The organism is Variovorax sp. 679 (genome assembly GCF_003952185.1).
Taxonomy (GTDB): Bacteria; Pseudomonadota; Gammaproteobacteria; order Burkholderiales; family Burkholderiaceae_C; genus Variovorax.
Genome location: NZ_RXFS01000007.1, coordinates 333425 through 390709, shown reverse-complemented (window position 1 = coordinate 390709; position 57285 = coordinate 333425). Strand labels below are relative to the sequence as shown.

The window sequence follows — 57285 nt, the reverse complement described above, 5'->3', positions numbered from 1 at the left end:
TCCTTCAGCGTCTTCTGCGGCACGCTGAACACGGGGCCGAAGTTGGCGGCTTCCTGCACCAGCGGGAAGTCTTCGGCGGGCAGTGACTGCAGCGTGAAGCGGCTCTTGCCGCCCTTGAGCACCAGCTTGCTCGCGCTCGACTCGAGGCTCACGGTCTGGTCGGCCGGCATGGTGCGCAGGATGTCGATCAGCTTGCGCGCGCCGATGGTGGTGGTGAAGTTGCCTTCGTCGCCGCCGAGCTCGGCGGTGGTGCGGATCTGGATTTCGAGGTCGCTGGTGGTCAGCTGCAGCTGGCCTCCGGTCTTGCGGATCAGCACGTTCGCCAGGATCGGCAAGGTGTGGCGTCGCTCCACGATGCCCGCGACCGACTGCAGCGCGGCGAGGACCTTGTCTTGGGTTGCCTTCAAAACGATCATGTCTTCTTCCTCTTCCTATCTCTTTGAATCAGCTTGTAAGACGCCATTCTCCGCTGTCGCGAGGGGCACCCTTGATGACATTCGGCTTCTTTACGGTCATCCCTTGAGGGTCTGTTCGAGCACGTGGAGCTGCTGGTTGAGTTCGGTGAGCTGCTGGCGCTCGCCCGAGATCTTGCGCACCGCGTGCAGCACCGTCGTGTGGTCGCGCCCGCCGAACAGCTCGCCGATTTCCGGCAGGCTCTTCTGCGTGAGTTCCTTGGCCAGGTACATCGCGATCTGCCGCGGCCGCGCGATGCTGGCCGGGCGTTTCTTGCTGTACATGTCGGCGACCTTGATCTTGTAGTAGTCGGCCACCGTCTTCTGGATATTCTCGACCGAGATCTGCCGGTTCTGGATCGACAGCAGGTCGCGCAGCGCCTCGCGCGCCAGGGCGATCGAGATTTCCTTCTGGTTGAAGCGCGAGTACGCCAGGATCTTGCGCAGCGCGCCCTCGAGCTCGCGCACGTTGGAGCGCACGTTCTTGGCGACGAAGAAGGCCACTTCCTCCGGCATTTCGGCGGATTCGGTGCGCGCCTTGTTGATCAGGATGGCCACGCGCATCTCGAGTTCGGGCGGCTCGATGGCGACCGTCAGGCCGGAGTCGAAACGCGACACCAGCCGTTCGTGGATGTCCGCGAGGCCCTTCGGGTAGGTGTCGCTGGTCATCACGATGTGCGACTTCTTGGCGAGCAGGGCTTCGAACGCGTTGAAGAATTCTTCCTGCGTCCGGTCCTTGTTGGCGAAGAACTGCACATCGTCGATCAGCAGCAGGTCGAGCGAGTGGTAGCGCTCCTTGAACTCATCGAAAGTCTTGCGCTGATAGGCTTTGACCACATCCGACACAAATTGCTCGGCGTGGATGTAGAGAACTTTGGAATCCGGCTTGTCGGCCAGCAGCCGGTTACCCACAGCATGCATCAGGTGGGTCTTGCCCAGGCCGACGCCGCCGTAGATGAAAAGCGGGTTGTAAAGATGCCCCGGCATGCCGGCCACGTGCATCGCCGCGGCGCGCGCCATGCGGTTGGCCGTACCTTCGACCAGGGTGTCGAAGGTGAGGCCGGAATTCAGGCGGTTCTTGAAGCCGGCGGCGGCCGGCTCCTCGCCCGGGCCGGCCACGTCGCGCGGCACGTCCGTTTCGGTCATGACGGCCACGGGTGCAGCACGCACGGGGATTTCGCGAGGAGCAAGCGCTAACTCGATGGCGACCGGCTGGCCGTACATCTTCTCGGCCATGGCCGCGATCTTGCCGGCGTACTGGGCACGGATCCAGTCGAGCTTGAACCGGTTGGCGACGAACACCGTCATGCGCGACAGGTCGTCTGCGACCTGTGCCGTCAGGGGTTTGATCCAGGTGTTGAACTGCTGCTCGGACAGCTCCTGCGCGAGCTGGTCGACGCAGGCTTGCCAGAGGCTTTCGCCGATGCCGTCAGTCGACATGAGCGTATGAAAAAGTGATGAAACCCTCGGGCATTTTTTGGTATAGGTATTGTGGATATTCTCTGCTGGAAGGCGACCGGCATTCTAACTTGTCAAAACCTTATCCACACGCTGCCCGGCGCATCGAAAGGCCCGCAAATCCGCTCGAAGATTGTTCCGGCGGCCAATGTTTGCGATAATTGCGGGTTTCCCTGAAAACCTCTTTGCGTCTTTCGGGGGTCATCCGAAACACGCTCCCCCGGCGCCCCGCAGGTACTTCATGCTTTTTGTGCGAAGAGCCAGCGTGAACAGGGAAACAGGAAATCACCATGAAACGCACCTACCAAGCATCCAAAGTCCGCCGCGCCCGTACCCACGGCTTCCTGGTCCGCATGAAGACCCGCGGCGGCCGTGCCGTCATCAACGCACGCCGCGCCAAGGGCCGCAAGCGCCTGGCCGTCTGACGGCAGCCCACCTGCCGTTGCCAGCAGCCGGCTCGTCAGCGCCAACTCCAGCAGCCAGCGCGCCTGGCCAGAACAGGCGCGACGCAAGCGGCCCGGCTCCCATGCAGCGGCTCAAGACCCGCGCGCAATTCCAGGCCGTCCTCGCAGGTGCCACCGTGGCGCGCACTGCTCATTTCGCATTGCACCGCTGTGCGCTCGATCTCGCATCGAGCGCACAGCCGTTGTTCGCGTCCGACGATGTCTGGCTGGGTGCCATGGTGCCCAAGCGCTGGGCGCGTCGCGCCGTCACGCGCAACGCCATCAAGCGCCAGATCTATTCGGTGAGCGCCGCCCCCGGCGTCGCACTGCCCCGTGCCGCGCACGTGGTGCGGCTGCGCGCGGGTTTCGATCGCAAGGAATTCGTGAGCGCCACCTCTGACAAGCTCAAGGCCGCCGTGCGCGCCGAGCTCCAGCAGCTGCTCGCGCGGGCAACGCGCGCCCCGGCGGTGCCCGCGGCCCCTTCCTCTTCGCCATGAAACGCCTGCTGATCGGCCTCGTGAAGGCCTACCGCCTGCTGCTGAGCCCCTGGCTCGGCCAGTCGTGCCGCTTCACGCCGACCTGCTCCGTGTATTCGATCGAGGCGCTGGAAGTGCATGGCGCGCTCAAGGGCAGCTACCTGACCCTGCATCGCATCGCGCGCTGCCAGCCCTGGTGCCAGGGCGGCCACGATCCGGTTCCACCGAAATCACAGCGTCGCACTGACAGGTCAGGATCGCTGTTTTCGTCTCTTCTCTCCTCCGACAAGAAGTCTTCGTCATGAACGATATCCGCCGCACGATACTGTGGGTGATTTTTGGTTTCTCGCTGGTGCTGCTGTGGGACCAATGGCAGGTCTTCAACGGCAACAAGCCGACTTTCCTGCCGTCGACCAAGCCCGCCGCCACGGCCGCGGCCCCGGCCAACACTCCCGCGGCCAGCAACGGCGTGCCGGCCGCGTCCGGCGCCGGCGGCAATGCGGGCGCGGTACCCACGCAGGCCGTTGCGGCCACGCCGCGCGAGCAGGTCAACGTGACCACCGACCTGTTCAAGGCCACGATCGACAGCGAAGGCGCCACGGTCAATTACCTCGAGCTGCGCAAGTACGACGAGGCCGACCGCACCAAGCACGTCGTGCTGTTCGAGAACGGCTCGCCCGCCACGCGCTACGTCGCGCAGACCGGCCTGCTGAACCCGGTGGCCGGCGACTCCTTCCCCAACCACCTGACGCAGATGACGCCGAAGGCTGGCCCGCGCGAGATGGCCGATGGCCAGAACACGCTGGAAGTGGGCTTTGAAAGCGCCCCCGTCGGTGGCCTGAAGTACGTCAAGACCTACGTGTTCCACCGCGGCGACTACGTCATCGGCGTGCGCCACGAAGTGGTCAATGTGAGCGACCAGCCGCGCGACGCGCAGCTGTACCTGCAGCTGCTGCGTCACGGCACGGTGGCCGCCGGCACCATGTTCGGCACCAACACCTTCACAGGCCCCGCTGCGTACACCAACGAGAAGAAGTTCCACAAGCTCGACTTCAAGGACATTGCCAAGGGCAAGATCGAACCGCCGCCGCCGGCCAACGACGGCTGGATCGCGATGGTGCAGCACTACTTTGCATCGGCGTGGCTGCTCAAGGGTGACCCGGCCAGCGAACAGCTGCGCCGCGAGTTCCGCGTGAAGGACCTGGGCGACAACCTCTTCACCGTCGCCATGGTGGCTACGCTGCCGAAGATCGCTCCGGGTGCCACGCAGGTCGTGAACAGCGCCTTGTTCGCCGGCCCCGAAGAAGAAAAGAAGCTCGAAGCCATCGCCCCCGGCCTGGACCTGGTGAAGGACTACGGCATCTTCGCGATCATCTCCAAGCCGCTGTACTGGCTGCTCACCCAGCTGCACGGCATCCTGGGCAACTGGGGCTGGTCGATCGTGGCGCTGGTGGTGCTGCTGAAGGCGGCCTTCTACTGGCTCAACGCCAAGGCCTACGCCAGCATGGCCAAGATGAAGGCCATCAACCCGAAGATCATGGAAATGCGCGAGCGGCTGAAGGACAAGCCGCAGGAAATGCAGCAGGAAATGATGCGGATCTACAAGACCGAAAAGGTCAATCCGATGGGCGGCTGCTTCCCCATCGTGATCCAGATCCCCGTGTTCATCGCGCTCTACTGGGTGCTGCTGTCGTCGGTCGAGATGCGCCACGCACCGTGGATCGGCTGGATCACCGACCTGTCGGCACCCGACCCCTGGTACATCCTGCCGATCGTCATGACGGCCACCTCGCTGTTCCAGACCTGGCTCAACCCGACGCCGCCCGATCCGATGCAGGCCAAGCTGATGTGGATCATGCCGCTCGCGTTCAGCGTGATGTTCATCTTCTTCCCGGCCGGCCTGGTGCTGTACTGGATCACGAACAACGTGCTGTCGATCGCGCAGCAGTGGTTCATCAACAAGCGCCTGGGCGTGCTCGGCACCAAGTAGCCGCACTGCACTCCAGCCATCCTTCAAAGGGCCGCGTCAGCGGCCCTTTTTGCTGAAAGAATCCGCACCACCATGCTCGCCCGCACCTCCGATCCCATCGTCGCCATCGCCACCGCCTCGGGGCGCGGCGCGGTCGGCATCGTGCGCGTATCGGGCGCAAGGCTGGCGCCGCTGGTCGACGCGATCTGCGGCCGCGCGCTCAAGCCGCGCGAAGCCACCTACCTGCCGTTTCGCGATGCGGACGGGGAGCCGGTCGACCACGGCCTGGCCATCCACTTCCCCTCGCCGAACTCCTTCACCGGAGAAGACGTGCTCGAACTGCAGGCGCATGGCGGCGCCGTCGTGCTGCAGCTGCTGCTGGCGCGCTGCCTCGAGGCCGCGGCCGAGCCCGACCCGGTCACCGGCCGCCCCCGCCTGCCCGGCCTGCGCGTGGCCGAGCCCGGCGAATTCAGCCAGCGGGCATTTCTCAACGGCAAGATCGACCTGGCGCAGGCCGAGGCGATCGCCGACCTGATCGACGCCAGCACCGAGGCGGCCGCGCGCAGCGCCGGGCGCTCGCTGTCGGGGGCCTTCTCGCGCGAGATCCACACGCTGCGCGACGCGCTGATCCACCTGCGCATGCTGGTGGAGGCTACGCTGGATTTTCCCGAAGAGGAAATCGACTTCCTGCAGAAGGCCGACGCGGCCGGGCAGCTCGGCAAGCTGCAATCGCAACTCGCCGCCGTGCAGCAGCGCGCACGCCAGGGCGCCTTGCTGCGCGAGGGCATCAAGGTCGTGATCGCGGGACAACCCAACGCGGGCAAGAGCTCGCTGCTCAACGCGCTGGCCGGCGCCGAGCTGGCCATCGTGAGCGCGGTGGCGGGCACCACGCGCGACGTGGTCTCGCAGACCATCCAGATCCACGGCGTGCCACTGCACGTGGCCGACACCGCCGGCCTGCGCGAGAGCAGCGACGAAGTCGAGCAGATCGGCGTGGCGCGCGCCTGGGGCCAGATCGAGAGCGCCGACGCGGTGCTGTTCCTGCACGACCTGACGCGCGCGCACCTGCCTGACTACGCCGCCGCCGATGCCGAGATCCTGGCCGGCCTGCGGCAGAAGCTGCCCGCGAGCGTGCCGGTGCTCGACGTCTGGAACAAGCAGGACGCGGCGCCCGCGGCCCACGCCGAACAGGGCATTGCCCTCTCCGCCAAGACCGGCCTGGGCATCGAGGCCCTGCGTGAGCAGCTGCTGGCCATGGCCGGCTGGCAGGCCGTGCCCGAGGGCGTGTACCTCGCACGGGCGCGCCACGTGCAGGCGCTGGCGCGGGTCGAGACGCACCTGGCGCTGGCGGCCGACCACCTCGCGGCACAGGCGCAACTGCTCGACCTGCTGGCCGAGGAGCTGCGGCTGGCGCAGAACGCCCTGAACGAGATCACCGGCGAGTTCGGTGCGGACGACCTGCTCGGGGTCATCTTTTCGCGCTTCTGCATTGGCAAATAGCGACAAATAACGACAGGTGTTTTCAAATTCGTAAACACTTGTAGCCGAACGGTGCGGCCATCGCGGATACTTCGGCTCACATGCGGGGGCCGAGAAACACATGTCAATCCAGAACTTGAGCCGCGCCATCGCGGAGAACATAAGCACCGACACGTTCGCGCTGACGTTCAACGTCCAGCAGTGGGAAACGCTGGCGGGCTATCTGCAGCCGATCGAAACCGGCGTCGGCGACGTGCTCATCGAACAGGGCACGCCGGACCGCTCGGTGTTCTTCGTCGAGAGCGGCGCCATCAGCGTGCACCGCGTCAGCAGCAAGGAGCAGATGAAGCTCGCCGTGCTCACGGCCGGTTCGGTGGTCGGCGAGGGTTCGTTCTTCTCGCGGCTGCCGCATTCGGCCAACGTGGTGGTTACCGGCGCGGGCCGCGTGTGGCGGCTCACCGCGATTCGCTTTGCGGAAATGAGCAACCGCCAGCCCAACATGGCGCTGGAGATCGCGATGGCGCTCGGTGCCGTGATGGCCAAGCGCATGGCGCATCGCTCCAAGCGTGTCGCGGTGACCTGACGAGGCCCTACCAATATCGCAGCGCCCGTCGCCGGATCGGTCTTCCGGATGCGGGCCGGCAAGCCAACCAGCCAGTTTTCGTTCGGGACCCCGAGAGTAGTCAGTAAGTAAGCCATGGCCTTGATCTGTCCGGTCTGCAGCACGGAGAACCGTGACGGTGCAAATTTCTGCAGAAGCTGCGGCATCAGCCTGTCCGCCGCGGGAGACCGGATCCCGCCGCCGCCGAGCCCCGAACGCGAATGGGCCACCACGGCGCCTGCCCAGTTGCGCGCGCCGACCATTCCGGCACCACTGGACGAGCTTCCCGCAGCGCCACCACCCGCACGCCAGTCGTTCTTCAGCAGGTCGCCGGCCTCCGCACCTCGGCACGACGACGAGGAGCAGACGGTTTTCATGCTGCACGACGACGGCTCGCCGCGTTCGCCTGCGTCATCCACTTCACCCGATGCATCTGCCTCGCCGCCTGGACTGGAATCGAGCTGGGCCGCGGCGCGAGAAAGAACGAAGCGGCCCCGTCGGGTCAAGATCAGGCGGCCCGCGCCGGCCGAACGCTCGCCGCGCTGGCGCGCGATCCTGCTGTGGCTGGGCCTGCTGCTGGTGGCGGTAGCGATGATCGTCGCCGGCTGGTACGGCTACGGAACGCGCAAGGCGCCCGCCGCCGTCGAAGAGGCCACGCCGGCCAGCGAGCCGGCTGCTCCCGCGGTGGCGCCACCGCCGGCGGCCGAACCGCCACCTCCCCCGCCCGAGGCTCCCGCCGCCGCGGCGGATGCCCAGGCGGTCGATCAGGCGACCACGCCTTCGCCCGCCGCGGAGGCTGCGCCAGCGCCCAAGCCCGCCGCCAAGCCGCGCAAGCAGGCGACTCCCGCCACGCCGTCGCCGGCCGTGCCAGAAGCCGCGCCCCAGGCCGTCGCGCCGGCACCGCCGCCGGCGCCGGCCGCCCCGGCCGAACCCGCGGCGATGTGCGGCGACCGCAACTTCATCGCCAGGGCGCAATGCATGGCGGCGCAGTGCCTGAAGCCCGAATACAAGGCCCACGCGCAGTGCGAAGCCGTGCGCCGCCAGCAGCGGCTTGAAGAAGAAAAGCGCAATCCGACGCTGATCAACTGAGAGTGGCGAAAGAGCGGCTGGAAAGCCGCCCGCTCAGCCCTTCTGCAGCCGCTCGACCGCCATCGCCAGCGCGGCAGGCTTGCCCGACAGCACCAGCGTGTCGCCGTCCGACAGCACCGTGTCGTCGGCCAGCGTGCGCGGCTGGCCGTCCTGTCGGCGCAGGCTGGCGACACGAACCCCCAGCGTGTGCAGCGCGAGCCGCTCGAGCGTCTGGCCGACCGCCCGCGCGCGGGCATCGAGCGTGAAGCTGTTGAGCCGCTCGTGGTCGATCTCGTCGGCGTTGTCGTCGTCGGCGCCGTGGAAGTAGCCGCGCAGCAGGTTGTAGCGGGCGTCGCGCTGGTCCTGCACCACGCGGATCACGCGCCGCATCGGCACGCCGACCAGCGCCAGCGCATGGCTCGCGAGCATCAGCGAGCCTTCGATGGCTTCGGGCACCACCTCGGTCGCGCCGGCGGCCTGCAGCTTCTCGAGATCGTGGTCGTCCTGCGTGCGCACGATCACCGGCACGTGCGCCGCATGCGCGCGCGTGTTGGCCAGCACCTTCATCGCGCCGGGCACGTCGAGGTAGGTGACCACCACCGCACTGGCACGCGCCAGGCCCGCGGCCATCAGCGCCTGCAGCCGCGCCGCATCGCCGAACACCACCGAGTCGCCGGCGGCGGCCGCTTGCCTAACGCGGTCGGGGTCGAGGTCGAGCGCCATGTACGGAATGCCCTCGCGCTCGAGGATGCGCGCCAGGTTCTGGCCGCAGCGGCCGTAGCCGCAGATGATCACGTGCTGGGCGGTGTTGATGGTCTTGCGCGCGATGGTCGTCATCTGCAGCGACTGCTGCAGCCAGTCGCTGGCCACCAGCTTCCGCACGATGGCGTTGCTGTACATGATGATGAAGGGCGTCGCCAGCATCGACAGCACCATCGACGCCAGCACCGGGTTGGCCAGCCAGGGCGGCAGCAGGCTGCGCTCCTGCGCCAGCGTCAGCAGCACGAAGCCGAACTCGCCGGCCTGCGCAAGATAAAGGCCGGTGCGCAGCGATACGCCCGAGGTGGCGCCCAGCACCCGGGCCAGCACCGTCACCAGCCCCAGCTTGAAGGCCAGCGGCACCAGCAGCAGCACGGCCACCAGCAGCCAGCGCTCGACCACGATGTGCCAGTCGAGCGACATGCCCACCGTGATGAAGAACAGCCCCAGCAGCACGTCGTGGAAGGGGCGGATGTCGGTCTCGACCTGGTGCTTGTATTCGGTTTCCGACACCAGCATGCCGGCGATGAAGGCGCCCAGCGCCAGGCTCAGGCCCGCAAGCTCGGTGAGCCAGGCCAGGCCCAGGGTGATCAGCAGCACGTTCAGGATGAAGAGCTCCTCGCTGCGGCGCCGCGCCACCAGCGTGAGCCACCAGCGCATCACGCGCGGACCGCCGTAGAGCAGCACGCCGATCAGGAAGCTCGCCTTCAGCAGCGCCAGGCCCAGCGCCTTGGCCAGCGCCTCGGGCGGCGCGCCCAACGCGGGGATAAGCACCAGCAGCGGCACCACCGCCAGGTCTTGAAACAGCAGCACGCCCATCACGCGCTTGCCGTGTTCGCTCTCCAGTTCGAGGCGCTCCGCCATCAGCTTCACCACGATGGCCGTGCTGCTCATGGTGAGCGCGCCCGACAGCGCCAGCGCGGTCTGCCAGCCCAGGTGCCAGGCGGGCGGCAGCAGCCGGGCCATCAGCAGCGCGCCGATCGTGGCGAGGGCCATCGTCAGCAGCACCTGCAGCAGGCCGAGGCCGAACACGTGCTTTCGCATCGCGCGCAGCTTGGGCAGGCTGAATTCCAGCCCGATCACGAACATGAGGAACACCACGCCGAATTCGCCCAGGTGCTGGATGCCTTCCGTGTTCTGGGCCAGCGCGAAGGCGTGCGGCCCGATCAGCACGCCGGCCGAGAGGTAGCCAAGCATCGGCGGCAGCTTGAGGGAGCGGCACGCCACCACGCCGATCACCGCGGCCAGCAAGTACAACAGCGTGAGATCGAACGAAGACATAGGCGCCGATGCTAGAGCAATGTCCGTGCCCCGGGGCTTCCCCGGTACATGGGGGGGCGGGCGCGGCCCGGCCCGTAAAATCCGGCAATGAGCTCCCGTCCCGCCCCGGCCCCCGTGGTCGACCCCGAAGCCATCCTCGCTCGGGCACGTCTCACCTTCGACATCGAAGCCGAAGCCGTCGCCGGCCTGAAAGACCGCGTCGGTCCGAGCTTCGTCGAGGCCGTGCGCAAGATCCTCGAGGTGCGCGGCCGCGTGGTCGTGATGGGCATGGGCAAGAGCGGCCACGTCGGCCGCAAGATCGCCGCCACCCTCGCCTCCACCGGCACTCCCGCGATGTTCGTGCATCCGGCCGAGGCCAGCCACGGCGACCTCGGCATGATCAAGGCGGTCGACCTGGTGCTCGCCATCTCCAACAGCGGCGAGGTCGACGAACTCACCGTCATCCTGCCGGTCGTCAAGCGCCAGGGCGTGCCCCTGATCGCCATGACCGGCCGCCCCGAATCCACCCTCGCCCGCCACGCCGACATCGTGATCGACGCGGGCGTGTCCAAGGAAGCCTGCCCGCTCAACCTTGCTCCCACCGCGAGCACCACCGCCCAGATGGCGATGGGCGACGCACTGGCCGTGGCGCTGCTCGACGCGCGCGGTTTCGGCTCGGAAGACTTCGCGCGCTCGCACCCGGGCGGCGCGCTCGGGCGCAAGCTGCTCACCCATGTGAGCGACGTCATGCGCTCGGGCGACGACGTTCCGCGCGTGACGCCCGACGCCAACATCGGCGAACTGATGCGCGCCATGAGCAACAAGGGCTTCGGCGCCGCGGCGGTGGTCGCGCCCGACGGCCGTGCGCTCGGCATCTTCACCGACGGCGACCTGCGCCGCCTGATCGAGGCTGGCGCCGACCTGCGCAGCCCGAAGGCGGCCGAGGTGATGCACCACAACCCGCGCACCATCCGCGTCGACGCACTGGCGGTGGAAGCCGCCGAGCTCATGGAGCAGTGCGGCATCACCCGCCTGTTCGTGATCGACGGCGCGGGACTGGTCGTCGGCGCGATCAACACCAACGACCTGATGCGCGCGAAGGTCATCTGATGCCGCTCGAGTTCCAGGCCGAGACCCTGCTCGCCGCACAGGACGTGCGCATCGTTTTCTTCGACATCGACGGCGTCCTGACCGACGGCGGCGTGTACTTCACCGAGCACGGCGAGACGCTCAAGCGCTTCAGCATCCTCGACGGCTACGGCCTGAAGCTGCTGCGCAAGGCGGGCATCGTGCCGGCCGTGATCACCGGGCGCGACTCCAAGCCGCTGCGCGTGCGGCTCGAGGCGCTGGGCATCGAGCACGTGCGCTATGGCACCGAAGACAAGCTGCCCGCTGCGCAGGCCATGCTCGATGAACTCGGCTTCACCTGGGCGCAGGCCGCGGCCATCGGCGACGACTGGCCCGACCTGCCGGTGCTCCTGCGCGTGGGTTTCGCTGCGGCGCCGGCCAATGCCCACGCCGAGGTGCGCGGCATCGCGCGCTACGTTACCCAGGCGCGCGGCGGCGAAGGCGCGGCGCGCGAGTTCTGCGACCTGCTGCTCACGGCCTGCGGCCAATACCGCGTCATGCTCGACGCAGCCCGGGGCCCGAATACATGAACAACGTGAAACGCGCATGGGGCATGGTGCGCGACGTCCTCGACCGCGCCACGATCTACCTGCCGATCATCCTGACGGCCGCCGTCGCGCTCGGCACCTACTGGCTGGTGCGCAACGCGCCCAAGCTGCTGGAGCCCACAGCCAAGGTCGCGCCCACGCATGAGCCCGACTACTTCATGCGCGACTTCGTCATCAAGAACTTCCTGCCCAATGGCGACCTGCGCAGCGAACTGCACGGCGTCGAGGGCCGGCACTACCCCGACACCGACACCATCGAGATCGACAAGGTGCGCATGCGCAGCGTGTCGCCCGAGGGGCTCGTGACGCGCGGCAGCGCCAACCGTGGGCTGTCGAATTCGGACGGCAGCGAAATCCAGCTGTTCGGCAATGCGATCGTCATTCGCGATCCTTCCGTGGGTCCCGGTGGCAAGCCGACACCGCAGCTCGAGTTCCGCGGCGAGTTCCTGCACGCCTATGTCGATACCGAACGCGTCACGTCGAACAAGCCGGTCACGCTCATTCGCGGCACCGACCAGTTCACCGGCGACACGCTCGACTACGACAACCTGAGTGGCGTGGCGAACCTGAACGGCCGCGTGCGCGGCGTGCTGATTCCGTCGGCGGCTGCGGCCGCTCCCGCCAAGAAGCGCTGAAGAAGGCATCTGCCACATGACGACGTCCCCGCTTGTCTTCATCACCGGCGCATCGAGCGGCATCGGCCAGGCGCTGGCCGCCAGCTTTCATGACGCGGGCTACCGGCTGGCGCTGGTTGCGCGGCGCACGGGGGAAATCGAGTCGTGGGCGAGCGCGCGCCAGCTCGGCGCGGATCGTTGCCGCGTCTACGGCGCCGACGTGGCGCAGACCGACAGCATCGTCGCCGCCGGCAAGGCCTGCATCGAGCAGCAGGGACTGCCCGACGTGGTGATCGCCAATGCCGGCATCAGCGTGGGCATCGATACGGCGGAACGCGAAGACATCGACGTGATGGCGCGCACCTTCGCGACCAACAACGTGGGGCTGATGGCCACTTTTCATCCCTTCGTGCAGGCGATGGTCCAGCGCGGCAGCGGGCGGTTGGTGGGCATCGGCAGCGTCGCTTCCATCCGCGGACTGCCGGGACACGGCGCCTACTGCGCCAGCAAGGCCGGTGTGGTCGCGTATTGCGAGAGCCTGCGCGGCGAACTGTACGGGAGCGGCGTCAAGGTCGTCACCCTTTGTCCGGGCTACATCGACACGCCGCTCACGCAGGGCAACCGATACGGCATGCCCTTTCTCATGAAGGCGGAAGATTTCGCCGCCCAGGCGCTGCGCGCCATCGAGGCCGGCACCAGCTACCGCGTGATTCCCTGGCAGATGGGCGTGGTCGCCAAGATCATGCGCATGCTGCCCAACGCAGTGCTCGACAGGGCGGTGCAAGGGCGCGAGCGCAAGAAGAGAAGCGGCGAAGCCTGAGCGGGCGATCGGCCATTGAAAAAGGCTCCCGAGGGAGCCTTTTCTCTATGTGTGCTTTTCTGGAGTGCCGTAAGGTTCAGTAGCCGCTGTTGCCGCCGCCGCCGTAACCACCGCCGCCACCGCCCGAGCGGCCACCGCCGCCGCCACGGGGGCCTGCGCCGTAGGGGCTGCGGAAACCGCCATCGCCACCACCGCCGCCGCCGCCACTGCGGCCACCGCCGCCGTAGCCGCCACCACCACCGCCGGAGCGACCGCCACCACCGTAGCCGCCACCACCGCCGCCGTAGCCACCGCCACCACCGCCGCCATAACCACCACCGCCGCCGCCGTAGCCGCCACCACCGCTGCGCGGGGGACGTGCTTCCATCGGACGTGCTTCGTTGACGACGACGCTGCGGCCACCCAGGGGCTGGCCGTTCATGCCGTTGATTGCGGCCTGTGCTTCCGCGTCACTGCCCATCTCGACGAAGCCGAAGCCCTTCGAGCGGCCGGTGTCACGTTCCATCATGACCTTGGCGCTGGTCACTGCGCCGAACTGCCCGAAGGCTTGTTCGAGATCTCCGTCGCGCACCGAGTAAGGCAGGTTGCCGACGTACAGTTTGTTGCCCATCAAGGGACTCCTATAAACACATCAAGAAAAGCGATGGAGTCCCGAAAGCATCACTCAAACGAGAGCGTCGAGTCGCGCGAAACTGACCGATCACCGAACTGCCCCCCGACCAAAATGAAGAGGGAGGCTCGTGCATTATGGGTGAAATATCCGAATTGCAAGCGGGAATTTGCTTCCTGAGGTAGCAGCTGTCAAAACTATTGGAAAGTTAGCGCATGCTTTCGTGATTGGGCGAGGTCCTTGGCGCTACACGTCACGCATGTACAATCCACCCCGTCATTGGGGAGTAGCCGCCTTCCGATCTGCGAGAAGGGCCCGCGTCAACAGACTTGTCCTGTCCCACCAGGATATGGCGCGTGCAGTGAACACACCTGGCGAGACCTTTGACCGTGCAACTTCGGGAATATGGCCGAAGGTGTTGCACGGTCAATTGCGTCCTTCGGCCCAAGGAACCCCACGTCATCATGGAAGCTTTTCTCGTAGCAACGGGCGTCGTCGCGCTCGCCGAAATGGGCGACAAGACCCAACTCCTAGCCCTCCTGCTCGCCGCCCGCTTCAGGAAACCCTGGCCCATCGTCCTCGGCATCTTCGCCGCAACCATCATCAACCACGCCCTGGCGGGCGCCGTAGGCAACTACCTCACGCGCTGGCTCGGCCCCGAGGTTTTGCGCTGGATACTGGGCGGCTCGTTCATCGCGATGGCCATCTGGATGCTGATTCCCGACAAGCTGGACGACGACGATGCCCCCGGCGCGTCGAAGTTCGGCGTCTTCGGCACCACGGTGATCGCGTTCTTCCTCGCCGAGATGGGCGACAAGACCCAGATCGCCACAGTCATGCTCGCCGCCCGCTTCACGCACGACTATTTCTGGGTGGTCGTGGGCACCACGCTGGGCATGATGCTGGCCAATGCGCCGGTGGTGTGGCTCGGCGAGAAGATCGTGCGGCGCGTGCCGATCAAGCTCGTGCACGGCGTCTCGGCCGCGATCTTCCTGGTGCTCGGCATCCTCATGATCGTCGGCATATAGAGAGAGACCCGCCCCCATCCCAGAACACCGCGGAACCGGCTCCGCCGGGCCGCAGGTGTTGCCCCCTTTCCAAGGGGGTTGGCGAAGCGACACGCAGTGCGCGCAGCCTGGGGGATATACTCCTCCAGCGCCGATTTGCTTCAGCTTGCGGGCGCTTTATAAATCCAGCTAAAGACAGGCGCGGCAGACCCGGCTCGTTTTTGGCGAGGCCGGGTTTTTTATTCATGTCGTCGTCACCACCTCTGGTCGTCACTCCGCAGTCGATGCAGTTCGCAGGCCCGCTGGCCCTGCGCAGCGGCGCATCGATCAGCGACTACACGCTCGCCTACGAAACCTACGGCACTCTCAATGCCGACCGCAGCAATGCGGTGCTGGTATGCCATGCGCTCAACGCCTCGCACCATGTGGCGGGCGTCTACCAGGGCCAGGCCCGCTCCGAGGGCTGGTGGGACAACATGGTGGGCCCGGGCAAGCCGGTCGACACCGACCGCTTCTTCGTGATCGGCGTGAACAACCTCGGCTCCTGCTTCGGCTCGACCGGCCCGATGCACGTCAACCCCGCCACCGGCCGTGTCTACGGCGCCGACTTCCCGGTGGTCACGGTCGAAGACTGGGTCGACGCGCAGGCCGCCCTGCTCGATTCGCTCGGCATCCAGACGCTCGCCGCCGTCATGGGCGGCAGCCTCGGCGGCATGCAGGCGCTGTCGTGGACGCTGCAGTACCCCGACCGCGTACGACATGCCGTGGTGGTGGCCAGCGCGCCCAACCTCACGGCCGAGAACATCGCCTTCAACGAGGTGGCGCGACGCGCCATCGTGACCGACCCCGACTTCCATGGCGGCCACTTCTACGAACACGGAGTGATCCCGAAGCGCGGCCTGCGCATCGCTCGAATGATCGGCCACATCACCTACCTCAGCGACGACGTGATGAACGCCAAGTTCGGCCGCATCCTGCGCAGCGCCGTCGAGGGTGAGGTGGCGGGGCTCGACTATCGCTACTCCACGCAGGACGTCGAGTTCCAGATCGAAAGCTACCTGCGCTACCAGGGCGACAAGTTCAGCGAGTACTTCGACGCCAACACCTACCTGCTGATCACCCGCGCTCTCGACTACTTCGACCCCGCGCGCAACCATGGCGGCAAGCTCAGCACCGCGCTGGCCCAGGCCACGGCCAAGTTCCTGCTCGTGAGCTTCAAGACCGACTGGCGCTTCTCCCCCGCGCGCAGCCGCGAACTCGTGAAGGCGCTGCTCGACAACCGCCGCAACGTGAGCTACGCCGAAATCGACGCGCCCCACGGCCACGACGCCTTCCTGCTCGACGACGTGCGCTACATGGGCGTGGTGCGCTCCTACTTCGATCGCGTCGCCAAGGAGTTCCAGCAATGAGCGACCTCGAACACCAAAGATTGATCGCCGAACTGGTGCCGCAGGGCGCGCGCGTGCTCGACCTCGGCTGCGGCGACGGCGCCCTGCTCGACCTGCTGCAGCGCGAGCGCGGCTGCACCGGCTACGGCGTGGAAATTGCCGACGGCAACGTGCTGCAGTGCATCCGCCGCGGCGTCGACGTGATCCAGCTCAACCTCGACGAAGGCCTCGCGATGTTCGACGACGCCTCCTTCGACGTGGTGCTTCAGATCGACACGCTGCAGCATCTTCGCAATGCCGAAGTCATGCTGCGCGAGACCGCGCGCGTCGGCCGCATCGGCATCGTCGCCTTTCCGAACTTCGCGCACTGGCCCAACCGCATGAGCGTGGCGCGCGGCCGCATGCCGGTGACGCGCCGCCTGCCCTACCAGTGGTACGACACGCCCAACATCCGCGTTGGCACCTTCAAGGACTTCGAGGTGCTGGCCGGCAAGAACAACCTGCGCATCCTCGACGCCTTCGGCCTGCAGGACGGCCGCGACGTGCGCTGGCTGCCCAACGCGCGCGCCAGCACGGCGGTCTTCAAGTTCGAGCGCGGCGGCGGCTGAGCACCTCGAAGCGCACCACCGGATGAGCTTCACGCTCGCGCAGCCGGTTCATAGCGAACTGGTGATAAAGAAGAGCCGCTTCATCGGCTGCGTGCAGCCCGTGGCCGACCGCACCGCGGCACTCGCCGTGGTCGCCTCGCTTCGCGCCGAGCATCCGGCGGCAGCGCATGTGTGCTGGGCTCTCATGGCCGGCGGCCAGTCAGCTGCAAACGACGACGGCGAGCCCGGCGGCACGGCCGGCCGCCCGATGCTGGAAGTGCTGCGCCACCAGCAGGTCGAGGGCGCGCTTGCGACAGTGGTGCGCTACTTCGGAGGCGTGAAGCTCGGAGCAGGCGGCCTCGTGCGGGCTTATACCGACGCGGTCGCGCAGGCCCTGCTCGGCGCCACGCTCGTGCCGCTGCTGCGCCAGCGCAGCCTCCGGTGCTCGGTGCCCTATGCCCTCGAGGGACTGGTGCGGCGCGAACTTGCAGCCGCCGGCGCGGTGCTCGAGGGCGTGCAGCACGGCGACGACGTCGCCTTCGCCTTCTCGCTGCCCGAGCCCGACGCCGATGCCTTCATCGTCCGCCTCGGCGATGCTGCGCAAGGGCGCGTCGTCTGGCCGCAGGAGTGATGCGCTTCGCGGGCACCGAGGCAGACACGGGCGCCGTCATCGCGAGAATGCCGCGCGGCGCCACCGGCACCGCTTCGTCGTCGGGCCCGCGCCGCGCCATCTCCGCGGTCACGATGCCCGTCGGCACCGCGAGCACGCCCCAGCCCAGCAGCATCATCACCGAGGCGATCGCGCGGCCCAGGTCGGTCTTGGGCACGAGGTCGCCGAAGCCCACCGTGGCCATCGTCGAGATGGCCCAGTAGATCGCCACCGGAATGCTCGTGAAGCCGTGCACCGGGCCCTCGACCACGTACATCAGCGTGCCCATCACCAGCACCACCAGCATCACGAAGCCGACGAACACTGTGATCTTGCGCCGGCTCGATGCCACCGCCAGCACCAGCGCGCGGTACTCCACCGAGTAACGCGATAGTTTGAAGATGCGGAATACGCGCAGCAGGCGCAGTACGCGCACGTCGATGAGATACCCCAGCCCCATCTCCGGCGCGAAGACCACGAGGAAGGTCGGCAGCAGCGCGAGCAGGTCGATCACGCCGTAGAAGCTCAGCGCGTAGCGCAGCGGCTTGTTCACGCAGCACAGCCGCGCGATGTACTCCAGCGTGAAGAGAATGGTGAACACCCATTCGAGCACGTTGAACACCGATCGCCACTGCTCGCGGATGGGCTGCACGCTGTCGAGGATCACCACCAGCACGCTGGCCACGATCACCGCGATCAGTGCCAGGTCGAACCACAGGCCCGCGCGCGTGTCGGCCTCGAAGATCACCGTGAACATCGTGCGCCGCCAGCCGTGCGCGGGCTTGTCGAAGCGCGAGTCGGTGGTGGACGACATGGCGCGCGAGGCCTGCGTGGCGGAAGAAGATGCGGCGTTTTGAGGGCTCATGGCGCCACATTGTCATGTGCATGACCGACTTATTCAGTTACGCTTATTGCGCAATGAAGTGCCGCAGGCCGTGAGTGCGTTCTTACGATAGTCCCCTTTCTTGAGGAGCTCCCCTTTGGCTACACAGTCCCCCTTCTTCGGCAAGCGTGATCGTGACACCGACTCGTTGACATCCCGCCCCGCACCGCTCGTCGGTTCGGGCACCAACCTCTCCGGAACCCCCGTCAATCCCTCGTCGCTGACCGCACAGCAAGGCGGCCTGAACACCGCAGCGGCATCGCCCGCCGCCAAGGAAGGCGGCAGCAAGCTCACCGTCGGCCCGAACATCAAGCTCAAGGGCGTGGAGATCACCGATTGCGACACGCTCGTGGTCGAAGGCCTCGTCGAGGCCACGATGGATTCGCGCCTGATGCAGATCGCCGAACAGGGCGAGTTCAAGGGCTCCGCCGAGATCGACATCGCCGAGATCCGCGGCGTGTTCGACGGCAGCCTCACAGTGCGCGAAAAGCTCGTCATCCACTCGACCGGCAAGGTCACCGGCAAGATCCGCTACGGCAAGATCGTGATCGAGGAAGGCGGCCAGCTTTCCGGCGAGATCAGCTTCGGCGCCAAGCCGTCGTTGCACGCCGCGGCCTGACACCGGCCCCCCGGCTTTTCACTTCGCTTCGCTGCGTGTAACTCCACCCCCCGAGGGGGAGGCGCGGGCCGCCTTGGGAGCGGCCCGGCGGCGCCCGCAGGCGCCTCTCACGCAGCAGGCGGAATCCATCCAAAGCGCTCCAGCAAGGCACCGGCCGCGGCCGGTGCCTTTTCTTTGGCGCCGTTGATGAAGTAGACGAACACGTCGCGCTTCTTCGGCGACACGGCCCAGCCCTGCGCGCGCTCGGCCCATGTGTCGAGCGCCTTCGGCGCATAGCCCGTCTTCAGCTTGGCGTCGGCCATCATGAGCCGCGCATAGGCGAAATCGCCTTCGGGTTCCTCGAAGGACGGAAACTTGTCGGCGTCGGTGAACACCGTCGACACCTTGTGCTTCTTCGCGAGCGCCTTGTACGCGGGCACCATGAAGCTCTCGTGCCGCACGTCCATCACGTGCCGCAGCACCCGGCTGCCTTCCTTCTTCGGCAGCAACGCAAGAAAAGCCTCGAAGTCCTCCGCATCGAACTGCTTGGTCGGCATGAACTGCCACACGATCGGCCCGAGCTTGTCGCCGAGTTCGGCCACGCCGCTGTCGATGAAGCGCTTGATCGAATCTCCCGCGCCCGAAAGCAGCTTGCGGTTGGTGGCGAAGCGCGAGGCCTTGAGCGAGAACATGAAGTCGGCCGGCGTGTCGTCGTGCCACTTCCTGAAGGTCTCGGGCTTGAAGGTGCTGTAGTAGGTGCCGTTGATCTCGATGGCGCTGACCTTGCGGCTCGCGTAGTTCAGCTCCTTCGCATGCGCGAGCCCCTTCGGGTAGAAGTTGTCGCGCCAGGGCTCGTAGGTCCAGCCGCCGATGCCCACCTTGATGTTTGCCTTGCTCACATGGCCCTCCGGGTTGAGATCGCCCGCACTCTACGCGCGGACGCCTCAAGGCGCAAAATGCGTGCTTTCTTTCGTCACCCGCGGAGAACCCACCGATGAACGCCCCCCTGCACCGCGAAATGCCCGCCGGCACGCTCGACGCCGAGCGCGCCCTGTCCGACGTCACCGCCCGATGGGACGGCGACATCGTCAAGCAACTCACCGACTACATCGCCATTCCCGCCAAGTCGCCCGGCTTCGACAAGGACTGGTCGGCCAACGGCTACCTCGAGACCGTGCTGCGCAACGCCGCCGCCTGGGTCGAGGCGCAGAAGGTCGAGGGCCTGAAGCTGGAGATCGTGCGCCTCGAGGGCCGCACCCCGGTGCTGTTCTTCGAAGTGCCCGCCACCGGCACCGACATGGGCGAAACCGTGCTGATGTACGGCCACCTCGACAAGCAACCCGAATTCACCGGCTGGCGCAACGACCTCGGTCCCTGGACGCCCAAGTACGAGAACGGACTGCTCTACGGCCGCGGCGGCGCCGACGACGGCTACGCGGTGTACGCCAGCATCGCCGCGCTGCAGGCGCTCAAGAGCCAGGGCGCGGCGCATCCGCGCATCGTGGGCCTGATCGAGACCTGCGAGGAAAGCGGCTCCTACGACCTGCTGCCCTACGTCGACGCGCTGCGCCCGCGCCTGGGCAACGTCGAACTCGTGATCTGCCTCGACTCCGGCGCCGGCAACTACGACCAGCTCTGGCTCACCACCTCGCTGCGCGGCATGGCCAGCGGCACGCTCAAGGTCGAGGTGCTGACCGAAGGCATCCACTCGGGCGACGCCTCGGGCCTCGTGCCCTCGAGCTTCCGAATCATGCGTCAGGTGCTCGACCGCCTCGAAGACAGCGCCACCGGCCGCCTGCTGCCCGCGAGCTTCCATTGCGAAGTGCCGGCCGACCGGCTGGCGCAGGCCAAGGCCACCGCCGCCATCCTCGGCGAGGAGGTCTACAAGCGCTTCCCGTGGGCGCACTACGACTGCGGCGGCTCGACCATGTTCGCGCTGCCCACCACCACCGACCCGGTCGAGGCCCTGCTCAACCGCACCTGGAAGCCCACGCTGTCGGTGACCGGTGCCGAAGGCTTCCCGGCACTGAAGGACGCGGGCAACGTGCTGCGCCCCTACACCGCATTCAAGCTGTCGCTGCGCCTGCCCCCGCTGGTCGATGCGGCCGAGACGGTGCAGACGCTCAAGGCCCTGCTCGAGGACAACGCGCCCTACCAGGCCCGCGTGACCTTCGAGAGCAACGGCGGCGCCACCGGCTGGAACGCGCCCACCATCACGCCCTGGTTCGAGGACGCGCTCAACAAGGCCTCGCGCGCGCACTTCGGCGCCTCCTGTGGCTACATCGGCCAGGGCGGCACCATTCCGCTGATGAACATGCTCAGCGCCGGCTTCCCGAAGGCGCAGATGATGGTCTGCGGCGTGCTGGGTCCGAAGAGCAACGCGCATGGCCCGAACGAGTTCCTGCACGTGCCCTATGCCAAGAAGCTCACCGCGGCCGTGGCCGAAGTGATCGCCGCATTGCCGGCTGCGCACCGCGCGGCAGCATCGGAGCCGGTGGCCGCTTGAGCGAGGCGCTGCCTCTGCCGCAGCGCGTTTCGCTGTCGACCCCGGACGGCGAAACGCTCGCGTTGCGCCGGCTGCCGGCGCCCGGTCCGGCGCGCGCCGTGATCGTCGTGGTCCACGGGCTCGGCGAGCATGCGGGCCGCTATCACGCACTTGCCGAATGCCTGCACGAATGGAACTTCGCAGTGTGGGCGCACGACCACTACGGGCACGGCGAATCGACCGGCGCGCGCGGCGGCCTGCCGAGCGAGCTGCGGCTGGTCGACGACCTTGCCCTCGTGATCGACGACGCTCGCCGCGAGAACCCCGGCCTGCCGCTGGTGCTGCTGGGGCACAGCCTCGGCGGGCTGGTCGCAGCCAGCCTGGTGGCGCGCGGGGTGCGGCAGGTCGACGGGCTGGTGCTGTCCTCGCCGGGGCTCGATCCGGGCCTGAACGGCTTCCAGAAGATGCTGCTCGCGGTGCTGCCGCGCATCGCGCCCGATCTTCGCGTGGGCAACGGGCTCGACGACAACTACCTCTCGCACGACCCGGCCGTGGTGCAGGCCTACCGCGACGATCCGCTCACGCACGACCGCATCGGCGGCCGCCTTGCGCGCTTCCTGGCGTACGAAGGCGAGACCGTGCAGCAGCGCGCAGCGAGCTGGCCCGTGCCGACGCTGCTGCTCTACGCGGGCGACGACCGCCTCGTGCGGCCCGCCGCCAGCCGCGCCTTCGCTTCAGCGGCGGCGCCCAGCGGCAAGGTCGAGGCGCACTGCTTCGACGCGCTGTACCACGAACTCTTCAACGAGCTCGAGGCCGACTCGGTCTTCGCGGCCCTGCAAAGCTGGCTCAACCGGCGCTTTCCGCCGCCAGCCTGACGGCGCGCATGCGGCGCGCCAGCCAGAGCAGCGCCGCGCCCGTCAGCACCACCGGCACCAGCGAGCCGAAGTTCAGCAGCCGCCAGCCCTGCGTCGTTACCAGCACGCCCGAGGCGAACGAAGTCACCGCCAGCGTGGCGAACACGCAGAAGTTGAGCGCGCCCTGCGCGCGGTCGCGCTCCTCGGCGGTGTAGGCCGTGAGCGAGAGCGTGGTGCTGCCGGTGAACAGGAAATTCCAGCCCACGCCCAGCAGGAACAGCGCCGCGATGAAGTGATGCAGCTCCACGCCCGAGAGCGCGATGGCAATGCAGCCGAGGTTGAGCACCAGCCCCACGCCCATCACCGGCAACGCGCCGAAGCGCCGGATCAGGTGTCCGGTGAAGAAGCCCGGCGCGAACATGCCGATCACGTGCCATTCGAGCACCAGCGCGGCGTCGGAGAACGGCAGGCTGCAGATCTGCATCGCGATGGGCGTCGCGGCCATCAGCAGGTTCATCACGCCGTAGCCCAGCGCGCCCGCGACAGCAGCCACGATGAACACCGGCTGCCGCGCGATCTCCGCCAGCGAGCGCCCGCCGCCTGACTCCTTGCGCACGGGCGCGGGCGGGAACTCGATGAAGTGCATCACCGCCATCGACAGCAGCGCCACCGCGGCCAGCGCGATGTAGGCACCGGCGAAGGGCACGGCGAAGGCTTCGCGCGTGGCTTTCGCGAGATTGGGCCCGGCGACCGCGCCGATCAGCCCGCCCGCCATCACCATCGACACCGCCTTCTCGCGCCAGGCCGGTGCCGCCAGCTCGGCCGCCGCAAAACGGTAGAGCCCCGCGTTGGCGTTGTAGTAGCCCGCGACCAGCGTGGCGAAGCACAGCAGCCAGAAATTCTTCGTGACCGCCGCGAAGCAGCACAGCAGCGCCGATGCCACCGCCACCGCGAGCCCGATCTGGAACGAGCCGCGCCGGCCGAAGCGCTGCTGCGTGTAGGCCACCAGCCCGGTGCTGAGTGCGCCGCCGATCACGTAGCCCATCACCGGCAGCGTCGCCATCCAGCCGCTCGGCGCGATGGCCAGGCCCACCAGCCCGTTGATGGCGATGAAGGTCACGTTGTTCGTCAGCAGCAGGCCCTGGCAGATGGCGAGCAGCCACAGGTTGCGGTTCATGGCGATGTCTCCCGGATTGCGCGCTGCAGGTCGCGCTCGATTTCGCTGAAGGCGATGGCCGGCAGCTCGCCCAGCGTGCGCCTGGTGCCGGTGAGCGATACGCCGCGCACGGTCTGCAGCACCTTGCCGTCGGGGCTGTCCTGCACGAACCAGCCTTCCTCCAGCCGCAGGCAGACCTGGCCTTCGCCCGGCACCCCCCTGTTGAAGCTGTCGACCATGCCGCCGTCGCCCACTTCGCGCACCCAGCCGCGCGTTTCGAGGCCCATGAGCGCGGCGTTCGACACGGCGCGGCCGGCCCAGTGCGGCAGCTCCTGTTTCGAGCGCAGCGCCTCGTCGAGCACGAAGGTCTGGCGCGCCAGTTGCTCGAAGGGCTGCAGGATCTCGTAGTCGGCCAGCACGGCGGCCCATGCGGCCGCGAGCGACGCATCGAGCGCGGCGAAGTCCAGCGCATGCGGCAGGCCGATGCGCGCGTCGTCGGGCAGCTTCAGCGGGTCGTCGTGAAGGTCCGTCAGCTCGCCTTCGGCGGTGATGCGGAAGGTGCCCTGGAGCCTGCCGGATACATCGAACAGGCCCCAGACCAGCGGCCGGCTGAAGACGCGCAGCACCGGGTGGTTGGCGAAAAAGGGCATGAACTCGTCGGGGGCCCAGCGCCGCTGTGTGCACATCGCGGCCTCCAGCCGCCTGATCTGCGTGGCGGCGACGGTCTTTGCGAGCTTGCGCAGTTCCTTGAGCTGCGTGGCCGCGGCGGCGGCCTTGCCGGCGTCGTCGTTCGCGCCTGCCTTGGGCAGCGTCTTCAGCGCCTTGCCCCTGGCATCGTGCACCACGGGCTGGAAGCCGTCGTCCATGCGCACCTCGAAGCTGCGCGGGCCGAAGTCCAGCGTGAGGCGCGCGCGCGTGTCGAGCCCGAGGTCGGGCACGGTGCGGTCGGCGAGCTGGTCGAGGTCGAGGCCGCGCTGCTCGGCCACTTCGCCGAGCATGCGGTCGGCGCGGGTGCGCAGGTCGTCGTAGCGGGTCTGGCGCGAAAGTTCGGCCAGGTGCATCAGCGCGGCGTCGCTGCCGATCTCGCCGAGCATCGCCATCGCGTCGTAGGCGCGCACGCGGTCGAGCCCGGCGCGCCACTGGCGCAGCAGGCTGTAGAGCTGGCGCGCGGTCTCGCCGTCGCCGAGCCGGCCCTGCAGCGCGAACATCCAGCGCTCCCTGGCCGGGCGGCCGTTGCCGATCCACCAGGCCAGCAGCGCGCGGCCGAAGCGCGCGAGCGAATCGGGCGCGAGCGCTTCCAGCAGCGGGGCGAGCCCCGGATAGGGCGCGTCGGGCTTGCCGAGCATCATCGCCATCAGCACGTCGGGCACCACGGCCTGCGGCAGCGCGAGGCCACCTTCCTTGAGGATCAGCCGGGGCAGCGACGGCAGAGGCAGCGTCTTCGGCACCACGGGCAGGCTGTCGGGCAGCATGTCCTCGGGTGCGACGGCGAGCAGTTGCGCCACCGCGTCGGCGGCTTCGGCGCCGTAGGCCAGGGCCTGGTTGCGCACCGCATCGGCGTGGCCCGCGCCATGGAGCCAGCGCAGCGCGGCCTGCGCCGATTCGCGTGCGGCGCCGGGCTCGCCCAGTGCGATGGGAACGAGGCCGCGCGCGGCCGCGTCCGGATAGCGCTCCAGCCAGCCCGCCGCCTCGCGCCGGACCCAGCGGTTGGTGTGGAAGCCCTTGGCGACCCAGCCGGCGAGCGGATCCCACTCGATGATCGACGCCAGCTCGAACATCGCGCGCGAGCCCTGCTTGAGGAAGCGCGGCAGTCCGGGCAGCGCAGCCGCGCCGAGGGCATGGAGGATCGGCCGCACACGCGCCACGTCGCCCATGAAGTGCTCGACGGCGGGCCCGTGTTCGAACATCGCGGCCGCCAGCGGCGGCGGCAGCTGCCAGATGTATTCGGCGACACCCCAGCGCGTACCCGGCAGCGGGCCGAAGTCCTCGGGGCCGGTGATCTCGTGGCGGTTCGCGATCGCGTCGTCGATGAGCTCGGGGCGCAGGCCCAGCATCCACAGCGCCTTGTGCGCGTTGCTTCCCTCGCGGATGGCGTCCGGCGCATCGGGCTGATGGCGCGCGAACTCGTTCATCCACTGGTCCGAGCGTTCGCGCGAGACGCGCACCTCGCGCGCCAGCCAGTCCGACGACTCGCCGGTGGCCTGCAGGTACTGCGGCGGCTTCAGGTCGGCCCAGTGCAGTCGCGCCACGGGCGGCAGCGGCTGCAGCGCCAGCACCGGAATGACGGGCAGCGCCTGCCGGTTCTTCCACGGCGGACGGCGCAGCAGCGCGGGCCAGGTATCGGCGGCTGCATCGGCCACGCCGCCGGAGCTGTCTTCCTGCAGGCGCGCAAGCGTCTTGCGCTGGGCCTCGTCGCAGGACGCCTCCAGCGGCTGCTGCCAGTCGGGGTTCGCGGCCAGCAGCTCCAGGATCAGCGCGGCGCCGGCCTGGTGCCGTGCCGGGTTGGCCGACAGCAGCTCGCGCAGCACGAATAGCGGCCAGCGCGCCGCCTGCTTGACGAGCGCGTTCTTGCAGTCGATCTGCTTGACCTGGGCCACGAAGAAGCGCACCACCTCCGCGTCATGGATGGCCAGGAGGTCGGTGACGGCTTCCTTGTGCGGCGAGGGCTCGAAGAGCAGTTCGGCCGCCGCGGCGCCGTGCATCTCGAGCATGCGCAGCCGCGCGGCGCGCGGCGGATAGAAGCTGGAGCGATGGCGGCGGAAGAAGTCGAGGCTGTCGGCGAGGCTGCGTTCGTCGGAGAGCGAGCCGCCGCACTGGCCGCAGGGCCGGTCGTTGAATCGCGCGAGCGCCTCGCGCATGGTCTTGGACCACCGCACCTTGCCGTCGGGGCGCGCGTCCAGGCCGCCCTCTTTCTTCTCTTTCTTGTCTTCCTCGCCCTTCGACTTGCCGCGACTGACCGCCATGCCATTGCTCTCCATTGATGCCGCAGGGATTGTCGGCCAACACGCGCGGGGCAAAAAAAAGCGCCCTTTCGGGCGCCTGAACTCTGGAGAAGGCAGTCCGGGTCAGGACTGCTTGCCTTGCAGCAGACCGCTGAGCGAGCCCAGCAGGTCGTCATGGTTGCCCAGGCCCTGGTCGGGGACCTTGCCGTGCGGCGTGAGCTGGTCGATGAGCGCCGGCAGCATGGTGGCCAGCATCGGCAGCAGCGTCTGCGCGTTGATGCCGAGCTTGGACGCGATGGCTGCGATGGTGTCGCTGCCCAGCGCGTTCTGCAGCTGGTCGCCCGAGACGGGCTGGTTTTCTCCCTTGCCGATCCACGAGCCGATGACATCGCCCATGCCGGCCTGCTCGAATTTCGTGACCAGACCGCCCAGGCCACCCTGGCTGCCGTTGTTGGCGAGCAGGCCGCCCAGCGCGCCGGCCAGGCCTCCCAGATCGCCCAATCCGCCGAGGCCTCCGCCTTGCGGTTGCTGCTGTTGCGCAGCGCCTCCGAGCACTTGACCGAGTACCGAATCGAGCAATCCCATGGCTTTTTCCTTGGTGTGTGACAGAACCGTCAGCATTGTTAAATGCCGCGGACCGTAAGTCGAAAGTGGCACGCCACTTTCGAACTGGCAACGTGACAAATTACTTGGTACGCGCCGTCCGTTTGGGGAGCAACGCGGGAGTGACCCCCTGCACGCCCACCAGGCCGAGCACGGTGACCAGCGAATTCTGCGCGCCTTTCCATGCATCTGTCATGTCAATGGACTCGTTCAGCGAATGGAATCCAGAAGCCTTGCCGCCGCCGCCGACGATGATGGCCGGGATGCCCAGCGAGATCGGCACGTTGGCGTCGGTGCTGCCGCCGCGCAGCAGCGTCTTCTGGCCGAAGGCGGCGTTCGAGCGGATCGCGGCCTCGACGATCACCGAATCGGTCGGCGTGCGGCCGCCGGGGCGCTCGCCGATGAGCCTGGTGCTCGCGCTCAGCGTGCTCACGTTCCAGCGCTTGTTTTCCTCGACCACCGCTTCGTCGATGGCGGCCAGGATCTTCTTCTCGGTCTCGAGCAGCGAGGCCATGTCGTCCGATCGGATGTCGATGGCCATGCGCGCGTCGGGCGCGATGGTGTTCACCGAGGTGCCGCCGCCGACCGTACCGACGGTGAACGTCGTCTTCGGGAAGCTCGGCGTGCGGATGTCGGCGATCTTCGCGATGGCGCGGCCCATGCCGTGGATCGCGCTGGGCACCAGCCCGAAGGCGCCGAAGCTGTGGCCGCCCGGCCCCTGGAAAGTGACCTCATGGCGATGGCTCGCGGTGCCCAGCACCAGCACCGAGCCCGGGGCCGAGGGCTCGAGCCCCACCATGCCGTCGATGTCGAGGTGGTCGCGGAAGATCGCCTTCATGCCGCGCAGGTTGCCGAGCTCTTCCTCGCCGACGTTGCCGACGATCATCAGGTCGCCCACGGTCTGGATCCTGTTGTCGTTCAGCACCTTGAGCCACGACAGCAGCACGGCGAGCCCGCGCGTGTCGTCCGCGATGCCCGGTGCATGGAGCCGGCCATCGCGCTCCTTCACCTTCACGTCGGTGCCGGCGGGAAACACGGTGTCGAGGTGGGCCGAGATCAGCAGCTTCGGACCGTTGCCCGTGCCCTTGCGCAGGCCGACCACGTTGCCCTCGGCGTCGATCTTCGCGTGCGTCAGGCCGAACGCCTTCATGCGCGCGAGAAAGGCTTCGGCGCGCTTCTGTTCCTTGAAGGGGGGCGCCTCGATCTCGGTCAGCATCTTCAGATCTTCGACCGAGCGATCGTGGTCGGCCTTTACCGCATCCAGCAGCTTCTGGATCGCGGGCGAGGCCATCAGCTGGGTGTAGGCCTTGTCCACTTCGGGACTGACCTGCGTCGGCGTGGGGGCGACCGGCGGGCTTTGGGCGAACGCGCCCTGCGTGGCGCACAGCAACGCCGCGGCAAGAACCAGAGGAGCGAGGCGCAACGGACCGGTCAGCTTGGACATGGGCTCGAAAGTCCTTCTTTTGTTTTAAAGAAGTAAGGATTGTTTCCCAGGCTTTCCGCATGCGCGTCGCGGAAAACACTCACCGGAACAGCGTTCCGGTCTTTCCGGCCGGAGCCTAGAGCCCGGCCAGGGACACCAGTGCGGCCAGCGCTGCCGTCTCGGCGCGCAGCACGCGCGAGCCCAGCGTGACCGGAGCGAAGCCCCGGGCGATGGCCTGCTGCTCTTCGCTGCCGCTCAGGCCGCCTTCGGGGCCGCTCAGCACGGTCACGCCCTGTGCGGCCGCATCCAGGCCGGCGAGGCTTCGCGTGCCCTCGGCAAGGCTCAGCACGAGGCGCGCGGCGGGGCCGCCCTGCGCCTCGAGCCAGCCCGAAAGGGACTGCACCGGATGGATCACCGGCACGCGGTTGCGCCCGCACTGCTCGCAGGCCGCGATCGCGATGGCTTCCCAGTGCGCCCGCTTCTTCTCGGCGCGCTCGCCCGCGAGGCGCAGCACGCCATGGGCGGTAGCCAGCGGCTGGATGCTCGCCACGCCGAGTTCGGTGGCTTTCTCGACCAGCCAGTCCATGCGCTCGTTGGCCGGCATGCCGACCGCGAGGTGAACGGCGCGCGGCGCCTCGCGCTCCACCGCGAGGTGCGTGCCGACCGTCACCGATACGTCGCTGCGGCCCATGCGCTCGACCGTGGCCGCGTACTCGCCGCCCGCCCCGTCGAACAGCGTGAGCGCGTCGCCGGGCTGCATCCGCAGCACCTGCACATGGCGCGCGGCGTCGGCCGGCAGCGCGAGGCTGGCACCGGCGCTCAGCGGCACGGAACAGTGAAAACGCGGCATGCTATGGAATCGATAGCTGCAAACGACCGTTGCGCGGGCGTCACAGGGTGGTGCTTTTTCAGTTTTCCTTCAGACACGGCCGTAGGCGAAGCCCGTGATGGCCGAAGTGCCCTCGATCTCGTCGATCACGCGCAGCAGCGGCGTCAGCTCCATGTAGCGGCTGGCGGTGGCGCGGATGTAGGCGATGAAGCGCGGCGTGTCGGCCAGGTACTTGGGCTTGCCGTCGCGCAGCGTGAGGCGCGCGAAGATGCCGGCCACCTTCAGGTGGCGCTGCAGGCCCATCCATTCGACCGCGCGGTAGAAGGCGCCGAAGTCCTCGTCGACCGGCAGCCCGGCCTTGCGCGCGGCCTGCCAGTAGCGCACGGTGATGTCGAGCACGAATTCCTCGTCCCAGCTCAGGAAGGCATCGCGCATCAGGCTGGCGATGTCGTAGGTGATGGGGCCGTGGACCGCGTCCTGGAAGTCGAGCACGCCGAGATCCGGGCCGTTGCCGATCATCAGGTTGCGGGGCATGAAGTCGCGGTGGACGTACACGGAGGGCGACGCCAGGTTGCTCTCGACGATCAGGTTGAAGCTGCGGTCGAGCCGCTCCTTCAGCTTGCCTTCGACGGCGATGCCGCGGTGGCGGCCGATGTACCACTCGGGGAACAGCCCCAGCTCGCGCTCGAGCAGCGCCCGGTCGTAGGGCGGCAGCACGCCGGGCTTCGAGGCCAGCTGCCAGCGGATCAGCGCGTCGATGGCCTGGTCGTAGAGCGGGCGGGCGGCGTCGGGGCTGGCCGGGTCGATCACGTCCAGCATGGTCTGGCGGCCCAGGTCGTCAAGGAGGAGGAAGCCGTTGGGCCTGTCCCATTCGAGCACCGTGGGGGCGAGCACGCCGGCACCGGCCATCAGCTGCGCCACCTGGACGAAGGGAGCGCTGTTTTCCTTCTCGGGAGGAGCGTCCATCACGATGCGCGTGGGCGCGGCCGGGTCGGTGGTGTCGAGGCGGAAATAGCGGCGGAAGCTGGCGTCGACCGAGGCGAGCCGCACCGTGTCGGGCAGCAGCCGATGGGCGGGCGCGATGGCTGCCAGCCAGCCCCGGAACACTTCGGCTCGCTGCGGATCGGTCCAGGAAATGGGTTCGGCGAGGCTTGGGGCCAATGCGGCCGGGGGCGGGGGTGCTGTCATGGATAATCGATTCTACAAATCCGCCTGGCGCGGCAATCCCCCTTGGCCGGCTTCCGGCCGATGCGGATCGTCGCCGGCCCCTGCAACCCGCCGGCCTGCCGCGCCGTCCCCGACGACCTTTCGTTCCGAACCGATGCCTACGACCCAAAGCCCCCACGCTGGGCACCTTGTGCGCTCGCTGCTCTCCACGGGGGAGTCGCCAGTTTTCCTCGGAACGGCCGGGCGGGAGTCCTGATGAACCGACGACGTGTCGCCCTGCGGCGTTCCGGCCCGCCGCCGCTGCCGCTGGCCGTCCTGTCGCTGGCGCTGATGCACGCGCACGGCGCCTCCGCGCAGACGACCGGCAACTTCGACGCCCCGCTCACGCTGAAGCGCACGCCGCTGCTGACCGAAACCCTGACGCCTGCCGACCGCAGCCAGATGCCCAGCTTGGTCACTGGCGACCGCATCTCCGGCCGGCCCGACCTCGAGACCGTGGTCGAAGGCAATGCCACGCTGCGACGCGGCGCGGTGTCCATCACTGCCGACCGGCTCGAGTACTACCAGCCGGACGACCGCGCCAAGGCTACGGGCAACGTGCGGGTCAACCAGGCCGGCAACGTGTACGAAGGCCCCGAGCTGCAGCTCAAGCTCGAGACCTTCGAGGGCTTCTTCAACAACGTGCGCTACAAGTTCCTTGCGAACGAGGCGCACGGCGAGGCCAAGCGCATCGACTTCGTCGACGCCAACGTGTCGATCGCCCGCGAGGCCACCTACACCACCTGCCGCCGCGAGGACTTTCCCGGCTGGATGCCGGCCTGGCTGCTGACCGCGGCCTCGATCACCACCGACACCGAGGAAAACGAGGGCGTGGCCAAGAACGCGCGCCTGAGCTTCATGGGCATCACCACGCCGCCCATTCCGAGTGTGAGCTTTCCGCTGTCGAACGATCGCAAGAGCGGCCTGCTGCCGCCTACCGTCGGCCTGGACAACACCAACGGCATCGAGATCGCGCAGCCGTACTACTGGAACATCGCGCCGAACCGCGACGCCACGTTCACGCCGACGATCATGAGCAAGCGCGGCATCAACTTCGGCAACGAGTTCCGCTACCTCGAGAAAGAGTACAAGGGCACGATCCGCTTCGACCTGATGGGCAGCGACCGCCTCGTGGGCGACCGCTACAACGAACTGCGCGCCAGCCAGCTCCAGCAGCTGGCCAACGGCCAGATCGCGGCCAGCAGCCTGACGCCCGCGCCCAAGAACACGAGGCGCTGGGGCCTCTGGCTCACCCATCACCAGGATTTCGACGCCAAGGCGCTGGGCCTCGACTCGCTGTCGGCCAACATCAACATCAACCGCGTCAGCGACAACGACTACTGGCGCGACTTCACCCGCACGCCGTCGCTCGCGCAGCGCCAGCTGCCCAACGACGCATCGCTCAACTGGAGCAAGGGCGACTGGAGCGGCATGGTCCGCACGCTGAAGTACCAGAACCTGCAGTACAACCTGTCGCCGATCGTGCCCGCGTACGACCGGATGCCGCAGATCACGGCCAACTACAACAAGTACGACTGGCACGGCTTCGACGTTTCGCTGAACCTGGACTACACACGCTTCCGCGTCAACAGGCTCTCGTCGACCCAGCTCGGCTACGACCTCACCCAGCAGTCGCAGCCCGACGGCGACCGCGCCATGGCCGTCGCGACCATCAGCCGGCCGTTCATCACGCCGAGCACGTACGTCATTCCCAAGCTGATCCTGAACGGGGCTTCGTACAACTACTACCTGCCGCAGGCGGACATCCCGAAGCTCACGATCAACGGCGTCCAGTACGTCAACGGGCAGGTCTACAACCCGAGTTCGCTGTATTTCTTCCCGACCTCCAGCAACCGGACGGTGCCGACCTTCAGCCTCGACAGCGGCCTGACCTTCGAGCGGGACGCCAGCTACTTCGGGCGCGCCTTCCGCCAGACGCTGGAGCCGCGTGCGTACTACGTCTACACGCCGTATCGCAACCAGAGCATGCTGCCGAACTACGACTCGGCGGCCAACGACTTCAGCTTCGCGACCATCTACACCGAGAACGCGTTCTCGGGCGGCGACCGCATCTCGGACACCAATGCGCTCACGCTCGGCGTGACCTCCCGCCTGATCGATCCGGACACCGGCGCCGAGGCCGCACGCTTCGGCATCGCGCAGCGGCTGCGCTTCAGCGACCAGAAGGTCACGCTGCCGGGCGGTACGGCGGTGACCGACCGCGCGAGCGACCTGCTGCTGGGCGCCACGATCAACTGGACGCCCAAGTGGAGCCTGGACACCCTCGTCCAGTACAACCCCGACACCCGCAAATCGGAGCGCTCGGCCGTCAGCGCGCGCTACAACCCCGAGCCGTATCACAACCTGAGCGCGGCTTTCCGCTACCAGGCGCCCACCACCCCGACCGCGACCGACGGCAGCAAGTCGATCGACGTGGGCTGGCAGTGGCCCCTCAACGACCTGTGGGGTGACAAGGGCAAGAACCTCGGCCCCGGCAAGGGCCAGGGCGGCGGGCGCTGGTATGCCGTCGGCCGGCTCAACTACAGCCTGCAGGACAAGAAGCTCACCGACGGCGTGCTCGGGTTCGAGTACGACGGCTGCTGCTGGATCGGGCGCGTGGTGCTGCAGCGCACCACCACGGGCCTGGTGACGGCGAACACCCGCATCATGTTCCAGCTCGAATTCGTCGGCTTCTCCAGCATCGGCTCGAGCCCCATGCAGACCCTGCGGCAGAACATCCAGCGCTACGAACCCCTGCGCCAACCGGGCGAAGCGCCGAGCCGCTTCACCAATTACGACTGAGACGACTGACTGAGCGACGCCATGAAACACATCCGTTCCATCATCACCCTGGGCTGTCTCGCGGCCATTGCCGCCACTGCGGGTGCGCAGGGCTATCGTTCCGGTACCGGCATCACCGACATCATGCGCGCCGGGCCGCGCCTGGGGCCGCCGGCGGCGCGTCCGTCCACCGCGCCCTCGGCGGCGCCCGTGCAGCGTTCGGCCGAGTTCATCGTCGCGCTGGTCAACTCCGAGCCGATCACCAATACCGACGTGCAGACGCGCGTGTCGCGGTTGATCAAGGAGAACCCCGACGCCGAGCGCGTCCCCCGCGGCGAACTCACGCGGCTCGTGCTGGAGCGGCTGATCACCGAGCGCGCGCAGCTCCAGCTCGCTAAGGAAAACGGCATCAAGGTCGACGAGGTTGCCATCGACCAGGCCGAGCAGACCGTCGCGCGCCAGAACGAGATCAGCCTGGTCGAATTGCGTCGCCGCGTGGCTGCCGAAGGCATTGCGCAGCAGGATTTCCGCAACGACCTGCGCGACCAGCTGCTGCTCACGCGCCTGCGTGACCGCGAGGTCGAATCGAAGGTCAAGATCAGCGACGCCGAGGCTGACGAATACCTGCGCGACCAGCGCAACACCTCCGTCAAGAACGCCGCGCTCGAGAACCTCAACCTCGCGCAGGTGCTGGTGGCCGTTCCCGAGAACGCCACCGACGCCCAGGTGGCCGCCGCCCAGAAGAAGGCGCAGGACCTTGCCCAGCGCGCCCGCTCCGGCGAAGACTTCGCCAAGCTGGTGCGCGAGAACTCCGATTCGCCCGACCGCGCCAATGGCGGCGCCATCGGCATGCGCAGCGCCGACCGCTATCCGCCGCTGTTCGTCGAGGCCACGCAATCGACCGCCGTGAACGGCATCGCCGGGCCGGTGCGTTCCAGCGCTGGCTTCCACGTGCTCAAGGTGCTCGCCAAGGCCCAGATCGGCTCCGGCGACGCCACCGTCACGCAGACGCAGGTGCGCCACATCCTGCTGCTCAACGACCCCAAGCGCACCACGGCACAGGCGGTGGCGCAGCTGGCCGAATTCAAGCGCCGCGTGCAGGCCGGCACGGCCGACTTCGCAGGCCTCGCCCGCGACAACTCGCAGGACGGCAGCGCCAAGGACGGCGGCGACCTCGGCTGGTCGCGCCCGGGCCAGTTCGTGCCCGAATTCGAGGAGGCCATGGACCGGCTCTCGCCGGGCCAGATCAGCGACCCCGTCGTGTCGCGCTTTGGCGTCCACCTGATCCAGGTGGTCGGCCGCCGCGATTCCAAGCTCAGCCAGTCGGAGCAGCGCGAAGCCGCTCGTGCCGCATTGCGCGAGCAGCGCGTGGACGAAGCCTTCACCACCTGGGTGCAGGAAGTGCGCGCGCGCGCCTACGTCGAATACCGCGATCCTCCCCAGTCCTGATGGCACACCCCCAGGCTGCGCGCACTTCGTGTCGCTTCGCCAACCCCCTTGCAGGGGGCAACACCTGCGGCCCGGCAAAGCCGGTTCCGCGGTGTTCCTGGCACAAAGCCCCATTTTTCTTCGCATTGATGGTGGCTTGACGGTATGGCGCAGCACATCGCCAGGAAGCGGTTCGGGCAGCACTTCCTCTCCGACGGCGGGATCATCGATGCGATCGTGCGCGAGATCGCGCCGCAGCCCGGCGATGCGATGGTCGAGATCGGGCCGGGGCTCGCGGCGCTGACGCAGCCGCTGGTGGAGCGGCTGGGCCGCCTCACCGTGATCGAGCTCGACCGGGATCTGGCCAAGCGCCTGCGCGAGCATCCGCAGCTCGATGTGGTCGAGTCCGACGTGCTCAAGGTCGATTTCGCGGACTTGGCCGCAAGGTTCCCGGGCAAGCCGCTGCGCGTGGTGGGCAACCTGCCCTACAACATCTCCACGCCCATCCTGTTTCACTTGCTGGGTTGCGCCCATCTGGTCGCCGACCAGCATTTCATGCTCCAGAAGGAAGTGATCGACCGCATGGTGGCGAAGCCGGCCACCTCCGACTACAGCCGCCTGAGCGTGATGCTGCAGTGGCGCTACGAGATGGAGAACGTGCTGTTCGTGCCGCCCGAGAGCTTCGACCCGCCTCCGCGCGTGGACAGCGCGGTGGTGCGGATGGTGCCGCTGGCGACGCCGCCGGCGGTCGACGCCGCGCGGCTGGGCGAGATCGTGCAGGTGGCTTTCAGCCAGCGCCGCAAGCTGCTGCGCCATACGCTCGGCAAATGGTTGCAGGAGCACGGCTTCGGGGGCGAATTCGATGTCCAGAGGCGGGCCGAGGAAGTGCCTGTCGACGAATACGTCGCTCTGGCCCAGGCCGTTGCCCCATGAAAAAAGCCCGTCATCGACGGGCTTTTTCGTGGCGGCTGATGCCGCAACTGCGCTTGCCGGTTACGCGGCGGCGAGCCAGTAACCCGCATTGAAGGGGCTGCTCATGCGCAGCGCGAGGGGCGAAACGTCGACCAGTTTGTCGGTCGGCATTTTTTCGCCGGCCGGCTCGGTGCTGGCGGCGGCCGCTGCGGTTGCGGTGGTGTTGTTGACGTCGATGCCATCGAGGGTTTCAGCGTTCGGCTGAGCCTCGTTCGCCCGTTCTGCTTGGCTGGTGGATGCAGAACGGGCTACAGAAAAGAATAGAAGCAGCGGAACGGGACCTTGCGGTCGCCCCAGTAGTCCGAGGCGTCGCGGAAGATGTCGAGCAGCTGCTCGCGGGCTTCCTTGTCGAACTTGGCGTTGGCGGGGATCTGTTCCAGCACGATGACGAAACCCGGCTGCGGGCCCGATTTATGCAACGGGTCGGTCATGCAGTCGTACAGCGCGTCGAAGTTCTTCCCGAAGTGGGCCGGGAACGTGAACTGCTGCGCGATCAGGTCAAGCACGTCCTGCTTGGTCTGGGCGTTGCCCAGGTTGGCATACAGGAAGTGCTGGCCGGCCGCGTTGGCTGCGTCCTGCAGGTCGTTCACGCGGAACGCGCGGATCGATTGCACGATGTTCGGGCGTACGGCACGAAGGGATAAGGTCATCTCCGCTGGTCTTTCCATAGTCATCATCATTTCTTCGGGGCGCTTCGGGGCGCCGCTCAGGTCGTTTTCATCGCTCATGGCGCAATCCGTCTGAAGCTCGCATAGTGGTCTGCGGTGTACCAGCAGGCCTCGGGCGCGGTGCGTTGCTCGCCGCCGCAGACGATCCGCCTTGCACCACGGTTGCGCGAACCGGGCGTCGTCACCGTGTATTCACGGTAATGGCCGCGGCGCGCCGGCGGCAGAAGACGCTCGCGATTGCCGAACACCGTGCCGTCCTTGTCGTACCGGAAGGGGCCTCCATCGAGGATGGCCCGGTAGGTCTGCTGGCCTTGCGCCGGCAGTTCGGACAGCGCAATGGTTTCCTCGGCTGACGTTTTTCCGGTGCCGAACCATCCGCGGGCCTCGGCCCCCGTCGTCAACGCGACCAGCATCAGACTGGTGAGCGCAAACTTTGTGACAGAGGACGTGATCGAGGCGTAAGCCGCCATGGGGCACCACAAGAAAAGAGCGGGGGGTCGAATTGGCGATCAACGTCGGGGTTAACCCGCAAATTCAAGCCCGCGAGTGTGCACCACGCTGGCGAAAATAGCAAGCGACTGCCCAAAGTTTGAGCAGTCGCGGGGGTATCGAATGGCCTTTTAAGTTGGCGGCCACTCTCGCCAAATGGCCTATCTCTCGGCGTTTGCGTCGGCCACTGTCAAGGCCGTCATGTTCACGATGCGCCGAACAGTCGCGCTGGCCGTGAGAATATGCACAGGTTTGGCCGCGCCGAGCAGAACCGGCCCGATCGCGATATTGCCGCCCGCTGCCGTCTTGAGCAGGTTGTAGGAAATGTTGGCCGCGTCGATGTTCGGGAAAACCAGCAGGTTGGCGTTGCCCGCCAGCGCGCTGTGCGGCATGACGACCGCGCGCTGCTTGCTGTCCAGCGCCACGTCGCCGTGCATTTCGCCGTCCACCTCGAGCCAGGGCGCCTGCACGCGCAGCAGGTCGAGCGTCCTGCGCATCTTGACGGCGCTGGGCTCGTTGCTGGTGCCGAAGTTGGAGTGCGACAGCAGCGCCGCCTTCGGCTTCAGGCCGAAGCGCATCATTTCCTCGGCCGCCATGGTCGTGATCTCGGCCAGTTCTTCGGGCGAGGGGTCGTAGTTGACGTGCGTGTCGACCAGGAACACCTGGCGGTCGGGCAGCAGCAGGCCGTTCATGCAGGCGTACACCGGCACGTCCTGCGGCGTGCTCTCGCAGCCGCCGGGGCGCTTGCCGATCACCTGGTCGATGTAGTGCAGGTGGTTGGCGGTGGTGCCCCAGGTGCCGCAGATCAGGCCGTCGACCTCGCCCTTGTGCAGCAGCATCGAGCCGATCAGCGTCAGGCGCCGGCGCATCTCGATCTTGGCGACCTGCACCGTCACGCCCTTGCGCTCGGTCATGCGGTGGTAGGTCTGCCAGAACTCGCGGTAGCGGTGGTCCTGCTCGACGTTGACCACGTCGTAGTCCAGCTCTTCCTTCAGGCGCAGGCCGAACTTCTCGATGCGCTGGGCGATGATGGCCGGGCGGCCGATCAGCGTCGGGCGCGCCACGCCTTCGTCCACCACGATCTGGGCGGCGCGCAGCACGCGTTCTTCCTCGCCTTCCGAGTAGGCCACGCGCTTCTTGCCCGCGCGCCTGGCGGCTTCGAAGATGGGCTTCATCGTTGTGCCCGAGGCGTAGACGAAGCTCTGCAGCTTGTCGCGGTAGGCGTCCATGTCCTTGATGGGGCGCTGCGCCACGCCGCTTTCCTCAGCCGCCTTGGCCACGGCCGGCGCGATCTTCATCATCAGGCGCGGGTCGAAGGGCTTCGGAATCAGGTATTCGGGGCCGAAGCTGAGCTTTTCACCGACGTAGGCGGCGGCCACGCGCTCGCTCTGCTCGGCCTGCGCCAGGTCGGCGATGGCGTGCACCGCGGCGATCTCCATCTCGTCGGTGATCGTCGTCGCGCCGCAGTCGAGCGCGCCGCGGAAGATGTACGGGAAGCACAGGACGTTGTTGACCTGGTTCGGGTAGTCGGTACGGCCGGTGGCCATGATCACGTCGTCGCGCACCGCGTGGGCGTCCTCGGGCGCGATCTCGGGGTTCGGGTTCGCCAGCGCGAAGATCACCGGGCGCTTGGCCATCTTCGCCACCATGGCGGGCTTCAGCACGCCGCCGGCCGACAGGCCCAGGAACACGTCGGCGCCCTCGATCACCTCTGCGAGCGTGCGCGCGTCGGTCTTCTGCATGAACTGGCGCTTGTCGTCGTCCATCAGCTCGGTGCGGCCTTCGTAGACCACGCCGGCCAGGTCGGTGACGAACACGTTCTCGCGCTTCAGGCCGACCTTCAGCAGCAGGTTCAGGCAGGCCAGTGCCGCGGCGCCGGCGCCCGAGGCGACCAGCTTGACTTCCTCGATCTTCTTGCCCGCGACCTTCAGGCCGTTGACCATGGCGGCAGCCACGGTGATGGCGGTGCCGTGCTGGTCGTCGTGGAAAACCGGGATCTTCATGCGCTTGCGCAGTTCGCGCTCGACGTAGAAGCAGTCGGGGGCCTTGATGTCTTCCAGGTTGATGGCGCCGAAGGTCGGCTCCAGCGAGGCGATGATGTCGACCAGCTTCGCCGGGTCCTTCTCGTCGATCTCGATGTCGAACACGTCGACGCCCGCGAACTTCTTGAAGAGGACGCCCTTGCCCTCCATCACCGGCTTGGAAGCCAGCGGGCCGATGTCGCCCAGGCCCAGCACGGCGGTGCCGTTGCTGATGACGGCCACCAGGTTGCCGCGGGAGGTGTACTTGAAGGCGTTGGCGGGGTCCTTGACGATTTCTTCGCAGGGAGCGGCCACGCCGGGCGAGTAGGCCAGCGACAGGTCGCGCTGGTTGACCATCTGCTTGGTCGCCGCGATGGCGATCTTGCCGGGGACGGGAAACTCGTGGTACTCGAGGGCGGCACGGCGCAGTTCTGCGCGTTTGTCTTCGGGCGTGGGAGTCGATGAGGTCGAGGGGGTCGAATCTGACATGTGCCGTAGCTCCTGGTGGCGCTTCTTCTGGGGGCGCCGATTGTAGACCTCGTGCATGACGCCATACGCCGCATGGCCAGTGGCGCCCATGACCAATAGCACGGGTGTTTCTTCAGGCCGGTGTGGCAATATGCACAGTTCGGACAAAACCTGAAAAAACCTGACGAGGAGCGACCATGGCCCTGATGGATTTCATCAAGAAGCAGTTCATTGACATCATCCAGTGGACCGAGACCGGCGACGGCACGCTGGCCTGGCGCTTCCCGATGGCGGAGATGGAAATCCAGAACGGCGCCTCGCTCACCGTTCGCGAGTCGCAGGTTGCCGTCTTCGTCAACGAAGGCAAGGTGGCCGACGTGTTCGGCCCCGGCATGTACAAGCTCACGACGCAGACGCTGCCCGTGCTCACGTACCTGAAGAACTGGGACAAGCTCTTCGAGTCCCCCTTCAAGAGCGACGTCTACTTCTTCAGCACCCGCCAGCAGGTCGACCAGAAGTGGGGCACGCCCCAGCCGATCACCATCCGCGACAAGGATTTCGGCGCCGTTCGCCTGCGCGCCTTCGGCAACTACTCCTTCCGCATCGGCGACGCCAAGGCCTTCCACACCGAGATCTCCGGCACGCGCGACATCTATTCCGTGGCCGACCTCGACGGCCAGCTGCGCGGCCTGGTGCTGCAGAACATCAGCAACGCCATCGCTTCCAGCGGCGTGCCTTTCCTGGACCTCGCGGCCAACCAGATCCAGTTCGCCCAGGCGCTCGCCGCGCAGCTCGTGCCCGAGTTCGAGAAGATCGGCATCAAGCTCGAGAACATCACGGTCCAGAACGTCTCGCTGCCCGAAGAGCTGCAGAAGATCCTCGACCAGAAGATCGGCATGGGCATGGTCGGCAACGACATGGGCAAGTTCATGCAGTACCAGACGGCGCAGGCGATTCCCAAGTTCGCCGAAGGCGCTGCCGGCGGCGGTGGCATCGCGGGCGACGCGATGGGCCTGGGTGCCGGCGTGGCGCTGGGCCAGGTGCTGGCGCAGAACCTCGCGCAGGGCCTGAACCCCAACGCTGCAGGAGCCGCCGCGGCACAGCCGCAGCAGCAACCGGCCGTGGCCGTGGTGAGCGCGGCCGACGTGATGACCACGCTCGAGAAGCTCGGCGAACTCAAGACCAAGGGCATCCTCACGCAGGAAGAGTTCGACGCCAAGAAGGCCGAACTGCTGAAAAAGCTCGTCTGATCCGGCGCCATGTCCCGCATAGCGCCTGACGCCCGTCCAACGGGCGTCAGAAGCCTCATTGGCTTGAAAAATTCGTGGCCACCCGCGCCATGGCTGATGCGCCATGGCTGAGGAAACCGGCAACCAACGCTACTACCGAGCGCCCTGCCCCGGCTGCGGCGCGCCGGTCGAATTCCGCTCGGCGCAATCGACGCACGCGGTCTGCCCCTACTGCCAGAGCACCGTCGTGCGCCAGGGCGAGACGCTCGCGCGCACCGGCAAGATGGCCGAGCTGTTCGACGACTTCAGCCCGCTGCAGCTGTTCGCCGCAGGCCGCATCCAGGACAAGCCCTTCACGCTGATCGGCCGGCTGCAGTACACCTACCCCGGCGGGCGCTGGACCGAATGGATCGCCGCGCTCGACGGCGACCGCACCGCGATCCTCAGCGAGGACAACGGCGCCTACGTCTTCGCGCTGCCCTTCGACCTGCAGCGCACCGCGCCGCCGCCGGTCGACCTGCGCGTGGGCGCCACAAGTGCATTCGCCGGCCAGAGCTACACCGTCACCTCGAACGAGCAGGTGGCGCTGACCTCGGCGCAGGGCGAGCTGCCGCACCTGCCCGAGCTCGGCCGGCAGTTCGCCATGGTCGAGCTGCGCAACGACCGGGGCCTGGTGCTCAGCATCGACTACGGCACCGCGAAGCCCAGCGCCTACCTCGGCCGCTCGGTGCAGCTCGACGACCTGCAGCTCACTGGCCTGCGCGCCGAGTCCGCCAAGGACGAGAAGGGCCGCAGCTTCAACTGCCCCAACTGCGGCTCGCCCGTCACCGTCAACTTCGCCGACAGCAAGAGCATCACCTGCGGCTCGTGCAACAGCATCATCGACTTGTCCCAGGGCATCGGTGGCGAGCTGAAGCACGCCGTGCAGGACGAGCCCGTGCGCCCGCTCATCGCGCTCGGCAGCATGGGCCAGCTGCAGGGCGCGCAGTGGCAGGTGGTCGGCTTCCAGCACCGCATGGGCAGCGAGCCCGGCGACGACGAGCAGTTCGGCTGGGACGAGTACCTGCTCTACAACAAGAAGCGGGGCTTCAGCTTCCTGGTCGACGCCGAGGACGGCTGGAGCATGGTCAAGCCGACCACCGGCGCGCCGGTGATGGCCGAGAACGGCAGCACGGCCACCTACCTCGGCAAGCGCTACCAGCAGCAGTACGCCTACAACGCCGAGACCACCTACGTGGCGGGCGAGTTCTACTGGCAGGTCGAGCGCGGCCAGAAAACCTTCAACCGCGACTTCGCCGTCGGCGGCGCGCTGCTGTCGATGGAGCGCTCTACCAACGAGCTGACATGGTCCTCGGGCAGCAAGGTCGACAGCGGCGCGGTGGCCACCGCCTTCAAGCTCGACGCGAAGAAGGACATGTTCAAGCGCTCCGACGCGCTGCCCGTGAGCGCGGCCTCGGGGCTGGGCTGCGGCACGATCATCCTCATCGTCGTCGTGATCATCATCCTGCTGATCATCCTGAGCACCTGCTCCAGCAGCAGCGGCGGATCGTCCGGCGGCTACCGCAGCTCGGGCGGCTCCTACGGCGGCTATTCGAGTGGCGGCGGCCACAAATGACGGCGAAGATGCACGCCGTGTCTCTCATCACTACTACGACTGGAGGTCCCCATGGGATTTGAATGGCTGAAACCGGGCGTGGTCCTCGGATCGCTCGTGTACGCGCTGATCGGCGTCGTGATCTTCTGGCTCTGCTTCCTGATCATCGACAAGATCACGCCCTACGACCTGTGGGGCGAGATCGTCGAGAAGCAGAACGTGGCGCTGGGCCTCGTCGTGGCGGCAATGAGCCTGGGCATCAGCATCATCGTGGCTGCTGCAATCCATTGAGCGACGCGGCCCTGCCCGCGCGCACCCCGGACGCGCGGGGGCCGCAACCCGTGGAGATCGCGCTGCTCGCCAGCGTGTTCGTGGTCGCTGCCTGCGGCCTGGTCTACGAGCTGACGGCGGCTGCGCTCAGCTCCTACCTGCTGGGCGATTCGGTGCTGCAGTTCAGCACCATCATCGGCACCTACCTGTTCGCGATGGGCGTGGGCTCCTGGCTCTCGCGGTACTTCGACCGCCAGCTGCCGGCGCACTTCCTTCGCATCGAGCTGATGGTCGCGCTGATCGGCGGCGCGCTGCCGGCGATCCTGTTCCTTGCCAACGCCTACGCGCCGGGCGCCTTCCGGCTGCTGCTGTACGGCCTCGTGATGGTCGTGGGCACGCTGGTGGGCCTGGAGATCCCGCTGGTGATGCGCATCCTGAAGCGCAACATCGTGCTCAAGAACCTGGTGTCGCAGGTTCTCACCTTCGACTACCTCGGCGCGCTCGCGGTGTCGGTGGCCTTCCCGCTCATCCTCGTGCCGCAGCTCGGCATGATCCGCACCGGCCTGCTGTTCGGCTTCATGAACGCGGCCGTGGCGGTGTGGGCGCTGTGGCTGTTCCGGCATGAGCTGCGCCGCGTAGGTGCGCATGCGTTGGCCTGCTTTCTCGCGCTGGCGGCGCTGGTGGGAGCCTTCGTCGGCGCCGACCACATCACCACGCTGGCCGAGGACAAGTTCTACCAGGACCGCATCGTCTTCAGCGCCACCTCGCCCTACCAGCGCATCGTGGTCACGCGCGGGCTGCTGGGGCACCGGCTGTTCCTGAACGGCAACCTGCAGTTCGCCGAGCGCGACGAATACCGCTATCACGAGGCGCTGGTGCACCCGGTGATGGCCGCGCAGGGCGCGCCGAAGAAGGTCGCGGTGCTCGGCGGCGGCGATGGCATGGCGGTGCGCGAGATCCTCAAGTACCCATCGGTCGAGTCGGTCACGCTGGTGGAGCTCGACCCGAACATGACGAAGCTCTTCACCGAGCACGAGACGCTGGCGGCGCTCAACGGCCATTCGCTCTCCTCGCCGAAGGTGAAGATCGTCAACACCGACGCCTTCCAGTGGCTGCAGCAGCCCGGCGACATGTTCGACGTGATCGTGGTCGACTTTCCTGATCCGACCAACTTCGCCATCGGCAAGCTCTACACCAACAGCTTCTACGCACTGCTCGAGAAGCGCCTGTCGGCCAGCGGTTACGCGGTGATCCAGACGACCTCGCCGCTGGTGGCGCGCAAGAGCTATTGGACTGTGGCGACCACCATCGAATCGGTGGGCCTGCGCGCCACGCCGTACCACGCGCATGTTCCCAGTTTTGGCGAATGGGGCTACATCATCGCGAGCCGCCGGCCGTATCGCATGCCCGATGCGCTGCCCTCGGGGCTGCGCTTCCTGTCGCCCTCCACGCTGCCCTTGATGTTCGACTTCCCGCTCGACATGGCGCGCGTGCCGGCCGAGGTGAACCGGCTGTCGAACCAAACCCTGGTCACCACTTATGAGCAAGAGTGGGGCAAGGTAATGGCGCATTAAATGGTCTCCCCCAGGCTTCGCGCACTTCGTGTCGCTGCGCCAACCCCCTCGCCGGGGGCAACACCAGCGGCCCGGCAAAGCCGGTTCCGCGGTGTTCCTGGAACAGGCAGGTGCGAATGAGGCGGCGTGGATTTCTCGGGGCTGCGGCAGGGGCCGCGGGCGCTCTCGCGCTCGCCGGCTGCGAGGCGCCACAGCCGCCCATCGAGGGCGGCTTCACCGGCATCGACGTCACGCGTGGCCACGCGATGCGCGATGGCGCGCTCAGGAGCGCATCGCCCGCCACGGTGAAGCGCACGCGCGTGGTGATTGCCGGCGGCGGCGTCGCGGGCCTCGCGGCCGCGCGTGCCCTGCGGCTCGCGGGCATCGACGACTTCGCGCTGCTCGAACTCGAAGACACCGCTGGCGGCAACGCGCGCGGCGGCATGGTCAACGGCATCGCCTGCCCGCTCGGCGCGCACTACCTGCCCGTGCCCGGCGACGATGCGCGCGAGGTGCAGGACCTGCTGGAAGAACTCGGCCTGCGCCGCCGCGCGGCGGGCCGCTGGGAATACGACGAGGTCACTCTCTGCCACAGCCCGCAGGAGCGCCTGTTCCTCCACGGTGAATGGCAGGACGGCCTGCTGCCCGTGCACGGCGTGGGCGAGGCCACGCTCGCGCAGTACCGCAAGTTCGCGCAGCGCATCGACGCGCTGCAGCACGCGGCGCACTTCGCCATTCCCACGCTCAAGGTTGCGGTCACACCCGAACTGCTGGCACTCGACGCCATCAGCTTCGTGAGCTGGCTCGACAGCGAAGGCTTCAGCGACGCGCAGCTGCGTTGGTACCTCGACTACTGCTGCCGCGACGACTACGGCGCCGGCATCGCGCAGGTTTCGGCCTGGGCCGGCATCCACTATTTCGCGAGCCGGCACGGCTTCCATGCGCCCGGCGACCCGACGGGCAGCGTCAACGATTCGAGCCCCGAACGCGACGGCATCCTCACCTGGCCCGAAGGCAACGGCTGGCTCACGAAGCAGCTCGCCAAGCCGCTCGGCGAGCGCCTGCGCACCGGCAGCGTCGTCACGCGCATCGCGGAAGTGCGCGGCGGGGTCGAAGTCGATGCGTGGGACGCGGCATCGAAATCCATGGTGCGCTGGCAGGCCGAGCGCTGCATCGTCGCGCTGCCCGTGTTCATCGCCGCGCGCGTGGTCGAGAACCCGCCCGAGGTGCTGAAGAACGCCGCCGCCCACGTGCGCTACGCGCCCTGGCTCGTGGCCAACGTGCACCTGCGCGGCCCGCTGGCCGACCGGCCGGGCGCTGCGCCGAGCTGGGACAACGTGATCTACGGCACCAAGGGCCTGGGCTATGTCGACGCGCGCCACCAGTCGCTCGACCCGACGCCGCGCGGCACGGTGCTCAGCTGGTACCGTCCGCTGGGACCGAGCGGGTACGACACCGCCGACGGCCGCAAGCTGCTGCTCGAGCGCCCGTGGACCGGCTGGCGCGACGACCTGCTCGCCGAGCTGTCGGTGCCACACCCCGATTTGCCTTCGCTCGCCACGCGCATCGACATCACGCGCTATGGGCACGCCATGTCGATCCCCAGGCCTGGCCTGCTGGCGCAGATCGGCTCGCAGCGCACGGCGCCCGACGCGGCGCATCGCGGCAGCGTCATCGCAGGCCGGCTGTCGTTCGCGCATGCGGACTGGTCGGGCTACTCGATCTTCGAAGAGGCTTTCACGCGCGGGCACGTCGCCGGAACGGACGCGGCGGCAGCAGCATGAAGACGCTGGTGCTCGGCGGCTACGGCAACTTCGGTGCGCGCATCAGCCGCGCGCTGGCCGGCAGCCCCGGCATCGAACTTCTGGTGGCAGGGCGCGGCGCGCGGCGCGCGACCGAGTTCGCGGCATCGCTGGGCGGCGGTGCGACCGGCGTGCGCATCGACGTGCAGGCGGCCGACTTCGCGGACACCCTGCGCGGGCTGGGCGTGCAACTGGTGATCCATACCGCCGGCCCCTTCCAGAACCAGGACTACCGAGTACCGCAGGCCGTTGCCGCGGCGGGCGCGCACTACATCGACCTGGCCGACGGCAGGCGCTTCGTGTGCGACTTTCCTGCCGCGCTGGATGCCGTCTTCCGGGAGGCGGGCCGCCTGGCAGTCAGCGGAGCCAGCACCGTGCCCGCCCTGTCGTCCGCCGTGGTCGACCATCTCACGGCCGGCTGGCGGGGCATCCGCAGCATCGACATCTGCATTGCCCCAGCGCAGGGAGCGCCGCGCGGCGAGGCCACGCTGGCCGGCGTGCTGGCCTACTGCGGCGAGCCGATCCGTGTCTGGCAGGACGGTCGCTGGGGCGAGCAGCCCGGCTGGGCCGATCCGGTGAAGGTCGAGTTCGCGCGCATGAAGCCGCGACGCGGGGCGCTCTGCGACATTCCCGACCTCGAACTCTTTCCCGCGCGCCATGCCGGCGTGCAGTCGGTGATGTTCCGCGCCGCGCTCGAAGTCGGGCTGGCGCAGCGAGCCTTCGCCTTCATGGCGTTCATGCACCGCATCGGCTTGCTGCCCGCGCCGCAGAAGCTGGCGCCGCTGCTGCATTTCGCCGGCGGCGTGTTCGACGCGCTGGGCACGGCGCTGGGCGGCATGGTCGTGCGCGTGGAAGGCACCGATTCACAAGGCGCGCCGGCACGCCGCGCCTGGCACATCGCCGCCGACGACAATCACGGCCCGGAGATTCCTTGCATGGCTGCCATCCTGCTGGCCCGGCGTCTTGCGCGCGGCGACGATGCACTGCCTATCGGTGCGAATGCCTGTGCCGGCCTGCTTGACCTTGCCGAGTTCGAGCCCGAGTTCGCGCGCTGGGGCATGGTGACCGACGTGGTCGAAGAAGAAAACCCGGCCACCGCATGAGCAGCAGCCCTGCCAATCAGACCGACCGCCTGCTGCGCCTGAGCCTTGTCGCCGTATGGCTCTTCACCGCCGTCGCCAGCATCGTCGAACTCAACGGACAGAGCCGTCAGGTGTTGGCCGAAGCGGGCATCGCTTCGCCGCAATGGCTGGTGCAGCTGCTGATCGTTGGCGGCGCGGCGGCCGATCTCGCGGTCGGTATTGCGCTGTGGCGGTGGCCCGGCCGCGCCAGCTATGCGGCGGCACTGGCCCTGATGCTCGGCATGACACTGGTGGCGACCGTGCTGCAGCCGAACCTGTGGCTGCATCCGCTCGGCCCGCTGCTCAAGAACCTCCCCATCGCCACCCTGCTTTGGCACCTGTACCGGCGCGCCGCCTCATGACATGAACACCTACCTCGTCCTCAAGTGGCTGCACATCGTCTCCAGCGTGCTGATGGTCGGCACGGGGCTGGGCTCGGCCTTCTACATGTTCTTCGCCAACCGCAGCGGCAGCGTGCCCGCGCAGGCGGTGGTGAGCCGGCTGGTGGTGCGCGCCGACTGGTGGTTCACGACGCCCACCGTCATCCTCCAGCCGGTCACCGGTTTCGCGCTGGCGCACATGGCGGGATGGCCGCTGTCGACGCCGTGGCTGGCGATTTCGCTGGGGTTGTTCGTATTCGCGGGGGCCTGCTGGCTGCCGGTGGTGTGGCTGCAGATCCGCATGGCGGCGCTTGCGGCGCAGGCGCATCGCGACGTGGCCGCGCTGCCGCCGCTCTACGCACGCTACCAACGCTGGTGGGAGCTGCTCGGCTACCCGGCCTTCGCGGCCATGGTGGTCGTGTTCTACCTGATGGTGAACAAGCCCCAGCTATGACCCGTTGAAATGCCGCCGGGCGCGGGCTGTGCAGTTTTCACCAAGACTTCACACACAGCGCCATTGCTTCACAGACGGCTCGCACACTCGCGGGCGCCAACAAAAACACAGTGGGAGCCTCCATGCTTCAAGTCGCCAACAGAAAACTCGCGTCGCTCAGCGACGTGCTCTTCACCGGGCTGGGTCGCGTGCTCGGCTTCCTGCGTCCGCTGGCCCGCGGACTCATCGGTTCCTGGCGACCACCGGGCTGGCTGCGCATCGTGGGCGCCTTCATGCTCTTCGGCCTGCAGTGGCTGCAGCAGCGCCTCGCATGGCTGGTGCTTCTCCTGCTGGTCGTGCTGGCGGGTTGGGCGGCCAGCCCCCATGTGATCAAGTGGTGGCACGGACTCACGCCTGATCGGGTCGAACCTGTGGTTGCTACCGCCAAGAGCGATGCGCCGCAACGCACGCAGATCGAGTTCGACAAGGGACCGAACCCCTTCGTCATCAACTTCTCCGCCTCCGTTGCACCCATCGCGCGTGTCGGCCAGGAGGCCATCGGCGTCACCACCGAGCCCGCCATTGCTGGCCGCTGGACGTGGACCAGGCAGAACCGGCTCGAGTTCCTGCCCGCCCAGGACTGGCCCATCGGCCAGCCCTACAAGGTGCAGCTCGCCGACAGCGCTCTCGCGCCGCACATCGAACTGGCGCAACGCAAGTACGAGTTCACCTCGCCCGAATTCACCGCGCAGATCGCCGGCGCCGAGTTCTATCAGGACCCGGTGCAGGCCAACGTGCGCCGCGCGCTCTTCCAGGTGCGCTTCTCGCACCCCGTCAACACAGCCGAGTTCGAGAAGCGCCTCGTGCTGACCTACGACCAGCCCTGCAGCAGCTCGTTCTTCAGCGTGGGCAAGTGCGCGAGCGAGAAGTTCACCGTCAGCTACGACAAGCTGCGCCTCACCGCCACCCTGCAGTCGGAGCCGCTGCCCATTCCCGAGAAGACGCGTCCGGCGATCCTCAGCCTCACCTCCGGCACGGTCGCGCAGAAGGGCGGCCCGGCGCTTCGCAACGACCAGTCGCGCGCGGTCGACATCCCCGGCCTTTTCAGCCTCTCCATTGCCAGCATCGAGCCCACCATCGTCACGGGCGAGAACGGCGAGCCCGAGCACGTGATGCACGTCACCGCCTCGATGCCGGTGCACGAGCGCGAAATGGCGCGCGTGGTGCAGGCCTGGCTGCTGCCCGTGACGGAAGAAGCCAAGGGCGACCCTGAAGACAAGTTCGACTGGTCAGCCGATCCGGCGAAGGTCACCGACGCCGTGCTGCGCCGCGCGAAGAAGCTCAGCCTGCAGCCCATCGCCAGCGAGCGCGAGGTGACCGAGATGGTCAGCTTCCGCATGCCCCAGGCCGAAGGCGGCCGCTACCTGCTGGTGCGCGTGGCCAAGGGCCTGAAGACGCCCGGTGGCTACCAGCTCGGTGCGGCGCACCAGGACATCCGCCTGCTCAAGACCTTCGCGCCCGAGCTCACCATCATGAGCCAGGGCTCGCTGCTGGCGCTGTCGGGCGAACGCAAGCTGCCGATCCTGGTGCGCGACCTGCCCGGCATTCGCCTCGAGATCGGCCGCCTGCTGCCGCAGCAGCTGCAGCACCTGGTGACGCAGACCAACGGCGACTTCGCGCATCCGCAGTTCTTCGGCAGCCTGCAGCCGGACAACCTCGTCGACCGCTTCCAGAAAGAGATTCCACTCAGCGTTCCCGCCGGCAAGGCGCACTACGAGACCGTCGACTTCGCCGAATACCTGCGCAACGACGTGGCCGACCGCCGCGGCGTGTTCCTGCTCAAGGTGCAGGGCTACGACCCCAAGGCGAAGAAGAAGCCCGAAGGCGACGCGCAACAGGCCCAGCCCGAAGAAGAGCAGCAGGAGCAGTCTTCCGACGAGGAAGGCAACAACGGCGAAGGCGGCAGCCCCGAGCAGCAGCTCGACCAGCGCCTGGTGCTCGTCACCGACCTGGGCATCGTCGCCAAGAAGTCGCTCGACGGCACGCGCGACGTGTTCGTGCAGAGCATCGCCAACGGCCAGCCCGTGGCCGGCGCACTGGTCGAGGTGTGGGGCCGCAACGGCATGATCGTCGCGTCGCAGGCCACCGACGCGACCGGCGCCGCCAGGCTGCCCAACCTCGCTGGCTACCAGCGCGAGAAGGCGCCCGTGGTGCTGGTCGTGCGCAAGGACGGCGACTTGAGCTTCCTGCCCTTCAACCGCAGCGACCGCACGCTCGACATCTCGCGCTTCGACGTCGGCGGCCTGCGCGCGGCCGGCGTGCCGAACCAGATGACCGCGTACGTCTTCAGCGACCGCGGCATCTACCGCCCCGGCGACACCATGCACATCGCGATGATGGTCAAGGCCGGCAACTGGGCCACCTCGCTGCGCGACCTGCCGCTCGAAGCCGAGATCATCGACGCACGCGGCCTCAGCGTGCGCCGCGAAAAGCTCAAGCTCGGCCCCGGCGGCGCGGCGGAAATCGCCCACACCACGCAGGACACCTCGCCCACCGGCAACTACACCGTCAACCTCTACCTGCCGCGCGAGTCCTCGCCCGGCACGCCCGAGGTCGAGGGCCTGCTGATCGGCAGCACCAGCGTGAAGGTGCAGGAGTTCCTGCCCGACCGCACCAAGGTCACTGCCAAGCTCAGCAGCGAGGTGGCGGAAGGCTGGGTCAAGCCCAAGGACCTGAAGGCGCTCGTCGACGTGCAGAACCTCTTCGGCACGCCCGCGCCCGACCGCAAGGTGGAAGGCACGCTCACGCTGAGCCCCGGTTTCCCGGTGTTCCGTGCGTTCACCGACTACGCCTTCTTCGACCCGCAGCGCGCCACCGAGAAGCAGGTGGACGACCTGGGCAGCGTGCAGACGAGTGCCGACGGCAAGGCCGAGTTCGACCTGCGCCTCTCGCGCTTCGACGCCGCCACCTACCAGGTGCACGTGCTTGCCAAGGCCTTCGAGCCCGAGGGCGGGCGCAGCGTGTCGGCCGAGGCCCAGACGCTGGTGAGCGACATGCCCTACCTAGTCGGCGTGAAGGTCGACGGCGACACCAGCTACGTGAGCAAGGGCGCCACGCGCAACGCCACCGTGATCGCCATCGACCCGCAGGCGAAGAAGACGGCCGTGGCCGACCTGAAGATCGAGCGCGTCGAGCGCAAGGTGCTGTCGGTGCTGATCAAGCAGGACAACGGCCTGTACCGCTACGAGTCGCGCCGCAAGGAGATCGTGCTCGACGAGAAGCCCTTCGCCATCGCCGCGGCCGGCAACAACGTGGCGCTGGACACCGGCGCGCCCGGCAACTTTGCCTACGTGGTGCGCAACGCGCAGGGGCTGGAGCTCAACCGCGTGGAATACAGCGTGGCGGGCAACGCCAACGTGTCGCGCTCGCTCGACCGCAACGCCGAGCTGCAGCTCACGCTCGACCGCAAGGACTACGAGCCGGGCCAGGAGATCGCGGTGAGCATCCGCGCGCCTTACGTGGGTGCCGGCCTCATCACCATCGAGCGAGACAAGGTCTACGCGCACGCATGGTTCAAGACCGACAAGACAGCTTCGGTGCAGAAGATCACCCTGCCCAAGGACTTCGAGGGCACCGGCTACATCAACGTGCACTTCGTGCGCGACCCGGCCTCCGACGAGGTCTACATGAGCCCGCTGTCGTACGGCGTCGTGCCCTTCGCCACCGCGCTGACCAAGCGCACCGCCAACCTGCAGCTCACCAGCACCGAGCTGGTGAAGCCGGGGCAGACCGTGAAGATGAAGCTCACCAGCGACAAGCCCACGCGCGCCGTGGTGTTCGCGGTGGACGAAGGCATCCTGCAGGTGGCGCGCTACAAGACGGCCGATCCGCTGAAGCACTTCTTCCAGAAGCGCGCGCTCGAGGTCGGCACGCTGCAGACGCTCGACCTGATCCTGCCGGAGTTCAAGAAGCTCATGCAGGGTGCGGCACCCGGCGGTGACGGCGAGGGCGAACTCGGCAAGCACCTGAACCCGTTCAAGCGCAAGCGCGACAAGCCGGTGACCTACTGGTCGGGCCTGGTCGACGTGAACGGCAGTCGCGAGTTCAGCTACACCGTGCCCGAGAGCTTCAACGGCAGCCTGCGCGTGATGGCCGTGGCCGTGAACGACGAGACCACCGCCGCCAAGAGCACCCGCACCGTGGTGCGCGGCGACATGGTGATATTGCCGAACGCACCGCTCGCGATGGCGCCCGGCGACACCGTCGAGGTGGGCGTGGGCCTGGCCAACAACATCGTGGGCTCGGGCAAGGAAGCGCCCATCGCGCTCACGCTCACCGCCTCGGGCGGGCTCGAAGTGGTGGGCGACGCCACGCAGACGCTCAAGGTCAACGAGCGCGGCGAAGCCAGCACGAAGTTCAACGTGCGCGCCAAGCCGGGCGAGCAGGCGGTGCTGGGTTCGTCGGCGCTGGTGTTCACATCGACGCACAAGAACTACAGCACGCGTCTTTCAACCGAAGTGAGCGTGCGGCCCGCATCGCCCTTCGTCACGCTGGTGCAGGCCGGCAGCTTCCAGCGCGCGGGAGAAATCTCGAGCCAGGCCGACCTGTATCCGAACTTCCGCCAGAGCGACGTGGCCGTGTCGGCCGCGCCGTGGGCCTTCGCGACCGGTCTCATGCAGTACCTGGAGGCGTATCCGCACGGCTGCACCGAGCAGATCACGAGCCAGACCTTCCCGGCCGTGCTGCTCTCGGGCCGCCCCGAGCTGGTGAAGGAGATGGCGCGCGGCCGTACGCCGGAGCAAGGCCCGCTGCCCGAGGCACGCAAGACCTTCGAGCGCTACCTCGTGCAGCTGCGCGCGCGGCAGACGGCCGATGGCGGCTTCTCGCTGTGGCCCGGCGCCGGCACCGACCCCTTCGCCACGCTCTATGCGGTGCAGCTGCTGGTCGAGGCCAAGGACCACAAGCTGCCCGTGCCGCAAGACCTTCTGCAGAAGGCCAACACCTACCTGCAGGGCTGGCTCGGCAGCGGCGACAGCACGCTCGACGGCTGGCGCCAGCGCACGCAGGCGGCCTACCTGCTGACGCGCCAGGGCATCGTCGCGCCGGCCGCACTGGCCAACCTGCGCGAAGCCCGCCGCAAGCAGCTGTCGCGGCAGGGCGCGGGCTGGGGCGACGACCTCGGCGCCGTGTACCTCGCCGCAAGCTACCAGCTCGTGAAGCAGGAGCAGGTGGCCAACGAGCTGCTCGAACCGGTGTGGGCCGATCTGCTCGCGCGCACCGAGAAGAAGCAGCGCCGCAACGTCTGGGGTGCCTACTACGACCCGCTGGTGCACGACAGCATGACGCTGCACCTGGTGGGCCGCCACTTCCCGGCGCGCCTGAAGACGATCAAGCCCGCGGTGTGGGAAGGCATGGCCGCGATGGTGCGCGATGGCTGGTACAACAGCCTGTCGTCGGCCTCGATGCTGCTTGCGGTCGACTCGTACTTCGAGGCCGTCGGGCAGAACGTGGAGGGCAAGCTCTCGGCGAGCGCCGTAAACGCACAGGGTCAGGCAGCAGCGCTCGCGCTGGGCGCGGTGAACCCGATCACGCGCGCCGCGGTGCCGGCAGGTACGGCGAAGCTCAGGCTGTCGAACGACAGCGACTTCAACCTGTACTACAGCTGGGCCGAACAGGGCTTCGAGCGCAACGTGCCCGCCACGCCGGTGAACAAGGGCCTGGAGATCTTCCACGAGGTGCTCGATGCCAAGGGCAACCCGATCGCCAAGGCGAAGCTCGGCGAAGAAGTCACGGTGCGGGTGCGCGTGCGCAGCCTGGAGCGCGAGCAGCTCAACGACGTGGCACTGGTCGACGTGCTGCCCGGCGGCCTGGAACCGGTGCTGCAGGCCGTGGGCGACGACGATGCGGCCAACGCCGACGCGCCGATCTGGAAGAAGCGCCTCGGCGGTGGCGGCTCGTGGAAAGTGCAGTACGCCGACATCCGCGAGGACCGCGTCGTGTTCTACGGCAGCGTCAGCAAGGACCTGCTCGAAGTGACCTACAAGGCGCGTGCCACCAACGTGGGCGACTACGTGGTGCCGGCAGCCTACGGCGAGGCGATGTACGACCGGCGCGTGTTCTCGCGCTCGGCGGGCGCGCGGTTCCAGGTGGTTGCCAACTGAGGCGAGACTGGCCATGCGCATCGGCATCGCGTCTGCAGGAAGGAGGCTGCGCAAGCCCGCGCTGTGGGCGCTGGCGGCTGTCTTCGTGCTCGCGCTGCTGCGCCTCTGGCCGCACGCGGCGTTGAGCGAAACCGTCGGCAGCTCGCGCGCCGTCTATGCGCAGGGCGGCGAGCTGATGCGGCTCACGCTCGCTGCCGACGAGCAATACCGCCTCTGGGTGCCGCTGGAGCGGATCTCGCCCACGCTGGTCGATGCGGTGCTGCTGTACGAAGACCGGCGCTTCTACGGGCACCCCGGCGTCAACCCCGCCGCGCTGGCGCGCAGCGCGTGGCGCATCGCCAGCGGCGAGCGCAGGCAGGGTGGCTCGACGCTCACGATGCAGCTGGCGCGCCGCGTCTACGGCATCGACAGCCGCACGCCCACCGGCAAGGTGGCGCAGATATTCGCGGCGCTGTGGCTGGAGGCTCGTTTCAGCAAGCACGACATCCTGGAGGCGTATCTCAACACCGCGCCCTACGGCGGCAACATCGAGGGCGTGCAGGCCGCGAGCCTCATCTACTTCCGCAAGGACGCCGCGAAGCTGAGCCTGCCCGAAGCGCTGACGCTCGCGGTGATTCCGCAGAACCCCGTCAAGCGCATCGCCGAGCGCGGCCGCAATGCGGAGCTGCAGTCGGCACGCGAACGCTTGTGGGCGCTGTGGGCCGAGCGCGACCCGACCGCGAAGCAGCACGCGCCCGATGCGCAGCTTGCGCTGTCGGCGCAGTCGCGCGGCAGCCTGCCATTTCTGGCGCCGCACGCCACCGACATGCTGCTCGCGCAGGAGCGCGGCGTGCAGGAAGTGCGCACCACCATCGACTTGCGCATGCAGGCCACGCTCGAACGCGTGATGGGCCAGTACCTGCGCGCGCATGCCGACGTCGGCATGAACAACGCGAGCGCGCTGCTGCTCGATGCCTCGACGATGCACGTGCGCGCGATGATCGGCTCGGCCGATTTCCGCAACGACGCCATCTCGGGCCAGGTCAACGGCGTGCTGGCCAAGCGCTCGCCGGGCTCCACGCTCAAGCCCTTCATCTATGCGCTGGCGCTCGACCAGGGGCTGCTGCATCCGAAGACGATGCTGAAGGACGCGCCCACCTCCTTCGGCCCCTACACGCCCGAGAACTTCGACCACCGCTTCGCCGGTCCGCTGCCGGCGCAGGAGGCGCTGATCCGCAGCCGCAACGTGCCCGCCGTGGCCGTGGCCGCGAAACTCTCGAAGCCGGGGCTCTACGACTTCATGCGGCTGGCCGGCGTGCAGAAGCTGCAGAGCGAACAGCACTACGGCCTCGCGCTGGTGCTGGGCGGTGGCGAGGTCACGCCCGAGGAGTTGGCGGGCATGTACGCGACGCTGGCCAACGGCGGCGTCTCGCAGCCCATCCGCTACACGCAGCCCGCACCCGACGGGAAGACAGCGCAGCCGCTGCGCCTGCTGAGCGAGGAAGCGTCGTTCATCACGCTCGACATGCTGCGCCACACGCCGCGCCCCGACACCACGCTGCCGGCGCGCCCTGCCATCGCATGGAAGACGGGCACCTCCTGGGGCTTCCGCGATGCGTGGACGGCCGGCGTCTTCGGCCGCCACGTGCTGGTGGTGTGGGTGGGCAACTTCGATGGCACGAGCAATCCTGCGCTTGTGGGCGTCGACGCGGCCGCGCCGCTCTTCCTGCGCATGATCGATGCCTTGCGCGCCGAGCGGCTCGACCCGGGCGAGGTGGCGTCGCGCCAGCCACCGGACCTGCGCCAGGTCGAGGTCTGCACGGCGACCGGAGGCCTGCCCGACGCGCTGTGCCCGGTACGCACCATGACGTGGTTCATCGCCGGCAAGTCGCCTATCCAGGTGAGCAACCTGCACCGCGCCGTGTGGGTCGACGAGACGACGGGCAAGGTGGTCTGCGGCCCTCAGCCCAACGCGCGCCAGCAGGTGGTGGAGCAGTGGGGCAGCGACATGCGCCGGCTGTTCCGCCAGGCCGGCCTGCCCCGCGCGAGCGCGCCCGCCGATGGCTGCGACAAGACCGAAGGCGACGCGCAGGAAGGTGCACCGCTCATCACTTCGCCCCTGCGCGGCGTGCGCCACACGCTGCGCGCGAAGAAGCCCGAGCCGCTGGTGCTGCGCGCCGAGGCCTCTGCGGGTACGCAGGCGATCTACTGGTTTGCCGACGATGCGCTCATCGGCCGCGCCGCGCCCGGCGAAGGCATCACCTGGATGCCCGACCTGGCGACATCGGGCCGGCGCTACCTGCTGCGCGCGGTCGATGACCAGGGCCGCGCGGAGTCGCGCGAGTTAACAGTTGATATCGCGCCCTGACGCGGAGTGGATGTCACGGTGGCGTCATGCCTTCTCGGCATGGTCACGCGGTTTCAACTTGAACACTTTGTCGCTCATGACGCGTCTTTCCTCCTTGTCTTTCGTCGCTCTCGCCGCCGCCCTCGCGTGCGGCAGTGCGGCCGCCCAGACCGCCTTCCCCGCCACGCTCTCCGGCCACGCCGTGCTGCCCGCGCAAAGCTTCGTTCCCGCGCCGAAGGATGCGCCGGCCGACCTGCAGGTCAGCGGCAAGTTCACGACCGGCAAGCGCGTGGATGCACCGGGCTCGGTCGAAGGGCTGTCGGCCGGTCGCGGCACCGGCGTGTCGCTGCCCTTCAAGGGCCAGCCGCTGCAGGGCCACTCGGGCATCAAGAAGATGGACGACGGCAGCTTCTGGATCCTCACCGACAACGGCGCGGGCGCCAAGGCCAACTCGCCCGACTTCATGCTCTACCTGAACCACTACAAGGTGGACTTCAAGAGCGGCAAGTTCAATCGCATCAACACCATCTTCCTGCACGACCCCGACAAGAAGGTGCCCTTCCGCATCGTCCACGAAGGCACCAAGCAGCGCTACCTGACAGGCTCCGACTTCGACCCCGAGAGCTTCCAGTTCGCAGGCGGCGCGCTGTGGATCGGCGAGGAGTTCGGCCCCTTCCTCATCAAGGCCGACCTCAAGGGCAAGGTGCTCGCGGTGTACGACACGCTGGTCGACGGCAAGGTCGTGCGCTCGCCCGACCATCCGGCCGTGACCACGCCGGGCGCTCCTGGCGGCGCGGTCGACTTCCAGATCAAGCGCTCCAAGGGCTTCGAAGGCATGGCCGCGTCGAAGGACGGCAGCAAGCTGTATGCGCTGCTCGAAGGCCCGGTGTGGAACGCCGAGGCCAAGGACTACGAGAAGGTCGAAGGCAAGGAAGCGCTGCGCGTGCTGGAGTTCGACGTGGCCACCGAGAAGTGGACCGGCCGCCACTGGAAGTACGTGCTCGAGGCCAACGGCAACGCCATCGGCGACTTCAACATGATCGACGGCGCCACGGGCCTCATCATCGAGCGCGACAACGGCGAAGGCACGAGCGACAAGGCCTGCCCCGAAGGCCAGAAGCGTACCGACTGCTTCCACGACATCGCGAAGTTCAAGCGCGTCTACAAGGTCGAGCTCAGCGACGCCAACGTGGGCGGCCCGGTGCGCAAGATCGGCTACATCGACCTGCTGAACATCGCCGACCCGAACAAGCTCGCGCGCAAGCCCCTGAACGACGGCGTGCTGAAGTTCCCG

General features: G+C 67.8%; 47 protein-coding genes and 1 riboswitch (2 of these 48 only partly in view). Of the genes, 32 read left to right on the top strand and 15 right to left on the bottom strand.

The window, feature by feature from the left end:
- Both dnaN and dnaA read right to left on the bottom strand, forming a co-directional pair.
- A protein-coding gene (gene dnaN / locus EJO71_RS20260; RefSeq protein WP_125950241.1) for a DNA polymerase III subunit beta crosses the window boundary here: on the bottom strand, positions 1–416 show its start. The gene continues 691 nt to the left of window position 1, outside the view; the window shows 416 of its 1107 coding nt (coding positions 1–416); it begins with the start codon at positions 414–416; the stop codon falls past the left edge of the window.
- 96 nt (positions 417–512) lie between these two features.
- Positions 513–1892, bottom strand: coding sequence for a chromosomal replication initiator protein DnaA (gene dnaA, locus EJO71_RS20255; protein ID WP_125950242.1), 1380 nt, complete (start codon positions 1890–1892; stop codon positions 513–515).
- A 308-nt stretch (positions 1893–2200) separates the two neighbouring features.
- On the opposite strand from dnaA, the gene rpmH reads away from it, so the two are divergent.
- The 7 genes from rpmH (at position 2201) to EJO71_RS20220 (ending at position 7967) form a co-directional block, all read left to right on the top strand.
- Positions 2201–2335, top strand: coding sequence for a 50S ribosomal protein L34 (gene rpmH / locus EJO71_RS20250; protein WP_007834827.1), 135 nt, complete (start codon positions 2201–2203; stop codon positions 2333–2335).
- Between the two features lie 101 nt (positions 2336–2436).
- Positions 2437–2850 (top strand): ribonuclease P protein component, encoded by a 414-nt coding sequence (locus EJO71_RS20245; RefSeq protein ID WP_125950243.1) that lies wholly within the window; start codon positions 2437–2439, stop codon positions 2848–2850.
- Positions 2847–3134 carry a membrane protein insertion efficiency factor YidD gene (gene yidD, locus EJO71_RS20240; protein WP_125950244.1) on the top strand — a complete coding sequence of 96 codons (288 nt, stop codon included), beginning with the start codon at positions 2847–2849 and terminating at the stop codon, positions 3132–3134. The genes EJO71_RS20245 and yidD overlap by 4 nt, the downstream gene beginning before the upstream one ends.
- Positions 3131–4819, top strand: coding sequence for a membrane protein insertase YidC (yidC, locus tag EJO71_RS20235; protein ID WP_125950245.1), 1689 nt, complete (start codon positions 3131–3133; stop codon positions 4817–4819). Before yidD ends, yidC begins: the two co-directional genes overlap by 4 nt.
- 72 nt (positions 4820–4891) lie before the next feature.
- Positions 4892–6298 (top strand): tRNA uridine-5-carboxymethylaminomethyl(34) synthesis GTPase MnmE, encoded by a 1407-nt coding sequence (gene mnmE / locus EJO71_RS20230; protein ID WP_125950246.1) that lies wholly within the window; start codon positions 4892–4894, stop codon positions 6296–6298.
- A gap of 100 nt (positions 6299–6398) precedes the next feature.
- A complete protein-coding gene (locus EJO71_RS20225; protein ID WP_125950247.1) occupies positions 6399–6860 on the top strand; it encodes a cyclic nucleotide-binding domain-containing protein in 462 nt (153 codons plus the stop codon).
- A 114-nt stretch (positions 6861–6974) separates the two neighbouring features.
- Positions 6975–7967 carry a zinc ribbon domain-containing protein gene (locus EJO71_RS20220; RefSeq protein WP_125950248.1) on the top strand — a complete coding sequence of 331 codons (993 nt, stop codon included), beginning with the start codon at positions 6975–6977 and terminating at the stop codon, positions 7965–7967.
- 33 nt (positions 7968–8000) lie between these two features.
- Here EJO71_RS20220 and EJO71_RS20215 read toward each other — a convergent pair whose 3' ends face one another.
- Positions 8001–9986 (bottom strand): monovalent cation:proton antiporter family protein, encoded by a 1986-nt coding sequence (locus EJO71_RS20215; protein ID WP_125950249.1) that lies wholly within the window; start codon positions 9984–9986, stop codon positions 8001–8003.
- Between the two features lie 87 nt (positions 9987–10073).
- Between EJO71_RS20215 and EJO71_RS20210 the strand changes: the two genes are divergently transcribed.
- From EJO71_RS20210 to EJO71_RS20195, 4 genes are read left to right on the top strand one after another with little or no spacing between them, the layout of a single operon-like run.
- The gene (locus EJO71_RS20210; protein WP_125950250.1) at positions 10074–11075 is read left to right on the top strand and encodes a KpsF/GutQ family sugar-phosphate isomerase; all 1002 of its coding nucleotides are present in this window, start codon (positions 10074–10076) and stop codon (positions 11073–11075) included.
- Positions 11075–11623, top strand: coding sequence for an HAD hydrolase family protein (locus tag EJO71_RS20205; protein ID WP_125950251.1), 549 nt, complete (start codon positions 11075–11077; stop codon positions 11621–11623). Before EJO71_RS20210 ends, EJO71_RS20205 begins: the two co-directional genes overlap by 1 nt.
- Entirely contained in the window at positions 11620–12276 is a 657-nt protein-coding gene (gene lptC / locus EJO71_RS20200; protein ID WP_171022503.1) for an LPS export ABC transporter periplasmic protein LptC, read from the top strand. Before EJO71_RS20205 ends, lptC begins: the two co-directional genes overlap by 4 nt.
- Positions 12277–12292: 16 nt before the next feature.
- Positions 12293–13075, top strand: coding sequence for an SDR family oxidoreductase (locus EJO71_RS20195; RefSeq protein WP_125950252.1), 783 nt, complete (start codon positions 12293–12295; stop codon positions 13073–13075).
- Between the two features lie 76 nt (positions 13076–13151).
- Here EJO71_RS20195 and EJO71_RS20190 read toward each other — a convergent pair whose 3' ends face one another.
- Positions 13152–13685: an RNA-binding protein gene (locus tag EJO71_RS20190; protein WP_125950253.1), complete on the bottom strand. Its 534-nt coding sequence runs from the start codon at positions 13683–13685 to the stop codon at positions 13152–13154.
- 269 nt (positions 13686–13954) lie between these two features.
- A riboswitch (yybP-ykoY riboswitch) is annotated at positions 13955–14132 on the top strand.
- A 17-nt stretch (positions 14133–14149) separates the two neighbouring features.
- Between EJO71_RS20190 and EJO71_RS20185 the strand changes: the two genes are divergently transcribed.
- From EJO71_RS20185 to EJO71_RS20170, 4 genes are all read left to right on the top strand, one after another.
- Positions 14150–14713, top strand: a complete 564-nt coding sequence (locus EJO71_RS20185; protein WP_125950254.1) for a TMEM165/GDT1 family protein — start codon at positions 14150–14152, stop codon at positions 14711–14713.
- A 224-nt stretch (positions 14714–14937) separates the two neighbouring features.
- On the top strand, positions 14938–16101 hold the full coding sequence (locus tag EJO71_RS20180; protein WP_125950255.1) for a homoserine O-acetyltransferase: 1164 nt from the start codon (positions 14938–14940) through the stop codon (positions 16099–16101).
- Positions 16098–16688, top strand: coding sequence for a methionine biosynthesis protein MetW (gene metW / locus EJO71_RS20175; RefSeq protein WP_125950256.1), 591 nt, complete (start codon positions 16098–16100; stop codon positions 16686–16688). The genes EJO71_RS20180 and metW overlap by 4 nt, the downstream gene beginning before the upstream one ends.
- Before the next feature lie 22 nt (positions 16689–16710).
- A complete protein-coding gene (locus tag EJO71_RS20170; protein ID WP_125950257.1) occupies positions 16711–17298 on the top strand; it encodes a YigZ family protein in 588 nt (195 codons plus the stop codon).
- On the opposite strand, the gene EJO71_RS20165 is transcribed toward EJO71_RS20170, so the two are convergent.
- Positions 17243–18181: an ion transporter gene (locus tag EJO71_RS20165; protein WP_125950258.1), complete on the bottom strand. Its 939-nt coding sequence runs from the start codon at positions 18179–18181 to the stop codon at positions 17243–17245. The two genes, EJO71_RS20170 and EJO71_RS20165, sit on opposite strands and share 56 nt — an antisense overlap.
- 115 nt (positions 18182–18296) lie before the next feature.
- Between EJO71_RS20165 and EJO71_RS20160 the strand changes: the two genes are divergently transcribed.
- Positions 18297–18818 (top strand): polymer-forming cytoskeletal protein, encoded by a 522-nt coding sequence (locus EJO71_RS20160; RefSeq protein ID WP_125950259.1) that lies wholly within the window; start codon positions 18297–18299, stop codon positions 18816–18818.
- 107 nt (positions 18819–18925) lie between these two features.
- Here EJO71_RS20160 and EJO71_RS20155 read toward each other — a convergent pair whose 3' ends face one another.
- On the bottom strand, positions 18926–19696 hold the full coding sequence (locus EJO71_RS20155; RefSeq protein WP_125950260.1) for a DUF72 domain-containing protein: 771 nt from the start codon (positions 19694–19696) through the stop codon (positions 18926–18928).
- A 95-nt stretch (positions 19697–19791) separates the two neighbouring features.
- Here EJO71_RS20155 and EJO71_RS20150 point away from each other — a divergent pair, with 95 nt between their 5' ends.
- A complete protein-coding gene (locus EJO71_RS20150; protein ID WP_125950261.1) occupies positions 19792–21303 on the top strand; it encodes a M20 family metallopeptidase in 1512 nt (503 codons plus the stop codon).
- Positions 21300–22157, top strand: a complete 858-nt coding sequence (locus EJO71_RS20145; protein ID WP_125950262.1) for an alpha/beta hydrolase — start codon at positions 21300–21302, stop codon at positions 22155–22157. Before EJO71_RS20150 ends, EJO71_RS20145 begins: the two co-directional genes overlap by 4 nt.
- On the opposite strand, the gene EJO71_RS20140 is transcribed toward EJO71_RS20145, so the two are convergent.
- From EJO71_RS20140 to EJO71_RS20115, 6 genes are all read right to left on the bottom strand, one after another.
- A complete protein-coding gene (locus tag EJO71_RS20140) occupies positions 22129–23313 on the bottom strand; it encodes an MFS transporter (protein WP_125950263.1) in 1185 nt (394 codons plus the stop codon). The two genes, EJO71_RS20145 and EJO71_RS20140, sit on opposite strands and share 29 nt — an antisense overlap.
- Positions 23310–26255 (bottom strand): DUF4132 domain-containing protein, encoded by a 2946-nt coding sequence (locus EJO71_RS20135; RefSeq protein WP_125950264.1) that lies wholly within the window; start codon positions 26253–26255, stop codon positions 23310–23312. The genes EJO71_RS20140 and EJO71_RS20135 overlap by 4 nt, the downstream gene beginning before the upstream one ends.
- 102 nt (positions 26256–26357) lie before the next feature.
- On the bottom strand, positions 26358–26819 hold the full coding sequence (locus EJO71_RS20130; RefSeq protein ID WP_206169033.1) for a YidB family protein: 462 nt from the start codon (positions 26817–26819) through the stop codon (positions 26358–26360).
- 100 nt (positions 26820–26919) lie between these two features.
- Complete coding sequence (locus tag EJO71_RS20125; RefSeq protein ID WP_125950266.1) at positions 26920–28281, bottom strand: M20/M25/M40 family metallo-hydrolase; 1362 nt, start codon at positions 28279–28281, stop codon at positions 26920–26922.
- Positions 28282–28396: 115 nt separating this feature from the next.
- On the bottom strand, positions 28397–29110 hold the full coding sequence (locus EJO71_RS20120) for a 16S rRNA (uracil(1498)-N(3))-methyltransferase (protein WP_125950267.1): 714 nt from the start codon (positions 29108–29110) through the stop codon (positions 28397–28399).
- A gap of 69 nt (positions 29111–29179) precedes the next feature.
- Positions 29180–30277: a phosphotransferase gene (locus EJO71_RS20115; protein WP_125950268.1), complete on the bottom strand. Its 1098-nt coding sequence runs from the start codon at positions 30275–30277 to the stop codon at positions 29180–29182.
- Positions 30278–30511: 234 nt separating this feature from the next.
- On the opposite strand from EJO71_RS20115, the gene EJO71_RS20110 reads away from it, so the two are divergent.
- From EJO71_RS20110 to rsmA, 3 genes are all read left to right on the top strand, one after another.
- Positions 30512–33097 carry an LPS-assembly protein LptD gene (locus EJO71_RS20110; protein WP_125950269.1) on the top strand — a complete coding sequence of 862 codons (2586 nt, stop codon included), beginning with the start codon at positions 30512–30514 and terminating at the stop codon, positions 33095–33097.
- A 21-nt stretch (positions 33098–33118) separates the two neighbouring features.
- Positions 33119–34525, top strand: coding sequence for a peptidylprolyl isomerase (locus tag EJO71_RS20105; protein WP_125950270.1), 1407 nt, complete (start codon positions 33119–33121; stop codon positions 34523–34525).
- Between the two features lie 144 nt (positions 34526–34669).
- Positions 34670–35437 (top strand): 16S rRNA (adenine(1518)-N(6)/adenine(1519)-N(6))-dimethyltransferase RsmA, encoded by a 768-nt coding sequence (gene rsmA, locus EJO71_RS20100; protein ID WP_125950271.1) that lies wholly within the window; start codon positions 34670–34672, stop codon positions 35435–35437.
- A gap of 287 nt (positions 35438–35724) precedes the next feature.
- Here rsmA and EJO71_RS20095 read toward each other — a convergent pair whose 3' ends face one another.
- From EJO71_RS20095 to EJO71_RS20085, 3 genes are all read right to left on the bottom strand, one after another.
- Positions 35725–36150, bottom strand: coding sequence for a barstar family protein (locus EJO71_RS20095; protein ID WP_086011111.1), 426 nt, complete (start codon positions 36148–36150; stop codon positions 35725–35727).
- Between the two features lie 50 nt (positions 36151–36200).
- Positions 36201–36614 (bottom strand): ribonuclease domain-containing protein, encoded by a 414-nt coding sequence (locus EJO71_RS20090; protein ID WP_125950272.1) that lies wholly within the window; start codon positions 36612–36614, stop codon positions 36201–36203.
- A gap of 180 nt (positions 36615–36794) precedes the next feature.
- A complete protein-coding gene (locus tag EJO71_RS20085; protein ID WP_125950273.1) occupies positions 36795–39143 on the bottom strand; it encodes an NADP-dependent malic enzyme in 2349 nt (782 codons plus the stop codon).
- A gap of 176 nt (positions 39144–39319) precedes the next feature.
- On the opposite strand from EJO71_RS20085, the gene EJO71_RS20080 reads away from it, so the two are divergent.
- From EJO71_RS20080 to EJO71_RS20025, 11 genes are all read left to right on the top strand, one after another.
- Positions 39320–40372 (top strand): SPFH domain-containing protein, encoded by a 1053-nt coding sequence (locus EJO71_RS20080; protein WP_125950274.1) that lies wholly within the window; start codon positions 39320–39322, stop codon positions 40370–40372.
- Between the two features lie 103 nt (positions 40373–40475).
- Positions 40476–41966 (top strand): DUF4178 domain-containing protein, encoded by a 1491-nt coding sequence (locus EJO71_RS20075; RefSeq protein ID WP_125950275.1) that lies wholly within the window; start codon positions 40476–40478, stop codon positions 41964–41966.
- Between the two features lie 51 nt (positions 41967–42017).
- Positions 42018–42236: a DUF350 domain-containing protein gene (locus EJO71_RS20070; RefSeq protein WP_019653703.1), complete on the top strand. Its 219-nt coding sequence runs from the start codon at positions 42018–42020 to the stop codon at positions 42234–42236.
- 11 nt (positions 42237–42247) lie between these two features.
- On the top strand, positions 42248–43789 hold the full coding sequence (locus tag EJO71_RS20065) for a polyamine aminopropyltransferase (protein WP_125950569.1): 1542 nt from the start codon (positions 42248–42250) through the stop codon (positions 43787–43789).
- 116 nt (positions 43790–43905) lie between these two features.
- Positions 43906–45552 (top strand): FAD-dependent oxidoreductase, encoded by a 1647-nt coding sequence (locus tag EJO71_RS20055; protein ID WP_125950276.1) that lies wholly within the window; start codon positions 43906–43908, stop codon positions 45550–45552.
- Entirely contained in the window at positions 45549–46673 is a 1125-nt protein-coding gene (locus tag EJO71_RS20050; RefSeq protein ID WP_125950277.1) for a saccharopine dehydrogenase NADP-binding domain-containing protein, read from the top strand. Before EJO71_RS20055 ends, EJO71_RS20050 begins: the two co-directional genes overlap by 4 nt.
- Positions 46670–47053 carry a DoxX-like family protein gene (locus EJO71_RS20045; RefSeq protein ID WP_125950278.1) on the top strand — a complete coding sequence of 128 codons (384 nt, stop codon included), beginning with the start codon at positions 46670–46672 and terminating at the stop codon, positions 47051–47053. Before EJO71_RS20050 ends, EJO71_RS20045 begins: the two co-directional genes overlap by 4 nt.
- 1 nt (position 47054) lies before the next feature.
- Complete coding sequence (locus EJO71_RS20040; RefSeq protein WP_125950279.1) at positions 47055–47525, top strand: DUF2269 domain-containing protein; 471 nt, start codon at positions 47055–47057, stop codon at positions 47523–47525.
- A gap of 122 nt (positions 47526–47647) precedes the next feature.
- Complete coding sequence (locus EJO71_RS20035; RefSeq protein ID WP_125950280.1) at positions 47648–53665, top strand: MG2 domain-containing protein; 6018 nt, start codon at positions 47648–47650, stop codon at positions 53663–53665.
- Positions 53666–53678: 13 nt separating this feature from the next.
- Complete coding sequence (gene pbpC, locus EJO71_RS20030; protein ID WP_164546860.1) at positions 53679–56012, top strand: penicillin-binding protein 1C; 2334 nt, start codon at positions 53679–53681, stop codon at positions 56010–56012.
- A 76-nt stretch (positions 56013–56088) separates the two neighbouring features.
- Positions 56089–57285, top strand: the 5' portion of a protein-coding gene (locus EJO71_RS20025) for an esterase-like activity of phytase family protein (RefSeq protein ID WP_125950281.1). 156 nt of this gene lie beyond the right edge of the window; only the first 1197 of its 1353 coding nucleotides appear in the window; it begins with the start codon at positions 56089–56091; the stop codon falls past the right edge of the window.

What these genes read in the sequence shown, in the direction of transcription:
- EJO71_RS20080 (WP_125950274.1), top strand. Translation starts at nt 39,320, where the DNA reads ATGGCCCTGATGGATTTCATCAAGAAGCAGTTCATTGACATCATCCAG.
- EJO71_RS20135 (WP_125950264.1), bottom strand. Translation starts at nt 26,255, where the DNA reads ATGGCGGTCAGTCGCGGCAAGTCGAAGGGCGAGGAAGACAAGAAAGAG.
- EJO71_RS20185 (WP_125950254.1), top strand. Translation starts at nt 14,150, where the DNA reads ATGGAAGCTTTTCTCGTAGCAACGGGCGTCGTCGCGCTCGCCGAAATG.
- rsmA (WP_125950271.1), top strand. Translation starts at nt 34,670, where the DNA reads ATGGCGCAGCACATCGCCAGGAAGCGGTTCGGGCAGCACTTCCTCTCC.
- EJO71_RS20190 (WP_125950253.1), bottom strand. Translation starts at nt 13,685, where the DNA reads ATGGGCAACAAACTGTACGTCGGCAACCTGCCTTACTCGGTGCGCGAC.
- lptC (WP_171022503.1), top strand. Translation starts at nt 11,620, where the DNA reads ATGAACAACGTGAAACGCGCATGGGGCATGGTGCGCGACGTCCTCGAC.
- EJO71_RS20130 (WP_206169033.1), bottom strand. Translation starts at nt 26,819, where the DNA reads ATGGGATTGCTCGATTCGGTACTCGGTCAAGTGCTCGGAGGCGCTGCG.
- EJO71_RS20095 (WP_086011111.1), bottom strand. Translation starts at nt 36,150, where the DNA reads ATGACTATGGAAAGACCAGCGGAGATGACCTTATCCCTTCGTGCCGTA.
- EJO71_RS20035 (WP_125950280.1), top strand. Translation starts at nt 47,648, where the DNA reads ATGCTTCAAGTCGCCAACAGAAAACTCGCGTCGCTCAGCGACGTGCTC.
- yidD (WP_125950244.1), top strand. Translation starts at nt 2,847, where the DNA reads ATGAAACGCCTGCTGATCGGCCTCGTGAAGGCCTACCGCCTGCTGCTG.
- EJO71_RS20075 (WP_125950275.1), top strand. Translation starts at nt 40,476, where the DNA reads ATGGCTGAGGAAACCGGCAACCAACGCTACTACCGAGCGCCCTGCCCC.
- rpmH (WP_007834827.1), top strand. Translation starts at nt 2,201, where the DNA reads ATGAAACGCACCTACCAAGCATCCAAAGTCCGCCGCGCCCGTACCCAC.
- EJO71_RS20040 (WP_125950279.1), top strand. Translation starts at nt 47,055, where the DNA reads ATGAACACCTACCTCGTCCTCAAGTGGCTGCACATCGTCTCCAGCGTG.
- EJO71_RS20045 (WP_125950278.1), top strand. Translation starts at nt 46,670, where the DNA reads ATGAGCAGCAGCCCTGCCAATCAGACCGACCGCCTGCTGCGCCTGAGC.
- EJO71_RS20225 (WP_125950247.1), top strand. Translation starts at nt 6,399, where the DNA reads ATGTCAATCCAGAACTTGAGCCGCGCCATCGCGGAGAACATAAGCACC.
- EJO71_RS20205 (WP_125950251.1), top strand. Translation starts at nt 11,075, where the DNA reads ATGCCGCTCGAGTTCCAGGCCGAGACCCTGCTCGCCGCACAGGACGTG.
- EJO71_RS20090 (WP_125950272.1), bottom strand. Translation starts at nt 36,614, where the DNA reads ATGGCGGCTTACGCCTCGATCACGTCCTCTGTCACAAAGTTTGCGCTC.
- metW (WP_125950256.1), top strand. Translation starts at nt 16,098, where the DNA reads ATGAGCGACCTCGAACACCAAAGATTGATCGCCGAACTGGTGCCGCAG.
- pbpC (WP_164546860.1), top strand. Translation starts at nt 53,679, where the DNA reads ATGCGCATCGGCATCGCGTCTGCAGGAAGGAGGCTGCGCAAGCCCGCG.
- EJO71_RS20215 (WP_125950249.1), bottom strand. Translation starts at nt 9,986, where the DNA reads ATGTCTTCGTTCGATCTCACGCTGTTGTACTTGCTGGCCGCGGTGATC.
- EJO71_RS20120 (WP_125950267.1), bottom strand. Translation starts at nt 29,110, where the DNA reads ATGCCGCGTTTTCACTGTTCCGTGCCGCTGAGCGCCGGTGCCAGCCTC.
- EJO71_RS20110 (WP_125950269.1), top strand. Translation starts at nt 30,512, where the DNA reads ATGAACCGACGACGTGTCGCCCTGCGGCGTTCCGGCCCGCCGCCGCTG.
- EJO71_RS20170 (WP_125950257.1), top strand. Translation starts at nt 16,711, where the DNA reads ATGAGCTTCACGCTCGCGCAGCCGGTTCATAGCGAACTGGTGATAAAG.
- mnmE (WP_125950246.1), top strand. Translation starts at nt 4,892, where the DNA reads ATGCTCGCCCGCACCTCCGATCCCATCGTCGCCATCGCCACCGCCTCG.
- EJO71_RS20245 (WP_125950243.1), top strand. Translation starts at nt 2,437, where the DNA reads ATGCAGCGGCTCAAGACCCGCGCGCAATTCCAGGCCGTCCTCGCAGGT.
- EJO71_RS20050 (WP_125950277.1), top strand. Translation starts at nt 45,549, where the DNA reads ATGAAGACGCTGGTGCTCGGCGGCTACGGCAACTTCGGTGCGCGCATC.
- yidC (WP_125950245.1), top strand. Translation starts at nt 3,131, where the DNA reads ATGAACGATATCCGCCGCACGATACTGTGGGTGATTTTTGGTTTCTCG.
- EJO71_RS20165 (WP_125950258.1), bottom strand. Translation starts at nt 18,181, where the DNA reads ATGAGCCCTCAAAACGCCGCATCTTCTTCCGCCACGCAGGCCTCGCGC.
- EJO71_RS20220 (WP_125950248.1), top strand. Translation starts at nt 6,975, where the DNA reads ATGGCCTTGATCTGTCCGGTCTGCAGCACGGAGAACCGTGACGGTGCA.
- EJO71_RS20070 (WP_019653703.1), top strand. Translation starts at nt 42,018, where the DNA reads ATGGGATTTGAATGGCTGAAACCGGGCGTGGTCCTCGGATCGCTCGTG.
- EJO71_RS20055 (WP_125950276.1), top strand. Translation starts at nt 43,906, where the DNA reads ATGAGGCGGCGTGGATTTCTCGGGGCTGCGGCAGGGGCCGCGGGCGCT.
- EJO71_RS20150 (WP_125950261.1), top strand. Translation starts at nt 19,792, where the DNA reads ATGAACGCCCCCCTGCACCGCGAAATGCCCGCCGGCACGCTCGACGCC.
- EJO71_RS20180 (WP_125950255.1), top strand. Translation starts at nt 14,938, where the DNA reads ATGTCGTCGTCACCACCTCTGGTCGTCACTCCGCAGTCGATGCAGTTC.
- EJO71_RS20085 (WP_125950273.1), bottom strand. Translation starts at nt 39,143, where the DNA reads ATGTCAGATTCGACCCCCTCGACCTCATCGACTCCCACGCCCGAAGAC.
- EJO71_RS20210 (WP_125950250.1), top strand. Translation starts at nt 10,074, where the DNA reads ATGAGCTCCCGTCCCGCCCCGGCCCCCGTGGTCGACCCCGAAGCCATC.
- EJO71_RS20140 (WP_125950263.1), bottom strand. Translation starts at nt 23,313, where the DNA reads ATGAACCGCAACCTGTGGCTGCTCGCCATCTGCCAGGGCCTGCTGCTG.
- EJO71_RS20115 (WP_125950268.1), bottom strand. Translation starts at nt 30,277, where the DNA reads ATGACAGCACCCCCGCCCCCGGCCGCATTGGCCCCAAGCCTCGCCGAA.
- dnaA (WP_125950242.1), bottom strand. Translation starts at nt 1,892, where the DNA reads ATGTCGACTGACGGCATCGGCGAAAGCCTCTGGCAAGCCTGCGTCGAC.
- EJO71_RS20105 (WP_125950270.1), top strand. Translation starts at nt 33,119, where the DNA reads ATGAAACACATCCGTTCCATCATCACCCTGGGCTGTCTCGCGGCCATT.
- EJO71_RS20195 (WP_125950252.1), top strand. Translation starts at nt 12,293, where the DNA reads ATGACGACGTCCCCGCTTGTCTTCATCACCGGCGCATCGAGCGGCATC.
- EJO71_RS20125 (WP_125950266.1), bottom strand. Translation starts at nt 28,281, where the DNA reads ATGTCCAAGCTGACCGGTCCGTTGCGCCTCGCTCCTCTGGTTCTTGCC.